This window comes from Otoolea muris, assembly GCF_943193115.1.
Lineage (GTDB): Bacteria > Bacillota > Clostridia > Lachnospirales > Lachnospiraceae > Otoolea > Otoolea muris.
In genome coordinates, this window is the sequence record NZ_CALPCY010000012.1 from 1 (window position 1) to 55,161 (window position 55,161).

General features: G+C 51.9%; 61 protein-coding genes and 8 pseudogenes. 31 read left to right on the plus strand and 38 right to left on the minus strand.

All coding sequences use genetic code 11. The features are described 5' to 3' along the window. From NFS31_RS09435 to NFS31_RS09565, 27 genes are all read right to left on the minus strand, one after another. The coding region (locus NFS31_RS09435; RefSeq protein WP_251493961.1) for an IS701 family transposase at positions 1–639 on the minus strand (639 nt) is incomplete at its 3' end. 102 nt (positions 640–741) lie between these two features. Then, positions 742–1,644, minus strand: coding sequence for a TPM domain-containing protein (locus NFS31_RS09440; protein WP_251493964.1), 903 nt, complete (start codon positions 1,642–1,644; stop codon positions 742–744). Continuing rightward, positions 1,641–2,705: a TFIIB-type zinc ribbon-containing protein gene (locus NFS31_RS09445; protein WP_251493967.1), complete on the minus strand. Its 1,065-nt coding sequence runs from the start codon at positions 2,703–2,705 to the stop codon at positions 1,641–1,643. The genes NFS31_RS09440 and NFS31_RS09445 overlap by 4 nt, the downstream gene beginning before the upstream one ends. 18 nt (positions 2,706–2,723) lie before the next feature. After that, positions 2,724–2,948: a hypothetical protein gene (locus tag NFS31_RS09450; RefSeq protein ID WP_251493970.1), complete on the minus strand. Its 225-nt coding sequence runs from the start codon at positions 2,946–2,948 to the stop codon at positions 2,724–2,726. After that, the gene (locus tag NFS31_RS09455; RefSeq protein ID WP_251493973.1) at positions 2,945–3,352 is read right to left on the minus strand and encodes a type II toxin-antitoxin system PemK/MazF family toxin; all 408 of its coding nucleotides are present in this window, start codon (positions 3,350–3,352) and stop codon (positions 2,945–2,947) included. The genes NFS31_RS09450 and NFS31_RS09455 overlap by 4 nt, the downstream gene beginning before the upstream one ends. A gap of 81 nt (positions 3,353–3,433) precedes the next feature. Beyond that, positions 3,434–4,735 (minus strand): SPFH domain-containing protein, encoded by a 1,302-nt coding sequence (locus tag NFS31_RS09460; protein WP_251493977.1) that lies wholly within the window; start codon positions 4,733–4,735, stop codon positions 3,434–3,436. Then, complete coding sequence (locus NFS31_RS09465; protein WP_251493980.1) at positions 4,722–5,564, minus strand: deoxyribonuclease IV; 843 nt, start codon at positions 5,562–5,564, stop codon at positions 4,722–4,724. Before NFS31_RS09465 ends, NFS31_RS09460 begins: the two co-directional genes overlap by 14 nt. A gap of 68 nt (positions 5,565–5,632) precedes the next feature. Then, positions 5,633–6,577, minus strand: coding sequence for an ABC transporter permease (locus tag NFS31_RS09470; RefSeq protein WP_251493983.1), 945 nt, complete (start codon positions 6,575–6,577; stop codon positions 5,633–5,635). After that, entirely contained in the window at positions 6,555–7,517 is a 963-nt protein-coding gene (locus tag NFS31_RS09475) for an ABC transporter ATP-binding protein (protein ID WP_251493985.1), read from the minus strand. The genes NFS31_RS09470 and NFS31_RS09475 overlap by 23 nt, the downstream gene beginning before the upstream one ends. Further along, on the minus strand, positions 7,517–9,988 hold the full coding sequence (locus NFS31_RS09480; protein WP_251493988.1) for a hypothetical protein: 2,472 nt from the start codon (positions 9,986–9,988) through the stop codon (positions 7,517–7,519). Before NFS31_RS09480 ends, NFS31_RS09475 begins: the two co-directional genes overlap by 1 nt. Before the next feature lie 211 nt (positions 9,989–10,199). Continuing rightward, complete coding sequence (locus tag NFS31_RS09485; protein WP_251494291.1) at positions 10,200–11,315, minus strand: sensor histidine kinase; 1,116 nt, start codon at positions 11,313–11,315, stop codon at positions 10,200–10,202. A gap of 4 nt (positions 11,316–11,319) precedes the next feature. Then, positions 11,320–12,024 carry a response regulator transcription factor gene (locus tag NFS31_RS09490; protein ID WP_251493991.1) on the minus strand — a complete coding sequence of 235 codons (705 nt, stop codon included), beginning with the start codon at positions 12,022–12,024 and terminating at the stop codon, positions 11,320–11,322. A gap of 395 nt (positions 12,025–12,419) precedes the next feature. Continuing rightward, complete coding sequence (locus NFS31_RS09495; RefSeq protein WP_251493994.1) at positions 12,420–14,441, minus strand: complex I subunit 5 family protein; 2,022 nt, start codon at positions 14,439–14,441, stop codon at positions 12,420–12,422. Next, positions 14,438–15,970, minus strand: coding sequence for a complex I subunit 5 family protein (locus NFS31_RS09500; RefSeq protein ID WP_251493997.1), 1,533 nt, complete (start codon positions 15,968–15,970; stop codon positions 14,438–14,440). The genes NFS31_RS09495 and NFS31_RS09500 overlap by 4 nt, the downstream gene beginning before the upstream one ends. 13 nt (positions 15,971–15,983) lie before the next feature. After that, on the minus strand, positions 15,984–17,465 hold the full coding sequence (locus NFS31_RS09505) for a complex I subunit 5 family protein (RefSeq protein ID WP_251494000.1): 1,482 nt from the start codon (positions 17,463–17,465) through the stop codon (positions 15,984–15,986). Positions 17,466–17,480: 15 nt separating this feature from the next. Beyond that, positions 17,481–19,022, minus strand: coding sequence for a complex I subunit 5 family protein (locus NFS31_RS09510; protein ID WP_251494003.1), 1,542 nt, complete (start codon positions 19,020–19,022; stop codon positions 17,481–17,483). After that, positions 19,019–19,402 (minus strand): sodium:proton antiporter, encoded by a 384-nt coding sequence (locus tag NFS31_RS09515; protein ID WP_251494007.1) that lies wholly within the window; start codon positions 19,400–19,402, stop codon positions 19,019–19,021. The genes NFS31_RS09510 and NFS31_RS09515 overlap by 4 nt, the downstream gene beginning before the upstream one ends. A 1-nt stretch (position 19,403) precedes the next feature. Further along, positions 19,404–20,387, minus strand: coding sequence for a hydrogen gas-evolving membrane-bound hydrogenase subunit E (mbhE, locus tag NFS31_RS09520; protein ID WP_251494010.1), 984 nt, complete (start codon positions 20,385–20,387; stop codon positions 19,404–19,406). After that, on the minus strand, positions 20,362–20,634 hold the full coding sequence (locus NFS31_RS09525) for a hydrogenase subunit MbhD domain-containing protein (protein ID WP_251494014.1): 273 nt from the start codon (positions 20,632–20,634) through the stop codon (positions 20,362–20,364). The genes mbhE and NFS31_RS09525 overlap by 26 nt, the downstream gene beginning before the upstream one ends. Further along, positions 20,631–20,984 carry a cation:proton antiporter gene (locus NFS31_RS09530; RefSeq protein WP_251494018.1) on the minus strand — a complete coding sequence of 118 codons (354 nt, stop codon included), beginning with the start codon at positions 20,982–20,984 and terminating at the stop codon, positions 20,631–20,633. The genes NFS31_RS09525 and NFS31_RS09530 overlap by 4 nt, the downstream gene beginning before the upstream one ends. After that, on the minus strand, positions 20,981–21,340 hold the full coding sequence (locus NFS31_RS09535; RefSeq protein WP_251494021.1) for an MrpF/PhaF family protein: 360 nt from the start codon (positions 21,338–21,340) through the stop codon (positions 20,981–20,983). Before NFS31_RS09535 ends, NFS31_RS09530 begins: the two co-directional genes overlap by 4 nt. Continuing rightward, on the minus strand, positions 21,331–21,807 hold the full coding sequence (locus NFS31_RS09540; RefSeq protein ID WP_251494025.1) for a Na+/H+ antiporter subunit E: 477 nt from the start codon (positions 21,805–21,807) through the stop codon (positions 21,331–21,333). Before NFS31_RS09540 ends, NFS31_RS09535 begins: the two co-directional genes overlap by 10 nt. A 496-nt stretch (positions 21,808–22,303) precedes the next feature. Then, positions 22,304–25,069 (minus strand): translation factor GTPase family protein, encoded by a 2,766-nt coding sequence (locus NFS31_RS09545; RefSeq protein ID WP_251494028.1) that lies wholly within the window; start codon positions 25,067–25,069, stop codon positions 22,304–22,306. A 23-nt stretch (positions 25,070–25,092) separates the two neighbouring features. After that, on the minus strand, positions 25,093–25,758 hold the full coding sequence (locus tag NFS31_RS09550; RefSeq protein WP_251494032.1) for a cytidylate kinase-like family protein: 666 nt from the start codon (positions 25,756–25,758) through the stop codon (positions 25,093–25,095). A 44-nt stretch (positions 25,759–25,802) separates the two neighbouring features. Beyond that, positions 25,803–27,092, minus strand: coding sequence for a galactokinase (locus tag NFS31_RS09555; protein ID WP_251494035.1), 1,290 nt, complete (start codon positions 27,090–27,092; stop codon positions 25,803–25,805). A gap of 361 nt (positions 27,093–27,453) precedes the next feature. Continuing rightward, entirely contained in the window at positions 27,454–27,867 is a 414-nt protein-coding gene (locus tag NFS31_RS09560) for a type II toxin-antitoxin system HicB family antitoxin (protein WP_251494039.1), read from the minus strand. 39 nt (positions 27,868–27,906) lie between these two features. Continuing rightward, entirely contained in the window at positions 27,907–28,089 is a 183-nt protein-coding gene (locus NFS31_RS09565; RefSeq protein ID WP_129177151.1) for a type II toxin-antitoxin system HicA family toxin, read from the minus strand. A gap of 297 nt (positions 28,090–28,386) precedes the next feature. On the opposite strand from NFS31_RS09565, the gene NFS31_RS09570 reads away from it, so the two are divergent. Next, positions 28,387–28,563: a hypothetical protein gene (locus NFS31_RS09570; protein ID WP_251494043.1), complete on the plus strand. Its 177-nt coding sequence runs from the start codon at positions 28,387–28,389 to the stop codon at positions 28,561–28,563. A 125-nt stretch (positions 28,564–28,688) separates the two neighbouring features. Further along, positions 28,689–29,675, plus strand: a complete 987-nt coding sequence (gene mnmL / locus NFS31_RS09575; RefSeq protein ID WP_251494046.1) for a tRNA modification radical SAM protein MnmL/YtqA — start codon at positions 28,689–28,691, stop codon at positions 29,673–29,675. Here mnmL and NFS31_RS09580 read toward each other — a convergent pair. Both NFS31_RS09580 and NFS31_RS09585 read right to left on the minus strand, forming a co-directional pair. Further along, positions 29,630–30,943 (minus strand): CapA family protein, encoded by a 1,314-nt coding sequence (locus NFS31_RS09580; protein ID WP_251494049.1) that lies wholly within the window; start codon positions 30,941–30,943, stop codon positions 29,630–29,632. The genes mnmL and NFS31_RS09580 overlap by 46 nt on opposite strands. Positions 30,944–31,067: 124 nt before the next feature. After that, positions 31,068–31,907: a DegV family protein gene (locus NFS31_RS09585; RefSeq protein WP_251494052.1), complete on the minus strand. Its 840-nt coding sequence runs from the start codon at positions 31,905–31,907 to the stop codon at positions 31,068–31,070. A 207-nt stretch (positions 31,908–32,114) separates the two neighbouring features. On the opposite strand from NFS31_RS09585, the gene NFS31_RS09590 reads away from it, so the two are divergent. Next, positions 32,115–32,315, plus strand: a complete 201-nt coding sequence (locus NFS31_RS09590) for a hypothetical protein (RefSeq protein WP_251494055.1) — start codon at positions 32,115–32,117, stop codon at positions 32,313–32,315. A 73-nt stretch (positions 32,316–32,388) separates the two neighbouring features. Here the strand turns inward: NFS31_RS09590 and NFS31_RS09595 are convergent, their stop codons facing one another. Continuing rightward, positions 32,389–33,342, minus strand: coding sequence for a CPBP family intramembrane glutamic endopeptidase (locus NFS31_RS09595; RefSeq protein ID WP_251494058.1), 954 nt, complete (start codon positions 33,340–33,342; stop codon positions 32,389–32,391). A gap of 140 nt (positions 33,343–33,482) precedes the next feature. Further along, positions 33,483–35,486 carry a molecular chaperone HtpG gene (gene htpG / locus NFS31_RS09600; protein ID WP_251494061.1) on the minus strand — a complete coding sequence of 668 codons (2,004 nt, stop codon included), beginning with the start codon at positions 35,484–35,486 and terminating at the stop codon, positions 33,483–33,485. Positions 35,487–35,882: 396 nt separating this feature from the next. Here htpG and NFS31_RS09605 point away from each other — a divergent pair, with 396 nt between their 5' ends. Beyond that, positions 35,883–36,494: a DUF1836 domain-containing protein gene (locus NFS31_RS09605; protein WP_251494065.1), complete on the plus strand. Its 612-nt coding sequence runs from the start codon at positions 35,883–35,885 to the stop codon at positions 36,492–36,494. Positions 36,495–36,514: 20 nt separating this feature from the next. On the opposite strand, the gene NFS31_RS09610 is transcribed toward NFS31_RS09605, so the two are convergent. Both NFS31_RS09610 and NFS31_RS09615 read right to left on the minus strand, forming a co-directional pair. Next, positions 36,515–37,399, minus strand: coding sequence for a YitT family protein (locus NFS31_RS09610; RefSeq protein WP_251494068.1), 885 nt, complete (start codon positions 37,397–37,399; stop codon positions 36,515–36,517). Between the two features lie 324 nt (positions 37,400–37,723). Then, positions 37,724–38,035, minus strand: coding sequence for a YerC/YecD family TrpR-related protein (locus NFS31_RS09615; protein ID WP_251494072.1), 312 nt, complete (start codon positions 38,033–38,035; stop codon positions 37,724–37,726). Positions 38,036–38,199: 164 nt separating this feature from the next. Here NFS31_RS09615 and NFS31_RS09620 point away from each other — a divergent pair. The 3 genes and pseudogenes from NFS31_RS09620 to NFS31_RS09630 form a co-directional block, all read left to right on the plus strand. Beyond that, positions 38,200–38,637, plus strand: a pseudogene (locus tag NFS31_RS09620) (ABC transporter substrate-binding protein); the annotation flags it as partial. A 278-nt stretch (positions 38,638–38,915) separates the two neighbouring features. After that, positions 38,916–39,464, plus strand: coding sequence for a hypothetical protein (locus NFS31_RS09625; RefSeq protein ID WP_251494078.1), 549 nt, complete (start codon positions 38,916–38,918; stop codon positions 39,462–39,464). Between the two features lie 22 nt (positions 39,465–39,486). Then, positions 39,487–39,864: a hypothetical protein gene (locus NFS31_RS09630; protein WP_251494081.1), complete on the plus strand. Its 378-nt coding sequence runs from the start codon at positions 39,487–39,489 to the stop codon at positions 39,862–39,864. A 155-nt stretch (positions 39,865–40,019) separates the two neighbouring features. Here NFS31_RS09630 and NFS31_RS09635 read toward each other — a convergent pair whose 3' ends face one another. Beyond that, positions 40,020–40,550 carry an MATE family efflux transporter gene (locus tag NFS31_RS09635; protein ID WP_251494085.1) on the minus strand — a complete coding sequence of 177 codons (531 nt, stop codon included), beginning with the start codon at positions 40,548–40,550 and terminating at the stop codon, positions 40,020–40,022. Between the two features lie 31 nt (positions 40,551–40,581). On the opposite strand from NFS31_RS09635, the gene NFS31_RS09640 reads away from it, so the two are divergent. From NFS31_RS09640 to NFS31_RS09665, 6 genes are all read left to right on the plus strand, one after another. After that, entirely contained in the window at positions 40,582–40,896 is a 315-nt protein-coding gene (locus NFS31_RS09640) for a hypothetical protein (RefSeq protein ID WP_416389447.1), read from the plus strand. After that, entirely contained in the window at positions 40,893–41,750 is an 858-nt protein-coding gene (locus NFS31_RS09645) for an ATP-binding protein (protein WP_251494088.1), read from the plus strand. Before NFS31_RS09640 ends, NFS31_RS09645 begins: the two co-directional genes overlap by 4 nt. 30 nt (positions 41,751–41,780) lie before the next feature. Beyond that, complete coding sequence (locus NFS31_RS09650) at positions 41,781–41,963, plus strand: transposon-encoded TnpW family protein (protein WP_251494090.1); 183 nt, start codon at positions 41,781–41,783, stop codon at positions 41,961–41,963. 78 nt (positions 41,964–42,041) lie between these two features. After that, positions 42,042–42,884, plus strand: a complete 843-nt coding sequence (locus NFS31_RS09655) for a PD-(D/E)XK nuclease family transposase (RefSeq protein WP_251494096.1) — start codon at positions 42,042–42,044, stop codon at positions 42,882–42,884. A 134-nt stretch (positions 42,885–43,018) separates the two neighbouring features. Then, positions 43,019–43,525 carry a hypothetical protein gene (locus NFS31_RS09660; protein ID WP_251494099.1) on the plus strand — a complete coding sequence of 169 codons (507 nt, stop codon included), beginning with the start codon at positions 43,019–43,021 and terminating at the stop codon, positions 43,523–43,525. Continuing rightward, the gene (locus tag NFS31_RS09665) at positions 43,480–43,992 is read left to right on the plus strand and encodes an SIR2 family protein (protein WP_251494294.1); all 513 of its coding nucleotides are present in this window, start codon (positions 43,480–43,482) and stop codon (positions 43,990–43,992) included. Before NFS31_RS09660 ends, NFS31_RS09665 begins: the two co-directional genes overlap by 46 nt. Before the next feature lie 686 nt (positions 43,993–44,678). Here NFS31_RS09665 and NFS31_RS27560 read toward each other — a convergent pair. Beyond that, a pseudogene (locus NFS31_RS27560) lies at positions 44,679–44,750 on the minus strand (DUF6783 domain-containing protein); the annotation flags it as partial. On the opposite strand from NFS31_RS27560, the gene NFS31_RS27565 reads away from it, so the two are divergent. From NFS31_RS27565 to NFS31_RS09680, 3 genes are all read left to right on the plus strand, one after another. Next, positions 44,727–44,792: a DUF6783 domain-containing protein gene (locus tag NFS31_RS27565; protein ID WP_334303070.1), complete on the plus strand. Its 66-nt coding sequence runs from the start codon at positions 44,727–44,729 to the stop codon at positions 44,790–44,792. The pseudogene NFS31_RS27560 and the gene NFS31_RS27565 sit on opposite strands and share 24 nt — an antisense overlap. Positions 44,793–45,276: 484 nt before the next feature. Next, on the plus strand, positions 45,277–45,411 hold the full coding sequence (locus tag NFS31_RS09675) for a Maff2 family mobile element protein (protein ID WP_334303071.1): 135 nt from the start codon (positions 45,277–45,279) through the stop codon (positions 45,409–45,411). A gap of 157 nt (positions 45,412–45,568) precedes the next feature. Further along, positions 45,569–45,787, plus strand: a complete 219-nt coding sequence (locus NFS31_RS09680; RefSeq protein WP_251494115.1) for a helix-turn-helix domain-containing protein — start codon at positions 45,569–45,571, stop codon at positions 45,785–45,787. A gap of 31 nt (positions 45,788–45,818) precedes the next feature. Here NFS31_RS09680 and NFS31_RS09685 read toward each other — a convergent pair whose 3' ends face one another. Then, positions 45,819–46,715, minus strand: coding sequence for a LysR family transcriptional regulator (locus NFS31_RS09685; RefSeq protein WP_251494118.1), 897 nt, complete (start codon positions 46,713–46,715; stop codon positions 45,819–45,821). A gap of 108 nt (positions 46,716–46,823) precedes the next feature. Here NFS31_RS09685 and NFS31_RS09690 point away from each other — a divergent pair, with 108 nt between their 5' ends. From NFS31_RS09690 to NFS31_RS27045, 3 genes are all read left to right on the plus strand, one after another. Continuing rightward, positions 46,824–47,750, plus strand: coding sequence for a carbon-nitrogen hydrolase family protein (locus NFS31_RS09690; protein WP_251494121.1), 927 nt, complete (start codon positions 46,824–46,826; stop codon positions 47,748–47,750). Between the two features lie 98 nt (positions 47,751–47,848). Further along, complete coding sequence (locus NFS31_RS27040) at positions 47,849–48,037, plus strand: hypothetical protein (RefSeq protein WP_331482577.1); 189 nt, start codon at positions 47,849–47,851, stop codon at positions 48,035–48,037. Next, entirely contained in the window at positions 48,037–48,363 is a 327-nt protein-coding gene (locus tag NFS31_RS27045) for an alanine:cation symporter family protein (RefSeq protein ID WP_331482578.1), read from the plus strand. Before NFS31_RS27040 ends, NFS31_RS27045 begins: the two co-directional genes overlap by 1 nt. Here the strand turns inward: NFS31_RS27045 and NFS31_RS27570 are convergent. Next, on the minus strand, positions 48,330–48,416 hold the full coding sequence (locus tag NFS31_RS27570; protein ID WP_334303072.1) for a DUF6783 domain-containing protein: 87 nt from the start codon (positions 48,414–48,416) through the stop codon (positions 48,330–48,332). The two genes, NFS31_RS27045 and NFS31_RS27570, sit on opposite strands and share 34 nt — an antisense overlap. Between NFS31_RS27570 and NFS31_RS27575 the strand changes: the two genes are divergently transcribed. From NFS31_RS27575 to NFS31_RS28275, 9 genes and pseudogenes are all read left to right on the plus strand, one after another. Beyond that, the gene (locus tag NFS31_RS27575) at positions 48,408–48,527 is read left to right on the plus strand and encodes a DUF6783 domain-containing protein (protein WP_334303073.1); all 120 of its coding nucleotides are present in this window, start codon (positions 48,408–48,410) and stop codon (positions 48,525–48,527) included. The genes NFS31_RS27570 and NFS31_RS27575 overlap by 9 nt on opposite strands. 55 nt (positions 48,528–48,582) lie before the next feature. After that, positions 48,583–48,974: pseudogene (locus NFS31_RS09700) on the plus strand (alanine:cation symporter family protein). Positions 48,975–48,994: 20 nt separating this feature from the next. Continuing rightward, positions 48,995–49,860, plus strand: a pseudogene (locus NFS31_RS09705) (VirB6/TrbL-like conjugal transfer protein, CD1112 family). A gap of 76 nt (positions 49,861–49,936) precedes the next feature. Next, complete coding sequence (locus NFS31_RS09710) at positions 49,937–50,197, plus strand: type II toxin-antitoxin system prevent-host-death family antitoxin (protein ID WP_251494129.1); 261 nt, start codon at positions 49,937–49,939, stop codon at positions 50,195–50,197. After that, positions 50,187–50,525 (plus strand): type II toxin-antitoxin system RelE/ParE family toxin, encoded by a 339-nt coding sequence (locus NFS31_RS09715; RefSeq protein ID WP_251494132.1) that lies wholly within the window; start codon positions 50,187–50,189, stop codon positions 50,523–50,525. Before NFS31_RS09710 ends, NFS31_RS09715 begins: the two co-directional genes overlap by 11 nt. 94 nt (positions 50,526–50,619) lie before the next feature. Further along, on the plus strand, positions 50,620–50,793 hold the full coding sequence (locus tag NFS31_RS09720; RefSeq protein WP_251494134.1) for a hypothetical protein: 174 nt from the start codon (positions 50,620–50,622) through the stop codon (positions 50,791–50,793). A gap of 17 nt (positions 50,794–50,810) precedes the next feature. Continuing rightward, positions 50,811–50,876: a DUF6783 domain-containing protein gene (locus tag NFS31_RS28270; protein WP_334303070.1), complete on the plus strand. Its 66-nt coding sequence runs from the start codon at positions 50,811–50,813 to the stop codon at positions 50,874–50,876. 36 nt (positions 50,877–50,912) lie between these two features. Next, positions 50,913–50,969, plus strand: a complete 57-nt coding sequence (locus NFS31_RS27585; RefSeq protein WP_465223431.1) for a hypothetical protein — start codon at positions 50,913–50,915, stop codon at positions 50,967–50,969. Positions 50,970–51,085: 116 nt separating this feature from the next. Beyond that, positions 51,086–51,870, plus strand: a pseudogene (locus tag NFS31_RS28275) (VirB4-like conjugal transfer ATPase, CD1110 family); the annotation flags it as partial. On the opposite strand, the pseudogene NFS31_RS28280 reads toward NFS31_RS28275, so the two are convergent. Further along, positions 51,835–52,119, minus strand: a pseudogene (locus NFS31_RS28280) (helix-turn-helix domain-containing protein); the annotation flags it as partial. The pseudogenes NFS31_RS28275 and NFS31_RS28280 overlap by 36 nt on opposite strands. Positions 52,120–52,418: 299 nt before the next feature. On the opposite strand from NFS31_RS28280, the pseudogene NFS31_RS28285 reads away from it, so the two are divergent. The 3 genes and pseudogenes from NFS31_RS28285 to NFS31_RS27600 form a co-directional block, all read left to right on the plus strand. Then, positions 52,419–52,499, plus strand: a pseudogene (locus tag NFS31_RS28285) (MerR family transcriptional regulator); the annotation flags it as partial. A gap of 33 nt (positions 52,500–52,532) precedes the next feature. Next, a complete protein-coding gene (locus NFS31_RS09735; RefSeq protein ID WP_251494141.1) occupies positions 52,533–53,240 on the plus strand; it encodes a GyrI-like domain-containing protein in 708 nt (235 codons plus the stop codon). Positions 53,241–53,908: 668 nt separating this feature from the next. After that, positions 53,909–55,012: pseudogene (locus NFS31_RS27600) on the plus strand (recombinase family protein); the annotation flags it as partial. Positions 55,013–55,161: the final 149 nt, after the last annotated feature.

Here is a 55,161-nt window from a genome sequence, read left to right on the forward strand (position 1 = left end):
CTGGAACAGACCGCTGTGTACTGCCTGGTTAAGCAGCCTTACAGCAATCTCATTTTTTGTGGAAAATGTTTTTTCTTCCGGAATATGGCATTCTTTGTACAGCTGTGCAAAATCTTCCCCGAACCATTCCTGCGGAAGGTAAAGTTCATAGTCCACAAGGCCGTACCCGTTGTCCCCCGCAAAAGCAAGGAATACGCCGGACTGGCAGTTTTCCGTTTTGCCCAGGCGGCCGCAGTACTGGCGCTTCACCCCGGCGGAATGTTTCCCTTTTTTCACAAAACACGTATCATCTACGGACAGCATACCAGGGGCCTGCCCAACCTGTTTGGAAAGCAGTTCCTGGTAAATATCCAGGAGAGGCTGTTCCTCAAAAGGGGAGCGTGAAAAAAACTGCTGCATGGGGCGGACATACTTCTCCCCGGAAAAATGGAGTGCAACCGGTTCGATGGATTTACGTTCCAACGGGCTTAACAGACCCGTTATAAATGTTTGGAACAGTTTTCTTTGTGGCTCTGACCGGAAGCAGGGAAGATAATTCTGAAAATATTTTTCCAGTTCTGTTTGAAGCAAAAGACTGTTTTCATCATCGGAATACCAGTTTTCTAAAGCAATCGGATCAAACATGGTTGGATTCATCATAATACCACCCCTTTTCTTTCATTATATCAGAAAAAGAGGGCGCAGGCCATCAAAAGTTCGCTGTAGTACTAAAGCGTGTTTGAAAAATGCTCTGAACCACGCCTAAAATTTCCTTCCCCCTCCGCCATGCATCCTCCCGCTGCTGCTCCGGTGGACGGTTGTGCGGTTCCCCGGGCCTCTGTGGGAGCCGCCCGGGCCTGCCATTCCTGAGCCCGCGATCACATGCCTCGCCACCGTCCTTCCTATCAGGTTCGCCTTATTTTTAGAGAAATGGAATTCGCTGCTTCCGCGGTATGCCATGCGGTAATTTAAGGATTGACGGCTTTCCTCTTTCATTTTATAGCGGTTTGCAGTCGTAAGACAGACAGCACCCGCTGCAGCCGAGGAAACTGCCAGAGCAAAGGCTATTTCATACCACTCCAGAGAACGTTTTCTGGCCTGATACGTTTTAGCTTCCCCCTCTGAGCTGTACTGTCCTGCCGGGACGCCGGCCTTCATGTATGCCTCTATCCTGCTGATCGCCGCCAACGCGCCCTTTGCGTAGTTTCCCTCTGAAACAGGGCCGTAGGCGTCGTCCAGTACCTGTTCCACCCGGCTGTCGGTAAGGACTCCCGCAGTTTCCCCCAAGGTAGAGAGCCAGATTTCACGGTTATCCATGTCAATGGACAGGAGAGCGCCGCTTGACTGGCTCCCGCTCCCTATTTCGCGGCTGTCATAGAAATCATCCGCGTATTCTGCCGCCGTCTTCCCTTCTGCATCGTCCACAGTCAGGATCGCCAGATCGGACGACGGCCAGTTTTCCCTGAATTCAGCAATGGCTGATTCCAGCTCTCCCGTCTCGCCTTCGTCAAACAGGCCGGCCTCATCAAAAACGCGGCGGGGCGCTTCTGACGCCAGCGCTGTCCCTCCCGGAAAAAAAGCCGGCAGAAACAGGACGGAAAGAGCAATGAAAAGCGAAAACAGGAAGCGCGCCGCCGCGCCAGGTGGAAGCTGTCTTTTACTCATATCAGATATCCTCCTATTAAAAGCAGTAAAAAGACCGGCAGAAAAACACTCATAAACAAGACTGCCAGTTTCTTTCCGTCTACAGGAAGCATGCCGCATATTTTTCCGGTCTGGCCGTTCATGGCAAAATAGTACATCTTCCCGTCCTTTTTTCTCTGATAAGTCATGATCCAGACCGGAAACAGACAGTAACTCCATGACTTGTCTTTTATATTCTCTGTCTGCTGCTGCACCCTGACCTGATCATAGCCGGACACATTCCCTAAAAGCGCTTCCCTGGCAAAGCTCCTGACCTCTGACTCAACCTCCTCCGAAAATTCCTCCTGTCCCCGATCCCGGCGTTCCGCCCGGAAACCGGACAGGTAACCTGCTTTAAACGGACGTGTTTTTTCCATGTCAAATGGAAGCACCCGTTCTGACAACTGGCGGTCCGCTTTTTTAAGCGCCGCCCGGGCTACATGCCCTATCTGCATCTCGCCCTCAAGCTCCACCGCAAACCGGCTCGTCTCCACATCCACATAGCCGCTTACGGCAGCCAAATCTTTATTGCGGATTCCTTCGGCCTTCAAGCTCCCCTCAACCGTACAGCCAAACGTCCAGTACGGATAATAGATTCCCTCCAGCCTTTTCATCTGTTCCGGGGAATAGAAATCGCCCGGCACATACCGCTTTTTTCCAATCCACTCCTTAAACCGCTCCCTGGCGGTCTTCTGATCCACCTCAAACGGAATCACGCTGTCCGGCTCATAGGCCCCGTCCAGCTTCCCCGATAAAACCACCGGATTGTGGCAGTAATAGCAGGACGTAGCCGCCGTTGTCTCCTCCGCCACAATCTCCGCCCCGCAGCTCGGGCAGCTATAGACCATCATAGCCGCTTCAGCGCGCGCGCTGTCAGTCCCGGACGGCGCTGCTTTGTCTTCTTCCTCTGCGGCCCCTGTACGCGCTTTCAGCTCCTCCTCCGAAAAACCGGAGAGACAATATTCACACTTAAACTGCTGGGATTTGGGGTCAAAAACAAGACCGCCGCCGCAGTTGGGGCATTTATACGTAATTACTGCCATGTCTGTTCACCGCCATTATCAATCCTCCGGATGCTTTTCCCCGATCACGTTTCCGTTTGCATCATAAATCCCATCATCTAAAAACGGATGTGCCTCTAAATAATTTTCCCGCGTAGGCGTTGGTAAAAATCCAATTACCTGATCAATAATCGCATTCGACGCATTTTCAAGTATTTCCCGTACATCTGTTGGGGTTAAACTTCTGACAAATTCCATAGATATCGTTTTCGGAATCGCTATCATATTATTCCTCCTTCATAATTCAGTGTCGTCTGGGTATTTGCCAGGACTGCCAGATTATGCAATGCATTGACTGCTTTTAAATCGTTAAGAGATAATCTCCCTGTTCCCTCACACTGTGTATTATCCGGCAGTAATAATTCTTTGTCCGCTAATACATAAGATGTTTTTGGCAATCCGCTCTGCTGTAAATCTTTAATTTTATATGCATACGGATACTTTTTAGTGTCCTTATACTTTTCCACGCTGCTTATTTTTAACAAAACCACTTTCGTTTTTCTGTTCTCATATGATATAACGACTGCTGGTCTTCTCTTATATTCTTTTTTATCCTCAAAGGGATAATCAATATATATCACCGACCCTGCTCCTAAAATACCAACAGGAATTTTAATTTTTTGATCCATTTCCTCCAATTATCTCACTTTATACATTATGTCTCTCACAAACGCAAAACCATTCACACAGGCCGGAATGTCTATGCAATCTCACCCTCTGGGCCTCCCGCACTCCGAACAGAACTTCCCGCTGTTCACCGTCCCGCAGCTACACGTCCACGGCCCCGCCGGCTTAGGCGACCCGCACTCGGAACAGAATTTCCCTGTATTCACATGGCCGCACCCGCACGTCCACGCCCCGCCGGCTGCATTCGCCCCCATCGCCGCGCTCGCTCCCATCCCTGCATTACCCGGCGCGGCATTCATCCCGGCCGGCGCATTCATCCCCATCGCCGCATTCGGACCCGCTCCCGCGGCGCCCATTGCATATCCGCCCTGGCCGCGGCCGCCCTGCGCCTGCCCCATCTGCATCTGCTGCAGGTTCGACGCCGACGCCGCGCCCATAAAGCCGCCGCCCATATTCATCCCGGCTCCCATGCCCATAAATCCGGCCATCGCGCCTCCAGAGTTGGAGCCGGCCGCTTCCAGTCCCCTTGCAATCGCGCCCTGCACGTATCCCTCGCGCACGGTCGGGTCGCCGAGCATCGCGCCCTGGTTGCGCATGTTGATCAGCTTCTGGGATTCCTCGTCATAGGAAATGCTGGCGATGCCCACGGACTGGATCTCCATGCCGCGCATCTTCTTCCAGTCCTCGTCCAGCGTATCCGACATATATTTCCCCAGCTCGCGCCCCTTGGAGGCCACAAAGGAAATCCGCACGCCGTCCGCGGACATCTGGTTGATTGAGGTCTGCAGCGCTTCCAAAAACTCCGCCAGATACTGCTCATTGACCGAATTAATCTCTACCGTATCCGCATTCTTGGGGATCACCTCCGCATAAAACCGGAGCGGGTCCGTGATCTTGATCGAATACGTCCCATGGGCCCGCAAAAAAAGCTCCGCGTTGTAAAAATTGTCAAAATAGTTGATCGGCGTGCGGGTTCCGAATTTAATCCCCTTGATCTCCTGAAGGTTGATATAAAAAACTTTCTGCGCCTTCGGAGTCTGGCCGCCATAGCGGATCCGGTCAAACGATTCCTTCAGCGCGTCTCCGAACTGGCCGTTAAACAGGGAGGGCATGGACGACTGATCCACCTTATAATAGCCCTCCTCCGCCGTGTAATCCACGACCTTGCCCCCATCCACCAGCATCATAAACTGATTCGGGTATACATGGATCACAGAGCCGTTGGAAACCGTTCCGTCCGTTCCCTTAACATTTTCGCCTCTGCGGATCCTTCTGCCCGCTGCAAAGACCGTCTGATCCCCCATATCGCCCGGCTCTATAACCTCCAGCCACTGATCAGCCAGCCCGCCGCCGATTGCCTTTCCTGCTGCTCTAATAATTCCCATTCTTCCATTCCTCCTTCATAAGCGCAATTTCGCGCGCATATCCGTCCAGATCATTCGGCGTCTCCAGATAAAACGGCAGTTCCCGCAATGCCGGGTGGCATACCACCCCGGAAAGCGCCCGCAAACCGATACGCCCCTCCCCGATCTTCGCGTGCCGATCCTTTGCCGCTCCGAGCGGATTCATGCTGTCATTTAAATGAATCGCCTTTAAACGCCCCAAACCAATAATCCGGTCAAATTCCTCCAGTACGCCGTCCAAATTTCCCGCAATATCATATCCTGCGTCCCACACATGGCACGTATCCAGGCAGACGCCCATCTGATCCGAAAGCTCCACCCGGTCAAGAATGGCCCGAAGCTCCTCAAAACTGCGCCCGACCTCGCTGCCCTTTCCGGACATTGTCTCCAGAAGCACAGTCGTATGCTGTCCCGGCTTTAATACCGTATTAAGCATCCCTGAAATATATTCAATGCCCTTTTCCGCCCCCTGCTTTACATGGCTGCCGGGATGGAAATTATAATAATTCCCCGGCGTATATTCCAGCCTCTCCAAATCATCCGCCATCGTATTCCGCGCAAACTCCCGGACATGCGGATCCGCCGAGCAGGCATTTAACGTATAAGGCGCATGCGCCAAAATCTTCTCAATCCCCTGCTCCCGTGCAAACGCCAGAAACTCCGCCACATCCTCCGGATCGAGCTGCTTTGCGCTCCCGCCTCTGGGATTGCGCGTAAAAAACTGAAACGTATCAGCCCCGATCCGCCGCGCCTCCCTTCCCATAGCCGCATACCCCTTTGATGATGATAAATGACAGCCAATTTTCAGCATACCAGTCTCCTTTCATCCCCATGTTCTCAATCTGTCATTTCCGGCTTCCTTCGCAATGCCCCCTTAATTCAAACCCTCAGCGCCGCTTTCCCGCGCACAACCGCCTTCCCGCTCCCTTTCCGTCCCTTATGGACAGGCGTAATCGTGTGCACCGCCGCCGCAATCAGGACAACCGCCGCCAAAAGCTGCAGACACAGGCTGACAGGAATCCAGTGCGCCGTCACCGCATTGTCCGGCTGCGCCCCGAACCACTGTTCAAACGCCAGCCGTACATTCCCACTGCCCGCCTGCCTGGTAATCACCGCAAAAAACGTAACCGCCGGATTCAGCAGAAGAAGATAGATAAAACCGCCGGAGCTCGCCTGCCTCGCCGAGGCGTTCAGCGCATTCAGATAGGTGTTTATTTCATTCATATCCATGCGGTAGGCAAACACATTGAGCGCATACGTTCCCGCCGCCAGAATCACGATCGTCGCATAGGCGCACACCGTCGCGATCGTGGATCGCTTGAACAGGGAGGAGTAAAACATGCCGATCCCGCCCGTAAATGCCGCCACAATGCCGTGACAGACGAACAGCATCGCCATATCGGTTATGGTAATGCCGCCGTAGACGAATACAAGGGACTGGATCGGAAGCGCGGATACCGCCAGAAGGAGCATCATTGTCAGGGCGGAAAAGAGCTTTCCCAGAATAATCTCCCGCGGTTTCATGGTTGTGGTCAGCATCAGCTCCAGCGTCTGCTTTTCACGCTCGCCGCTGACGCTGCTGGCCGTCAGGGCCGGCATAATAAACATCAGCATAATAAATTCGATGGAGGACACAAAAGTATAAAGCTCCAGAAAACGCGAATACTGGATCTCTGCCGTAACCTTCACCTGGCCAACCACAGAATACATATTAAGCAGCGCCGCCACAGCCAGGATGCTGTCGAAAATCAGGAGAATCGCCGCCAGCCTGACGCTGCGGCTGTTAATTGTCAGCTCCCGCCTATAAACCGGATTCCATTTCATGTCGTATCACCGCCTTTTCGTCCTCGCGGGCAGTCACCTGCATAAAAAGCGATTCCAGGCTGCCCTTTTCCCTCATAAAACCGCTGACCATTACATCCGCGTCAATCAACTGCTGCAGCAGGGCGGCTTCATCCTGTCGGTCTCCCAGAAAGCCCACCTTGATCTCATCCCGCTTAACGGCGATCGTCTGCACGCAGGGATGGCTCTTTAAGATGGCCAGCGCCTTTTCCATGTTGCTGAACACCTGGATCAGAAGAGGCTTTGAAGAATTGACCTGCTCGGTAATATGCTCCATGCTGCCCTCAAGCACCATATGCCCCTGCTCGATAATACCGATGCTGGTACAAAGCCCGGAAAGCTCGGAGAGGACATGGGAACTGACAAGCAAAGTTTTTCCCTGTTCCCGCAGCTCTTTCAGCATGGCCGAAAATTCCATCCTCGTCCTGGGATCCATGCCCGAGGCCGGCTCGTCGAGAATCAAAAGCTTCGGATCATGCAGCAGAGCCCTCGCCAGGCAGAGCCGCTGCTTCATCCCCCTGGAGAGGCCGTCCACAAAAAAATCCGCCCGGTCCTCCAGCTTGACCTGCTCTAAAAGCGCACAGCAGCGCATTCTGGCCTCCCGCCCCTCAAGCCCGTAGCAGGAAGCGAAAAATTCCATGTACTCCGATACCTTCAGATTATCATAAACGCCGAAGAAATCCGGAACATAGCCGATCTTCTCCTTAAGGCCGCGGTTGTCCGCCAGCGCGTCCACCCCGTCAATCATGACCGAACCGCTGTCCGGAGAGAGGAGTCCTGCCGTTATCTTTAAGGTCGTCGTCTTTCCGGCCCCGTTCGGGCCTACAAAGCCAAAGATTTCCCCCTCCGGGATCGTGAGGTCAAGGCCGTCCAGCGCCTGGAAATTTCCGTACCGCTTCTGTAATTTCCTGATTTCCAGCATCACTTCTCCTTTCCCGTCACGTACATCATCGGCAGATGGCGCTCCCACCCGTATTCGTTTTGGTTCTCATCCACATATTTGACAGTCAGCGTATTCGTGGGGGACAGGTACGGCTTGAGCTCTTCGGCCGTGAAGCTCTCCCTGTTCTCCATCAAATCATTGTGCCCTGTATCGTGGTTATAGAAATACATCTTCCCCTCAAAAGCCGACAGATACGGATACCTGGGATTATTCACAAAGCAGGGAGAGACCGTTTCAAAACTGAGCCTCTGGATCTCCAAATCATTTCCAAGGGAATATTCCACAACCGCCGGTTCCTTTGCCTCCCCCACATACATGCTGTTATAGGAAGCCTCATAATTTCCGGAAATGACCGTGGGCCTCTGCTGCAGCGCAGGACGGTATACGAGCCCGCCCTCCCCGCGGTTCAGCTCTATGGTGGATGTCACCATAGAAAGGCCCTCTGTCGTAAAATCGCCGCCGGTCAAAAAGCCGTCCCCGCTGATATCCGGGCAGAAAGCGATGAGCCTGGCCTCCGAGACGCCCAGATCCATCCGTGAATCCAGATAAAAGCTGAGAAGCCGGCTGCGCTCCTGATAGCGCATATAGCCCTCGTCATAAATATCCGCTTTCTCATACGCATCTCCCCCGGCCAGCTTCTGCGCGAGCGCATTCGTATAGCTGAGCGGGTAGTTCAGGACCTCGCAGTCCTCCAGGCTGCGCTCCTCCCCCGGCTCCAGGTCGCCTAAAAGGATCGCCTTGCCAAACAGCAGCAAAGCCGCATCCTCCAGGCGGCAGTCAAACCGGTTGACGATCCGGCCGCCTGTTTTTCCCTCAAAATAGGAGACCATGCCTCCGATCTCCATGGCCTTAGCGCCCGGAAGCTCCTGTGTGAGCATAAAAAGCCGCGGCGTAAAGGCAACCGTATCCCGGATCCGTATGTCTGTCCGGTCCTTCAGGAACCTGATGTTCGTCTTATACGTCTCCTCGCCCGTAAAGCTGACGGCAGAAGCCGCGTCATAGTAATAGCTTTTCGTCACCGGACGTATCGTATATTCCGGCCGGATGCTCACCGTGAATGGTTTATTATAGGGGCTGCGTATATTGACATACGTCTCCTCCTGCGCCTGTCCCCCGGACGCGTCCAGTATGGTCGCATACGTAAAAAACGGGCCCCTGTAACGTGTTTTGACGCCCATTATATAGATAATGCCTGTAAATACAAGGGCGCAGCCGGCGGCCCCGGCCAGATAGTAGCGGTGGCTCCCGCGCTTCTTCAAAAACAGGTAAAGCGCCGGCCCGATAAACGCCAGATAAACAATGATCACCAGCGTATAGGCAGCCACGCCGGGCAGCCGCCCCGTGTCCCCTGTGTTGATTAAGCCCTGCACGGAGAAGTAGAGCTGGGAAAATCCGGAATAATCCTGCATGGACATTTGCTCCACCCGGTCCTCCCCGAAAATCATCGTATAGAAATGCTCCAGGAAGGCCGGATGATCCCCGCAGAAGAGGCCGATGTCCTCAAGCGCAAAGGCAGCCGCCGCGACGCGCCCTTTACGCCTCTGCACATAGGACAGAAGAGGGAAATTCCCCTGCATCAGAACATTGCCGTTTTTCAGCTCTGCATTCACACACAGAAGCCTCATCACAGCCTCCTGCGGAGCGCTTTTGGAATACTCTGCGCCCAGGTTCACCTCTGCGTAGGACGGCTCCCCGTACACCTTTTCCAAAATCTCTCCCGCAAACCGCCCCATGGACTCCCGGTAGCGCTCCCCGCCGCCGATAAGCACGTTTCCGCCCTTCTCCACCCAGCGAAGGATGGCGTTGTGCTGCGCCTCCGAGAGCTGATTTAAGTCATAGTCTGACACCACAATCAGATCAAGCTGATCATAGCCCAGAGGATCCTCCGGCGCAAGGCCGGCGTTTAAGTTCAAAAGCCTGGTCTTAATAGAGCCGTAATAGATCCCCACCCCGTCTAAGTATTCCAGCTTCTCCGGGCTGTCGCTGAACACCCCGATAAAGCATTCGCTGACATTGCGGCTGATGCCGAGCTTGACACGCTTTTGCAGTATCCGCGCGCCTTCCTGATCCGTGACGCGCACGTAAATCTGATCCGCCCTTATGCCCAGAGGGATATCGCACACCGTCTCCAGACGCTCTCCGGCCGCCACGGCAACCGGATAATCATAGCGGTATGCCTCCAGGCTTGACTCTGTGGTCAAAAGCTCTAAGTTCCCTGAAAAATCCTCCCCGCCGTCATTTTTCAGAAAGACGCGCAGCCGCACATAGCGCTCTGCCTTTGCCGTATCGCCGTAACCAAAGGAGACTTCCATGGACAGAGCCCCCTCCTTATCCGTCAAAGCTGCGGCAAACGCCCGTCCGGGCCGCATAAAAAACGCAGAGAGCAAAAGAGCCGCAGCGGCGGCTGACAGAAGGGCTCTCAGCCTTCCTGACCTCATATATTCCTTCATCCTGCTATCCTCCCGGGCTGCAGTGTGGAGCGCTGCCGTAACTGTCCAGAGCCGTCCGGACGGTTACGCGTCACCCAAAATTGTAACAGTTCAGACAACCTGAACCGTTACGGCATCTGCCCATGAAAATCGCTTCGCGATGGGGCGGATGCCTGCTGCCGCCACGTTTTCGTACGGTCAGCGCAAGCATTGCGCAGACCTGCCTGAACTGTCACCCAAAATTTTCTTTGTTAATATCAAAATTTGTCTTGAGCTTTACAACGAACACCGTCCCGTTCAGATCGCTTGAAACCTGAATCGCGCCTCCGTGCATGTCCACAATATTCTTGACAATCGCCAGCCCCAGCCCCGTCCCCCCGGTGTCTGTGGAGCGCGACTGCTCAACCCTGTAAAATTTGTTGAAAATAAACGGAAGCTCTTCCTTTGGGATCACATAGCCGTAATTTGTCACAGAAACCGCGACCGTCGTCTCCACGGCCTGAATATTGACCAGAACCCGTTTTCCGTCGGCCCCGTATTTGATCGCGTTGTTGATCAGATTGTCAAACAGGCGCGCCAGAAGGTTTGCGTCGGCTGAGATCGTCTTGGCCGGAACATTGCTCTGCAGCTCATAGGATAAATTTTTATCTTTAAAACTGGGGTAAAACTCCTCCAGAAGCTGGCTTAAGAGCTTTACAATATCCACCTTTGTCACGTGCATGGATACTTTTCCGTAATTCATCTTGGTCAGGCCGAACAGATCCTCTATAAGCTTCTCAAGGCGCTTTGATTTGGCGCAGGCAATGGCAATATACTTGGCCTGCATCTCGGGCGGGATCTCCACCTGGCCGGACAGAAGCTCCAGGTAGCCGATGATAGAGGTCAGGGGCGTGCGCAGATCGTGCGCCACATTCGTGATCAGCTCATGCTTAGTCCGCTCCGCCTCGCGCTCCCTGTCAATGAGGCGCCGGATGTCCTCCACCATCTTATTCAGGTTCACGGCCATCGCCGTAAATTCATCGTCCCCTGCCACTTCGATGGTGGTATTTAAATCTCCCTCGGAAATATTCTGAATCGCAGCCGAGATGCGGCTGATATAGCGCAGCGACTTCTCCTGCAGGGCGAGAAAGGTCAGGGTAAAAAGACCGATCCCGAACAGCACATAAAAAAGCGTCATCAGCGTATCCATCTCCGTCAACTGGAGAAAAAAGGACTCCGCATACCTTGTCTCCTTCAGATACCCTGTAATCATGGAGACATTGGCAATCAAAAATACCTCGACCAGGCAGGCGATGAGGGCGCTGTAGAAAATATTGGTCACGATCCTCGTGCGGAACCGCGTACTCATATCCCTATTTTTCAATTTTATATCCTACCCCCCAGACCGTTGTGATGATCTTGGTCTGTCTGGTATCCTCTTTCATCTTCCCCCGCAGCCTTCTGATATGTACCATCACCGTGTTATTCGCCTCATACACCTTTTCATTCCACACCTTCTCAAAAATCTCGTCCGTGCTGAACACACGGCCGGGATTCGAGGCCAGAAGGTACAGAATATCAAATTCAATGGGCGTTAATTTGATCTCCTCATCGCCAACCATGACCTTGTGATTGTCCTTGTTGATCGTCAGATCACGGATGGTAATCTCATTCTTTTGCGATTCCTGGGCATTGCTCTGCGGGTTTAGCTGCGTATAGCGCCGAAGCTGCGACTTCACCCGGGCCGTCAGCTCCAGCGGATTAAACGGCTTTACCACATAGTCGTCGGCCCCGGTCCCCAGTCCCAGAATCTTGTCTAAGTCTGTGGAACGGGCGCTGAGCATAATGATCGGGATATTGTTTGTCTCCCGGATCCGCTTGCACATCTCCAGCCCGTCCATGCCCGGCATCATGATATCTAAGAGCACGAGCTGGACGCTCTCCTTCTCCAGAAGCTCCAGCCCCTTCTGGGCGTTATCCGCCTTAAATACTTTATATCCATCGCTGACCAGGTAAATCTCGACCAGATCCGCGATCTCCTTCTCATCATCCACTACCAGAATGCTGATTTCTGACATAAAAAGCCCTCCCTCATTCGTAAAGCATATGCACGCAGAAGCTGTATGTTGATTTGGTTGCTTTGCAATGATATTAGTTTACCATATGGGGAGGGATTTTGCTTTAAATTTCTCTTACATTTTTGGAGGAATGTGGAAATGAGGGGGATTAGCTGAAAGGGGGGCCGCCAGCGCCAGCTCCTGTATCCAACGGAACCCCGCTTCCGCTCGGAGAAAAGCGCAGCGGACGCTTAGCGAGGTCTTTTCGAGCTTAGCGTCCGCTGCGCTTTTCTCCGAGCGGGAGCGGGGTTCCGTTGGATTTATAATCGGACTCTGGCGGCCCTCTCACGACACCCCCTCCCCGGCAATAGTTCACTTCGCGTAACCAGACATTATCTTGCGTATTACTCCACTGATTATGCCAGAAGCACCCACAGCAGATACCCCAGCGTCGCGCAAAGTCCGATGCAGAACAGCATCAGCCCAAAGGAAAAGCTCTCTTCCACCAGACTTCCGATATACTTGATTCGTATCTCTTTATTTGACAGCCGGCTTACAGCGCTTCTCCGTTTGCCATAGAGCTCCATGCGCCCGGTCAGTTTATCCCACAGGAATACAGTCCCGTCCGCGAGGCTTCCGAAGAAGCGGGCCAGCCAGTTCCCCTCTCTGTGCGTATCGGGCTCCGGGAGCTGGCTGTGGGTTGTCCGTCTGGCGAGGACAATGACGCCGTCCGCCAGATGATCCATGGCGCGGCAGGCTACGGAGGATACGGACAAAAAAATTGTAACCGACACGGATACGATATATTTGTCGAGCACGCCGGATACCGCGCCGAATATGGCCGGGAAGGCAATCTCCAAGACCGGGCGGTACAGGAGCTGTTCCAGATCCAGCCAGGACGGCCAGAGGTTTACGTAGGAGGTTCCAGTCTCTTCCTGTTTTGTCATAAAGACCCTTACAATTCCAAAATAAAGGAGCAGGCCGATACTGATGGAAATAAAGCCCCCCTTCAGGTTTTCAAAGGAGAGGTAGGACACGGCGCGGCCATACTCCTTTAAGCCGAAAAAGCCTGACCCAAGGGCGGCCAGCCGATCCATGGCCTGATGGGGCAGCATGCCGAGTATGGGGAGGGGCAGCGCGGCCAGGATCAGAACGAAGCGCGTGGCCGGCCTCATGTACGAGGCGGACATGGAATCAAATTCCGGTTGCCGCGCGGGGTGGCGGTCTATGAACAGGAGCACAAAGAGCTTGAGCATATATGCCACGGTCATCCCGCCGCTTAGGAGAAAGAGCCATTCGCCGCAGCGCCAGAGAAAGCTCCCGCCGATGGCGGCGATATATTCCACGATCCCCTCATGAATCAGCGTTTTGCTGATGTAACCGTTCCAGAAGGGGACGCCGCCGATGCCGAGCGCGCCCATCAAAAAGCAGAACAGGAGCGCAGGCTTTTTCCGGCCAAAGCCGCGGATCTCGTTAAATTCCAGCTCGTGCAGGTTCATATAGACCACCCCGGCGCAGAGGAAGAGAACCAGCTTGATCAGAGAATGGCTGAGCATATGCAGGAACGCTCCGCGCACGGCCAGGCTGTTATGTTCCCCCGTCTGCGGGAGCAGAACCGCCATGCTGATCCCTGTCAGGATAAAACCAATCTGGGAAACGGAGGAGCAGGCCAGCGTCCTCTTTAAATTGGTCGAAAACAGCGCCAGCAGCGCGCCGATGAACATGGTGGCAAATCCCAGCCCTGCAATCAGCAGCCCCCACGTCCTGTCCCCTGTAAAGAGGATGCAGGAGACAAAGATAATTCCGAACACGCCCGCCTTTGTGAGAATGCCGGACAAAAGCGCGCTGGCCGGGGCCGGGGCCGCCGGGTGGGCCTTCGGAAGCCATATATGCAGCGGGAAGCAGCCCGCCTTGGCCCCGAATCCGAAGAGGAGAAGGCCCCCGGCCGCGTAGAGCCGCGCCCGCTGCGCCTGAGCGCCCCGCGACAGCACATCCCCGGCCATGGGGCCGAGCGCATCCATCTCAAGCGTCCCGAACTGATCATACAGCAGGAACAGGCCCATCAGCATCACCAGCCCCCCGATCACCGCAACCGCCAGATACGTTTCCGCCGCCTTAAGGCTCTCCCGTTTCTCATCAAAGGCCACCCACACATAGGAGGTAAAGGACATGATTTCAAAGAAGATAAAGGTCGTATATAAATCCGCGGATAAAAAGACCCCGGCCGTAGCGGCAAAAGTGGCCCAGAAAAAGCGGTAGTACCGCCCTCTTTTCTGGTAATGGGCCATATACTCCCGTGAAAATATGCCGCTGATCACCCACATAAATACTGCGATGCCTGCATAAATCAGGCGGAAGCCGTCCAGACGGAAGTGCAGCCCCAGGCCGCAGACGCCCGGAAGGATCCAGTCATACCCTGTCCTGGTCAAAAGCATCATCCAGCCTCCCCTCCTATCGCTGTCAAAAACTCCATGAGCGGCCCGGAATGCAGGCCGATTAAAAGGATCACTGCCGCAAAGATGACGAGCGGAACCAGCATCATCCATCCGGGATCCGACGCAGCCTCCGCGGAAGGCTCTGATGTCTCCTCCCCGCGGACAGGGGCCCAGGCGCGGATCAGGACGGAGAGCATATAAATTCCCGTCATCAGCGCAGAATACAGGATCACCGCCACACCTGTATAGGGAAGCCAGCTTCCCGGCCCGTCTGTACAGAGATCCGCGTATAGAAATGCGGCGCGGCAGATATTCCATTTACTGATAAAGCCTGCAAAAAGCGGAATCCCCATCAGGGAAAGGCTGGCTGTCAGAAGGCAGGCAAATGTGACCGGCATGCGCCTTCCCAGCCCGTCCAGCTCATAAATATACGTTTTCCCGGTCTGACGCATCACCGCCCCGGCGCAGAAAAAGGAGCAGATCTTCATAAAGGCATGGGCTGTCAGGTGGCACAGCGCAGCCGCCAGCCCAAAGGGCGTCATCAGGGCCGCGCCAAACAGGATATACGACAGATTGCTGATCGTGGAGTAAGCGAGCCTCCGTTTCCAGTGAACCTCCCGCACAGCCATCGTAGAGCCGAACAGAATCGTAGCCAGCGCCGCGGCCATAACCGTGTACTGGGCCCACGTCCCGCGCACAAACTCCGCGCCGTAACTAAAATACGTAAAGCGCAGGATGGCGAACGCCCCGGATTTCACGACCGCCACGGCATGGAGAAGCGCCGTCACCGGAGTCGGGGCTACCGTGGCCTTCGGAAGCCATACATGGCAGGGAAATACCGCGGCCTTCACGCCAAAGCCGAAAAAGGCCAGCACATACACAAACAGCAGCACATCCCGGCTGCGAAGCGCCTGTTCCATATCAAGCGCGCCCCCGGGCTGGAACGCCGTGGTCCCCGTGGCGGAAAAGCCCATCACAAATACCAGGCCGATGAAGGCAAAGGCCGCCCCGCCGATCGAGAAATACAGGTATGTCCGGCTGGCGCGGACAGCCTCTTTGCTTAACGGAAAAAGAACCAGCGGAAACGTGACCAGCGTCAGCATTTCATAAAACAGGTACAGCGTTGTCAGATTTCCCGCAAACGCAATGCCCATTGTTATGCCATACGTCATAACATAAAAGGCAAAAAACGTGTCTTTGCGCTCCTCATGCTTCATATATTCAAAAGAATACAGGGTCGCCAGCGGCCACAGGAAGGCCACCAGGCCGGAAAAAACGCTTCCCATGCCGTCGATCCGGAACATGACGGTCAGATCCGCAAAAAGGCGGAACAGGACAAGCCCCTCGCCCCTGGCTCCCGGTATCAGGAGGATACAGGCAACGATCAGGCTGTTTAACAAAACCATCCCGCCCACCAGGCACTCCAGGCTGATGTCCTTCAGCCTTCCTCTGAGGCTGCGCTCCGAAAACAGGATACTCCCGCCCCCGACAACAGGAAGAAGCACCGGAACAGCCAGCAACATGTTATTCATAATCACCCCTCCGTCAAAGCACAGAAGCCGCTATGGACGCAAGCGCTGTAAGAAGCGGCCCGGGAAAGCAGCCAAACACCAGGGATCCGGCTGTCAGAAGCGCGATCGGGCCGAGCATCCACATGGAGGGCTCGCACCCCGTTATCTCTTCCTCCGCCGCGCTGTCTGCTCCCGGGAAAAATCCGGAAACTGTAAGCGGCAGAAGGTATCCGGCTGTCAGAAGCGCGCTCAAAAGGAGCGTCACTGGCCCGATCACACGGAACGCCCCTGTGTCCGATGCCAGAGCGCCGGCGGCCAGATACCATTTACTGATAAACCCGCTGGCCGGCGGAATTCCCACCAGCGCCAGGGACACGATCGTATAGCACCCCAGCGTCAGGGGCATGAAGCGCCCGAGCCGTCTCATATCCGACACCCTTGTCTTCCCGGTGATCACAATGATCGCGCCCGCGATAAAGAACAGCGCGTTCTTAATCAGGGAGTGGAATACAATATGGGACAGGGCCCCCACAAAGGCCGCGGGCTGCAAAAGGCTTAAGCCAAACAAAATATACGATACCTGGCTCACCGTGGAATACGCCAGCCGCTTCTTCATCACCGGCTCCTTATAAGCCAGCATGGATCCCATGAACACGGTCAGCAGCGATAAAAGAATCCATACATACTGAACCCAGCTCCCCCGGATGCGGTCCGCTCCGATTACATAATAAACCGTGCGGATGATCGCCAGCACTCCTGACTTCGTAATCAGGCCGGACAGGACCGCGCTGGCAGGGGCAGGCGCAACCGGATGGGCGGTCGGCAGCCACCCGTGCAGGGGAAACATGCCCGCTTTCACGCCAAAGCCAAGGATCATGCAGAAAGAGGCGGCCAGAAGAAGTCCCTCCCGGCCGGAAAGCGCCGCGTCCGTCAGGATACCGCCCGGCGCAAAGGTGGTTCCGCCTGAAACCCCGGCCAGGAAAAAGATGCCGAACAGCGCCAGAAATGCGCCCGCGACCGAATAAAACAGGTATTTCATGCCTGCCCGCACCGCCTCCCTTGTCTGCTCATGCAGCACCAGCGGCAGCGAGGTCAGTGTCATCATTTCAAAAAAGACATACATGGTTATTAGGTCAGCCGCAAAATCAAGCCCCGTCAGCACTCCTTCCACGATCAGATAAAAACCGCAGAACCTGGAAACCCTCTCCTCGTGGGAGAGATAGGAAACCGAATAAACCGCCGCCAGAAGCCATACGCCGGAGGTCAGAACCGCGAAAAGGCGGCTTATCCCATCCACGCGCAGAGTAAGCGATATCGTATCCGTAAGCTTCCAGAGCGTAAGGCTTCCTCCCTTTACCACCGCCGCGAATACCAGGCCAAGCTGGAGCAGAAGCACGGCCGCCGTCGTGAGAGAAGCCAGCCTTTTGTCGGTACAAAGCCTCCGGCCGGCCAGAACAAGGATCCCGGCCAGAATCGGAAATACGACCGGAAACAGTAATAAGATTTGTCCTTCCATTTCCATTCTCCTCTATTAATCAAACATCGCCAGCCCGTCTGCTATAGCCTGGACAATGGGCTGGGACAGAGTTCCCAGAAACAGGTTTAAGCCAATCAGGCAGAGGATCGACAGTCCCAGCATCCAGGATCCCCTCACAGGGGAAGGGCCTTTTTTTTCCGGTACGGGAAACGCCTCCCGCCCGCCTGCGCCCGCTTCCCCCGCCGGGCTTTGCCGCCTTGAGTACAGTGTAATCACCAGCCGCAGGAAATACACGGCGTTGAGCGTCGTGCTGACCGCCAGGACGATTATGGTAGGCAGCATCTTACCCGCGCAGTGAAGCGCTGACGTGGCAAATAGAAGCTTTGAGATAAAGCCGGAAAGCATGGGAAAGCCCACCATGGAGAGGGAGCCCACGGCAAAGCCGATCCCCGCCAGGGGATTCCGGTAGGCGGCCCCGCGCAGGCTGTGGTAATCCGTCCTGTTCCCCGACACCTCATAAAGCCCCACGGCGCTGATAAACAGGAGCGCTTTCGTAATGGAGTGCGTAAAAATATGGAACACTGCGGCCACCATGCCCATCCCGGTTCCCATGCCGATCCCCATGTAAATATAGCCAATCTGTGCCACAGAGGAATAGGCAATCATCCGGCGCGTATCCTTTTCTGCAATCGCATGCACAGAGCCCATCACCATTCCGGCCACGCCAAAGCAGTAGAGCACATTGATCAGATGGCTTCCGATCACGAAGTTCTCCCCCAGCACCCGGTAGAAAATCTTGATCAGAAGGAAAATATATCCCTTGGAAACGAGGCCCGACAGCACGGCGCTCGCCGTCGGCGTCGCGTAGCCATACGTATCCGGTATCCAGTAGTGGAACGGGTACAGGCCGCTCTTAATGGCCAGGCCCACGCTGATAACGGCCAGAATTACCAGCATGGGGATCGTATAGCTCCCGCTGTCTAAGATAAGCGCCGCGGATTCTCTGGCCGGGCTCATCAGAAGATGGCCTGTCACGTCATAAAGCATGCTCAGCCCAATCAGGAACAGGCCGGAACCAAGCTGGCTCATGATCATATAGCGGATAGCGGCCGACATGCTCTTGCGTTTCTGGCGGATCATGATCAGCCCGCAGCCGGCGATCGTGTTGATCTCGACAAATACATACGCTGTAAACAGATCGTTCGTGTAAACCAGGGCCAGAAGGGAGCTGAGCATCAGATCAATCATGATATAAAACAGATTCAGCTTTGACCCCTCGACATCCGACGCCGTATGGTTCACGCCGCCTAGCACAGACAAAAACATGACGATCCCAAACATGGACGCCGTCAGGCCCTCCAGGACGCCCGCCCGGATCTCATTTCCCCACGGGGCCGGAAAATGGCCCATCATATACGTATAGCTCTCCCCGGTCCGCATACAGAAGCAGAGCACGGCAAATGACAGCGCTGTCGTCGCCGCAATCATCAAAAGGCTTATATTTCTGGCGCGCTTACCGGGAAGAACCGAGGAAATGATCCCGGAAAACATGGCGAGGATGATCGAGAAAAACGGAAAATTCTGCACAATGCTCATGTCCTTTTTTCCTCCTCCTCCTTTGCCAGAATCAGGATTTCATCCAGATCCAGAGAGCCGTACTGCTCATAAAGCCGCTTTGTGAGAGCCAGCATCAGCGCCGTGGTGCTCACGCTTACCACGATCCCCGTCAGAACCAGCCCGCTCGGGACAGGGTTGATATAACCCGTTGTTTCCTGGATCCCGTCCACAACGATAGGCGCCGTGCGTCCTTCGATATAGCCCTTGGCCGCCAGAAACAGGTACACCGCGGTATCCATGATATTCATGCCCATGATCTTTTTAATCAGGTTGCGGTGGAGCAAAAGCATGGTAAAGCCTACGCCGAACAGGATCACAGCCGCCGTCGCCTCCATATTCACAGACAAAAGCCGCCCCATCCTACATGCCCCCCTTTCGGAACAGCGTATAAAAGGCATACATGGTGCAGGCCACCACCAGCCCCACGCAGATATTTAAAGGCAGGATCAGCCCGCTGCTGATAATTGCCCCCGGCGTCCCCAGAGGAATACCGCTCTTAAGATGGTTCGCCCCGGTGAAAAAAGAATAGCTCTTGGCCAGGCAGTAAAAGGTCAGCGCGCCCAGCGTCACCCGGCGGTATACCTTTTCCGTAAAAAAGCGCTCTGTCCGTTTGAATCCAAATGCGTTTAAGTACAAAATCAGCCCGGATCCGAGCACGGCCCCGCCGGAAAACCCGCCGCCCGGCGACAGATGGCCGTTTAAAATAATATAGATGCCGAATATAAAGATCAGGGGAACCAGCACACAGGCGCATTTCTGCAGAATCACGTCGTTTTTGGGCTCAAAAACACGGTCATTCTCCTCCAGCCCCTTCCGTCTGCGATCTCCCCCGTTCTCCGAATCCAGCCTCAGAAGCACCAGCACGCAGCACGAGGCGATAAACAGCACGCACGACTCCCCGAACGTGTCAAACGCCCGGTAATCAAGGATCATGCCTGTCACAATGTTGACCGCCCCGGTTTCCTGGAGTCCGCGTTCAATATAACGGGCCGCCACCTCATTATTCGCCGGATTCTCCGCATGTCCGAACGGCGGAAGGCAGGCGACGGTCCACAAAAGGATCAGGATAATACTCAGGCACAAAACGACGGACATAATCCGGTACACGCGCTGAAACCAGCGTATCCCGCGCGTTTTAAGAATCTGGCTCCCGCCCTCCTGCGCCCTGGCAACCGGCTCCTGAGAGCTCTTTTCCTCCTTTTTCGCCGCCCCTTCGTCCCGTTCCGGCTTATGCCACGCAGGGCGCGCCTCCATCCCCCGGCTTAAAGGATCTGTCTCGCCATCCACCCATTGTATAAATTTATACCATCGGCTGCTCTTATAATGATCCCTTTGTCTGCTCATCCTGATCCTCCTTCCGGATTGCCCTGATTTTCTTAAGCGTAACAAAGAACAGAATACTGGTAACTCCTGCGCCGACCGCCGCCTCTGTCACCGCCAGATCCGGTGATTCAAGCAGAATCCAAATCACACACATGATCAGGCTGTAGGACATGAAAATAATGATCGAGGTTAAGAGATCCTTCGTAAAAGCCACGGACACCGCGCACCCAATCAGGCTCAGCAGGAGGATGGCCTCAAATACCTTCATCCGCGCTCCCCCTCCTTTTGCTTCGTCTCCCGGTGAATCATGATAATCTCGCCCAGATCCCGGTTTGTCATCGCCTCGAGACGGCTGATCATATGCCCGGATACAGGGGATGCGGTCCAGAAAAACAGAATCACCAGAAACAGCTTTAAAGAATCCATGGAAAAGCCCCGCATTGTAATAAGCCCCATAATGACAAACAGGATCCCCAGCGTATCCCCCATGGCCGCCGCATGCATCCGGTTTAAGGCGCGGTTAAAACGGTTGACCCCAAACACGGCCAGAATCATAAATACCAGCCCTGTCAAAAGAAGCGCGGCAGAAACCGCAAAACGAATCCATTCCAGTATCATTTTTTCTCCTCCTCTGCACCCTGTCCTGTCAGGTTGTCCTCAATCGCGTTCAGATCCGCCTTCATGTGCTTTTTCTGCAGATACACGCCCGTATAAACCTTACAGAGCACCACCACGCCTAAAAAGCTGATCAGCGCATAGATCAGGCAGATATCCGTCAGATAATTTTCCCCGAGGTACACGGACAGGACCGCGATGATCATGATAATCATGGTCCCAATCATATTGACCGCAATGATCCGATCCGCAATTCCCGGACCGCGCACGGACCGCAGCATGCTGAAAATAATGAGGACCGCCAAAACCAGCATACTCCCAATCAGAAGCGCGTCATACGCTTTTTGTATCAGCTCCATCTCTCTCCCACCGCCTCCATCTGCTTAAGCAGTTCCACAAACACGGATTCCTCCATCCCCTCAGCCAGCTCCCGGTCCAGGCAGTGGACAAAGAAGTGATCCCCCTCTACGGAAACCGTGATCGTTCCCGGCGTAAGGGTGATTGAATTAGCCAGAAGCATCCTGGCCGCGCCTGTCTTAAAATCCGTGTCAAAATACAGGAACGCGGGCTCCGGCTGCAGCCTGGGAGACAGGATGAGCCTCAGCACACACACATTCGCCTTCACAATCTCCTGCACCAGAACCCAAAGATAGCGTATAAACAGGGGAAATAAGCGGAACAAAAGCAGCTCCTTCCTGCTGTTATACCCCATATATCTGCACATAAAATAAAACAGCGCGGCTGATATCACAAGGCCGAAGAGTATGATTTCCACGGTTGCCCTGCCATTTAGGATCAGCCACACTGCCATGAATAGTAAAAACATAAGGACGCCTCCTGATTCCAATTAGCGGCTGCGGTTCACGGGGCAGTGGTGTGAGGCGCAGCGCTGTGATTTCATCAAGTGTTCACATTATAACTCGGTTGGGAGATAATTACAAGGAGATGGGAGGGGGATATGGGGTTAAAATTTTGTTTGAATTGAAGTAGCCTGATAAAAGTTAATGACCGGGGGGGAGCGTGAAGGGGACGCCGGAAGCAGGCCGTATATCCGACGAAACCGCGCTCCCGCTCAGAGAAAAGCGCAGCGGACGCTAAGCTCGAAAAGACCTCGCTAAGCGCCGGCGGTTTTCTATGGGTTTCTTACGGATATACCGCCTGCTTCCGGCTACGTGGCTGTCCGGCCGAAGATAATATAATTATCATGTACAGCGAATAATTAATATATATTCTGTCATATTGTGGTAAACGTGTGGATTTTACAATATTATCAGCCAAATATCAGACTAAATATTGAATTAATGCCGCACTATTTTATCATTTTATCCCTTAGGCAGCCCGTCTATCTGCCGTTTTACATCCTCCGGAACGGAATCGAACAGGTAGCGTTTTGAGCCGGATTCCGGGCGGCTGCATTCCTCGCGGATCTGGATGCTCATTTTTTCGATCTCTTCTTCCAGCTCGCGCGCGGAGAGGAGGCCGCAGCCCTGGCCGCGGATGATGATCTGTTCCAGGTAGTCGGAGGTGGTTACAGTGACGCGGTATTTTCTGCCGTTCTGATGGGCGAATTTTTCGATGTACTGGTCGGCTGTCTCGGCTTCTTTGGTGTAGACTACGTGGATGTTATGGTAGTCCAGGATTTCGGTGGCGTGGCCCTGGACGCGGTAGGCGTCGAAGACGGCGATGACGCTGCATTTTTTCATGCCCTGATAGTTGCAGAGGATGTCGAGGAGACGGCCTCTGGCACTGTCGATGTTGATGTCCGCCAGCTCTTTGAGTCCTTTCCAGGCAAAGATGATGTTGTAGCCGTCTACCAGGAGGTAGTCTTTTTGGAGGGACGTGTTTTTTCCGGAGGGTTTTTCGGTTTTGCCTTTATCGGATCCCGGGGCGTCGGCATGGGAGGATGAGCCCCGCCAGTAGCTTTCTGCGTAGGAGCCTGCGGGGTGCGGGCCGGGGGCAGAGGCGGAGGTTGAGGCTTTGCTTCGGCTTCCCCAGCGTTTTTTTGATGCGTAGGTATCGCTTTTTTTGTTTGCGTGGAAGGTCCTTGCAAGGATCGCGTCTACCTCGTCCGTGCCGATGAAACGCTCTTCCGGGGAGCGGCGGGCGGCTCCGGGGAGTCCGCTGGCGGCGTCCTGCCTGGCGTCTGTGCGGAGCTTTGGCGTTTGTCCGTCCGCGGCGGACATGGCTTCTATGTGCATGTATTCTTTTACCTTATCCCACTCCACCATAAAGCCCGCTCCGTGGATGCAGAAGACGGAACCGCAGGGATTTTCGAGATCCGCGTCCGGGTCATAGCCGGCGGCGGCGATGACCTCCTCCGGGTTGTGGCAGGGGCCGTAGCCCCTGAATGCGCACTCAAGGCGGCCCTGGCCGCCTGTATAGGCCGTAACAGCCGCCTGATAGCCGTCCATGCAGGCCGCCGGGGCGCTTCCCCGGAGGATCGCCCGGCCGTCTTCTATCATCGGCGCTTCAAAGCGCGCCTTAAGGCGTTCGAGATCTGTCATGGCCTTTCCGGTGAAGCGCTCCGGTATTTCGAGCGAGAAGTCGTAAAAGGGTTCCAGAAGCACGGACTCTGCCTCTCTGAGGCCCTGGCGCACGGCCCGGTACACGGCCTGGCGGAAATCGCCGCCCTCTGTGTGCTTGATATGCGCCCGCCCGGATACCAGCGTGATCTTCATATCCGTGATCGGCGCTCCGGTCAGGACGCCCCTGTGCTCTTTTTCCTCCAAATGGGTCAGGATCAGCCGCTGCCAGTTGCGGCTTAAGAGATCCTCGCTGCAGGCCGTGGCAAAGGACAGGCCGCTTCCCTCCTCGCCCGGCTCTAAAAGCAGGTGAACCTCCGCATAGTGGCGCAACGGCTCGAAATGGCCCACGCCTTCCACTGTGCCGGCAATCGTCTCCTTGTAGACAATGCTTTGCTCCCCGAATGTCACATCCACGCCGAAGCGCCGGGCGATGAGGCTCTTTAGGATCTCCATCTGGATCTCTCCCATGATCTGGGCGTGAATCTCCTGTTTCGTCTCCTCCCAGACAAGGCGCAGCTCCGGCTCCTCCTCTTCGAGCTGCTTAAGCTTTGGCAGCATGGAGGCCGCGTCGATCCCCTCCGGAAGCTCCACGCGGCACGTAAGGACCGGCTCCAGCACCGGGAAGGACTGGAACTGTTCGGCTCCGAGCCCTTTTCCCGGCGCGGTCCGCGAAAGGCCCGTCACGGCGCAGACCGCGCCCGGCCCCGCCTCCTTCACGGCCTCAAATTTATCGCCGGAATAGATCCGGATCTGGTTCACCTTTTCCCCGTCAAAGACATCCTTCACGCTCAGGCGGCCGCCCGTGATCTTTAAATAGGTCAGGCGGTTTCCCTGCGGATCTCTTCCGATCTTAAAGATCCTGGCCCCGAACTGCGCCGGGTAATCCGGCATCCGGGTATATTCTCCCAGGCCCTCCATAAATTCCTTCACGCCGTCCACGCGCAGCGCCGAGCCAAAATAGCAGGGGAATATCTGCCTGCCGCTGATCATCTGCCGTAGCAGGCCGTCCGTCACCTCCCCTGTCTCAAGGAACTGCTCCAGGGCCTCTTCTGAACCGACCGCCGCATTTTCATAGAACTCCTCCGTGCGCGGCGCCCCGAAATCCATGCAGTTTTCGTCCAGCTCCTCCTTAAGCTCCTTTAAAAGAGCCTCGCGCCGGCCAACGGCCAGATCCATTTTATTGACAAACAAAAAAACAGGTATCTGGTATCTTGCAAGAAGCCGCCACAGCGTCCGGGTATGCCCCTGCACGCCGTCAGAGCCGCTGATCACAAGAATCGCGTAATCCAGCACCTGCAGCGTCCGCTCCATCTCCGCCGAAAAATCCACATGGCCCGGCGTATCGAGAAGCGTTACATCCATCCCGTCCCATTTCAGCGCCGCCTGCTTTGAAAATATTGTAATCCCCCGCTGCTTTTCCAGCTCATATGTGTCCAGAAACGTGTCGCCGTGATCCACTCTCCCGGCCTGCCGGATCATTCCCCCGGTCAGAAGCATGGCCTCTGAGAGCGTCGTCTTTCCTGCGTCCACATGGGCCAGGATTCCCACCGCCAGTTTTTTCATCTGCCTTTTTGCACCTCTCTCATCTACGGCTGCCCGGAAGCGTCTGCCGGCCAGGTAAATCCTTTGATCCGGATATAGCTCTTTATCAGCTCCGCTGTCTCCTCCAGCGTCAGCCGCGTCGTATTGATCGGCAAATCGTAATTCTTGATGTTATGCCATTCGCTTCCTGTGTAATACTTAAAATACTCTCTGCGCTCCCGGTCGATCTTTTTCACCCGGCGCTTCGCCCTCTCCTCGTCGATGCAGTCCACCTCCATGGTCCGCTGCACCTTTTTCACCTTATCCGCATACACAAAGATCCGCACCAGGCGCTCGATCTCCTCGTCCTGATCCAGCACAAAGCCCGCGGCCCGGCCCACAAACACGCAGGACTCCTTCTCCGCCAGCTCCCGTATCACCTCGGACTGAAATTTGAACAGGTTTTCCGGAGAAGTCAGCTTGCCGTCCACGGAGGGCTTGGAAAACACATCCACCCTCCCGCCGCTCAGGCGGTGCAGCAGGTTATTTCCCGCCTTCTCATCCGCCAGGCGGAAAAACTGCTCCCCCACCGCGCTTTTTTCAGAGGCCAGCTTGATAATATCATCATCGTAGAAATGAAGCCCCATCTCCTCCGCCAGCCGCCGCCCTACAATGCGGCCGCCGCTTCCGTATTCTCTTTCAATGGTAATAATAAGATTCTGATTCCCCATCGCGTTCCCTTTCCCCGGATCACCGGCTCTTTTTTATATCGCGTTTACAGTCTGTCGCTGACACAGATCGCGCCGTACGGGCGTATGTTCATCCTGTACGCGTTCCCTGCGCCGATTGCTTTCTCAATGTATTCCACATATTCATCCACCAGCCCGTTCGGAAGCATGGCCATGATCACGCCCGCAAAGCCGCCGCCGTGCACGCGGCACGCGCCGCATTTCTTCTCGGCCAGGAAAAGTTCCGTAAGCGCCAGGGCGATGCTGATCCCCTGCTCCTGCACGTCGGCCGTGGTGTACACATTCTGCAGCCATTTCCACGACGAATTCCCGGATTCGGTGATCTCCTTTAAAAACGCGGCAAAATCATTCTCCTTCAGCGCCTTTACCTGCTTTTCCACGCGCCTGTTCTCCTCAAAGAAATGGAGAGCCCGCATCACAGAGCGATCGCCGGCAAACGCGCGCACCTGCGCCATCTCGGCAATCACCGCCGCCTCGTCGATCTCTGCGCATACTTCCTTGTGGAAATACTCCGCCACCTTCTTCATCTCATTGGGAATAGATGAATAATCCGCGCTCAGATCCGCATGGCCTTTTCCTGTATTCACAATCACCAGGCTGTGATCCTGCGCCCCGAAATCAAAATCCAGCTTCTCAACCTGCGGCTTCTCCGGATCCTTAAAATCAATGGTGACAAGGCCGCCGACCGCGCAGGCCATCTGATCCAGAAGCCCTGACGCCTTGTTCCAGTAATGGTTCTCCGCATATTTCCCGATATGGGAATACGCCACCACATCCATGGCCCCGTCATTAAACAGCGTATTCACCATGGAGCAGATCAGCATCTCATAAGACGCCGAGGAGCTGACGCCCGCCGCGCTGATCACATTGCTCGTGATAAACGCGTCAAAGCCGCCCACCTGATAGCCCTTTTCCTGAAAGCCCTTCAAAATGCCCTTCGTCAGGTCAATGGTTCCCGACATTCCGGGGCTGGGCTTTAAATCCTTTAAGCTGATGATAAATTTCTGGTTAAAGGTTTCGCTTAAAATCCGTATGGTATCTGTCCCGTTCTTCGCCGCAGCGCCCACGCAGTCTAAGTTAATGCTGCCGGCCAGGACCTTCCCGTGGTTGTGATCCGTGTGGTTCCCGCTGATCTCCGTGCGCCCCGGAGAGCTGAATAAAAGGATATCCTGATCCCCGTACGCCTCCTTAAAGCCGTTCGCCACATGGCGGTAGCGATCCGTATTTTCATCGGCGCCTGCCTGCGTGTAGAGCTCTGCCATGAGCTTTTTCGCGTTTTCCGTATCAAGCGCCTTAAGCGTTTCACTTATTTTCATTGCTGTCTTCTCCTTTTTCCATCTCGTCCGCCGCCGGGGTAAGCTTTAAGACTGGCTCAGGCTGGTTGGGACTGTTTCTTCTTTCCTTTACAGTATATCATTCCGGTTCGGAAGGCTCAATATGATATTTGGGAATTTGTATAGAATTTGTTTTCCAGGGTCGTTTGCCAGGCCTACACCTAATATACGATGGGGATTTTTATTTTGGTACTCTGTTTATCGCCACTTGCGTACACGATTCTCCCCAGCTCTGCTGGGGGATTGAGAATGTTTCATTCAGCAGAACCATACAAACAAATACAGATTGAAAAGCCCTGCTGCCTGGTATCTGATATATAGCGTGGGACAGCAGGGCAAAGGCTTATTGTCTGCCGGACATGGGTATTTGCAGATAATCAATCAGGGCAGTTTCCAAAAGCCGGGAATAGTTTACCTTTTGTTCTTCTGCAATCCTTTTCAGCCATGCAGGGAGAGTGATGTTTGTCTTGATGCGCTCATTATCCTTTTTCATGCGGAATAAATCAGGGTGGATTGTAACAGGCATTACAACATTTCCCTCTGTATCTTCTTTGGAGAGGTTCACGGATGGAGTGGGAATTTCCTCATTGTCACATTCCATACTGTAAACATGGAGGCTTGCGGCCTCTGCTGCCATGCGTGCAGCTTCTTCCAGATTATCCCCAACACTGATACATCCGGGTAAATCAGGGAAGTAGATACTATATGATCCGTCTGTTGATGGTTCAAAAACTGCAAAATAAGTTAAATTCTGCATAAATTACGCTCCTTTCTATGATAATCGCAGGCAGTAGGGCTATTTAAGCCCCGCCTGCTTGTAAATGCTGTTTAGTGTTCCCGGTTTCAAGTCCCCGTTGTGATTTGGTACTGTGACTTTTCCGGGCTTTGTTGGGTGCTTTAGGCTTATGTGGGATCCTTCCTGATTGGTGGTGTACCATCCATCTTTACGAAGCACCTTTAGTATTTCCCGAACTGTCATATTGTGCCCTCCTCGTATATTATGTATTATACGCCTTTTTTATGCGTATTTCAATAATTTTTGCGTATAAATTATACGTATTTTACAGAAGATAGGATAGAAAACAGGCTGGCAGGGGTGTGTAAACAGTAGCAAGGGCTGTCACGAAGGGGATTTTTAAATGATGCAGACCTTGTAAATTTTCTTGTGGAAGTATATAATGAACGAAAAAGAGGTGAACATGAAAATATATTTAGATAATTGCTGTTTCAACCGTCCATATGATGACCAAACGCAAATTATGAACAGAGGGATTCATTGTCTGTCAGAGAACTTGGAGTAGTGGAGACAGAGAGGTTTATTGCTGTGATTAACAGGGAACGGTTCGATTATACGAAATGGCAGCGGGAACGGTTTGACAATATGAGTTCTGATGAATTTAACAATGCGGCGGTTGCATACTCCAAAGAAAATCCGCTTTGTAAAAAAGAGTAAGGCAGAGAAAAGTTCCGGCAATATAATCACACTTAGCAATATTCCATACGGCCTTCCGGCAAGGCAGTCTGTCCCAGGCGGCCCCTTCAAGATCCCTCCCTATATGAAAGGAGGCGCATTCCCAAATGTATAAATTCCTCCCAAATACGCCCTCCAGCGCCGCCCCTGAAACATTCTCCCCCTACCGGTCCCTGAATGATTATCTGAGGGAAACATTCGGTGAAAAGATCTATAAACTGGCTCTCGACGGCGGCATGTCCTGCCCCAACCGGGACGGGACAGCCAGGACAGGGGGATGCAGCTTCTGCAGCCTTGGGGGATCCGGGGATTTCGCCGAGCCGCTGCACGCGTCTGTCACGGAGCAGATCGAGGCCGCCAAACAGAGAGTGAAGGGCAAGATGAAGGGCGGGCGCTATATCGCGTATTTCCAGTCTTACACCAATACCTATGCGCCTGTGGATTACCTGGAGGCGCTTTTTACAGAGGCTGTCTCCCATCCGGATATCGCCGCGCTCTCTGTAGCCACACGGCCGGACTGCCTGCCGGATGAGACGGTGGCGCTGCTTGGGCGGCTGAATACAGTGAAGCCTGTCTGGGTAGAACTGGGGCTGCAGACCATCCATGAGGATACGGCGGCCGCGGTTGGGCGGGGGTATCCGCTTTCTTGCTTTACGGACGCGGCCAGGCGCTTAAAGGCTGCCGGCCTTGCGGTGGTTGTGCATGTGATCCTGGGCCTCCCGGGCGAGGATCGGGGGCGGATGCTTGAAACCGTTAAGTTCTTAGCCGGATTTATGCCGCGGATCGACGGGATCAAGCTGCAGCTTCTCCATGTGCTTAAGGGGACGCGGCTGGCCGGGCTTTATGAGGAAAAGCCGTTTCCCGTCATGTCCCGCGGGGAGTATATCGAACTCCTCATCTGCTGTATCCGCCTGCTGCCGCCGGACATTGTGATCCACCGCCTGAGCGGGGACGGCCCGAAGCATCTCCTGATCGCGCCGCTTTGGACGCGCGATAAAAAAGCGTTTCTGGGCGCCTTCCAGAAGATGCTTCGAGAGAGCGGCGCATTTCAGGGGGAATGGTTTGACGGCAGCACCGCGCCGCCCTCTATCTGAACACCTGTGGACAGCCCCTCCATGCGCCGGAAAAAATCTTCCTGCTTTGCGGCGTCCATCTGCCGTGTAAAGCCCGCGGATGAGACGGCGGGAACCAGAGAAAGCGCGCCTGTCCCTTCGCCCAGCTCAACCCTTACCAGCATCGTCTCCGGTATGGAGCTGCCGAATACAAAGTTTCCCAGGCTGTAGAGGATCGGCTTTCCTTTATAATACTCGATCCCCTGCAGCACATGCGGATGGCTGCCCACCACCAGATCCGCCCCGGCGTCGATGTACTGGCGGCCCATCGTGACCTGGTACGCCTCCGGCGACGTATTGCGCTCGATCCCCCAGTGTACATAGACCACCAGATAATCACAGTCCGGGCGCAGCCTGCGGATCGCTTCCAGCAGCATCGCCGGGTCATAGGTGGACATCACCCCCGGCCGCGCGCCGGACGCTGCCCAGCTTCCGTCCGGGTACACCCTTGAGGCGGCCAGAAAACCGATCCGTTTTCCTTTTATCTCCAGAATTTCCGCTTTCGCGGCCTCGTCTATATCCGCTCCGGCGCCGATCCGCACAATCCCCGCCCCGTCCAGCAGGGCGCATGTGTCTAACAGCGCGTCCTGCCCATAATCCAGCGTGTGGTTATTAGCCAGCGTCACGACATCCACTCCCATCTGCTCCAGCACCGTAAGGCGCGCGGGCGGAAGCCGGAACGTAAACTGTTTATCCGCCGCCGGCGCGCCGCGGTCGCTGAACGGAAATTCCTGATTCGCGATAAACAGATCCGCGGCGGCTATCTCATCCCTGAGCCCTTCGTCCAGAACGCCCGCAATGCCGCCCGCCTGATCATAGGCGTTCAGCACATGATCCGACAGATAGATATCGCCTGCAAATAAAAGGCTGATTTCATCCGCGCCGGGAGCGTCCCCGGCGGCTCCCGGCGCGTCATGGCTCTCTCCGTCCATCTCCCCGTTCCCGGCAACGGATGCCTCTCCAGCGCCGGAAACACCCGCGCCCGCATGCCCTGCAAAAACGTCTCCCGACAGCAGGAGCGCGGCCTGTGAATCAGCCTCCCCTTCCGGCGTCCCGTATCCGCCCGGGCGGTTTCCGCTGCCCTGTCCGCGGCTTTCTCCCGGTTCCGGCCCCTGCCCGGAACCGTATATCCGCGTCACTGAAGTTTTCACCGGCCTGTATTTGAGCTGCCCGGCAACGGCCCATATAAAGAGCGCCGCCAGGATCACTGGCGGCAGCAGCCATAACGTGTTAAATCTTCTTCGTCTCATCCATTCTCCATTGTAGCATGTAAAAAGTAACCGTTCAGACAACCGGAACTGTTACAGTAAAAAGGCAGATTCCACGTTGATTCCCAGGCGTATTGCCTTCATTCCTGAACAATGCGATACTGTCTTACAGCGTCACAATGATCCCGCCGTCCCCGGCGTATACCGTGGCCACGCCGGCTGTGTCCGTAATCACCACATCCCGGAAGGAGGCGTTGGCGAGCAGCTCGTCGCGCACCCGCTCGGCCCGCGCCCTGTTATTACAGTGCGCGATCACCAGACGCTTTGCCGATGTATCTCCGCCGCGCTCCAGCGCAATCTTCGCCATGCGGCTGAGGGCTTTATTCAGTCCCCTCTCCTGGTCGAGTTTTACGATCACGCCGTGATCGCTGGCCATCACAGGCTTAATATTCAGCGTTGTCGCAATAAAAGCTTTCAGCCCTGTCAGCCTGCCGTTTTTGCGCAGATAATCAAGCGATTCCAGCACAAAGTATGTGCCCAGATGATCGCGGTATTCCTCCGCCTGCTTCACAACCTCGTCAAAGGAAAGCCCCTGGCCGCACAGATCCTGGATCCGCAGCGCGATGTTCAGCTCCCCGGCGGAGGCCGACTCGGAATCAATCACCGCAATCCGCTTCTCCTGCCCGCGCTCCTCCTCAAAAATCCGTTTTCCCAGAACCGCGGAATTATAAGAGCCGCTTAAATGGCTGGATAAGGTGATCACAAAAATCCAGTCCGCGTCGCAGTCAAACGCCTCCTTAAAGCTCTCCGGCGACGGGCAGGCCGTCTTGGGGCATGCGTCCGTCTCCTTCACCAGCCTAAGGAACGATGCCTGGTCAAAGGCCGCATCATCTATTACCTCAGTCTCTCCCACCTGCAGCGTAAGGGGGATTGTCCGGAAATGCGGATCCCCTTTCAGCTCCGCCGGCAAATCCAGACAACTGTCTCCAATAATCCTGTACTCCATAAGACTCCTCCTGATATGCGATACATATCACATAGTTTTGATTACTATTTATTATAGTAACGGTTCAGAATAAAGTCAAGCGGTCTTGTATTTCATACTTTTTCTGGTATAATAACAATAACCGCAGAGATATTGAATCAATTCTCAGCCGGCGCCGGCAAGCTTTTTAATGTATCCGAAAAAGAGTGTTTTTATTGAAAGTATATTATGATGACACAGACCATGAACCTGACAAAACCAAGTGAAATCAGAAGGGCGGGAACCGAGGCATTAACCAGGGCTCTCGGACCGATTGGCATGGCCAGATATCTGGAAGAATTTGATCATGGCGGAACCGGCGATTACACGAAAGAAAAATATGAACAGCCTGACTATACCATTGAAGAAATTATATCCATGGCGCGATAATGTATGAAGCCGGAAAAAAGAGCCCTCCTTTTCCGGCTTCTTTGATTACACATCCGGGCCTTTCCATGCCGCCTTACAGGAATAAATAAAGCCCAATCAGAATCACATTCAGAATCATAAAGCACATCATCCCCGGATTTACATACATAGCGGATGCAAAGTCCCGGTATGCGACGCCGGCCGGCCATTCTCCCGGCGCCAGCTTAACGCGCCGCGCGTTGACGCACAGAATCACGATCGAGGCGATAATAAAGGCCCCCATGGCAAACAGTGTCGCAACGCTGATAATAAGCTGCCGTATCAGGCTGCCGTTTAAATTCAGCGCCAGAAGCGTGGAGCCGCTGTTGATTAAGATATGCAGAAGGCAGTTATAGCGCATACGCGCCGTTTTTACGGCGGCATATCCCAGAACCAGACCGATAGCCGCGGCATAAAGCGCCTGCGTCAGGTTTCCGTGAAACAGCCCGAACGCCAGGGCTGAAAAGAGGATCGCCGCTTTTTCCCCGAACGGACGCAGCCGGTTTAAGAGAAATCCCCGGAAAATATATTCCTCAATGACAGGGCCCAGGACCGTTATATAGAGAATCATGATCCAGTCCAGATCCATGAGCATGCTGTTGACCGGGTTCATCTGAAACATATCATGCCCCGTCGCCGCGGCGACCGCCGCATTGATGAGATTGCCCAGAATACTGCATACATACCCCGATCCCTGCGCCAGCACGTAAAACATGATAAATTTACGAAGGCGCATCTTTTTCTTTTCAGGAACCGATGCCGGAACCCTGGACAGGAGCATGAAATACGCAGGGGCCGCCGCGCCGTAGCCGATCAGCGTCACCACAGGGGCCGGCACATAATCCAGTCCAAAGTACGAAAAGATCAGTCCGATTCCCGTAGAAATTACCAAACCGGCTGTCAGCGCCCACCCGAGGCACGAACACATCCTGCGGACATATCTCCTGTACCGCCCTGCCATATCTTCATTTCCGTTATAACCGCTTTCCTCCGCGCGGATTTCCTCCATCTTTTACCCCCATCCGGATTTCTGCAGCCGTAACCGTTCAGACGGCCTGAACGGTTACCTGCGTCCTCTCTGCGCCCGCAGCATGACAGTATCAAACCTATTGTGAACGGCCAATGATTTTCTCGTTCACGATAGCTGCATCAAAGCATCAGGCCCATCATCTCATTCGTCCGCGCAATGAAACCGCTCATCCTCTCCGGCGTCAGGGAGCCGTGGCTTAACAGAGCCAGGTCGTAGAGCTGTTCGCAGATCTTTGGCGTATTCTCCCCGTCCTCGTGCTCCAGGATATACTGAACCAGATGGTTGTTGGCATTTAATACAAGCGCCTGCCCGCTACCGCCAAACACAGACGGATCCATCCCGTACATATTGTACATCTTCATCATATCCTGCATGCGCCGCGTCTCCTCGGACACCGTGATTATGGAAGAAAGGGACTCATTTTTTAGCTTCTCCACCTTAACCTCAAGCTTGTCATTGCCCAGAGCCTTTTTAAAGATGCCGGACAGGGTTTCCTCTTTCTTCTTTAAGTCCTCCTGCTCGTCCTCCTTTACCTCCTCCTTCATGGTGTCATTCACATCCGCGTCAATGCGCAGGAATTTCGTATTTTCATGCTTCTGCTCCAGATGGCCGATAAAGGGGCTGTCAATGCTGTGGGGAAGGATCACCGCATCCTGGCCGGATTCCTTAAAGAGGTTAATGTACTGGCTCTGCTCCTTTTCATCCGTCACATAGAAAATCTTATTCTCATGGTTCTCCTCCTTCGCCCGCTCCCCGCAGTCCTTTAAGGTCAGATACTTGCCATCCAGATTCTTGAAGATAATATACTCGTCCATCTTCTCAGCGAACTTCTCATCCTTTAAGCAGCCGAATTTGATAAACGGAGCAATGTCATCCCAGTATTTCTCATAGTTTTCGCGATCCGTCTTGCACAGGCCGGACAGCTTATCCGCCACCTTTTTCGTGATATAATCCGATATTTTCTTAACAAACCCGTCGTTCTGCAGCGCGCTCCTGGATACGTTCAGCGGCAGATCCGGACAGTCGATCACACCCTTTAAGAGCATCAGGAACTCCGGAATCACTTCCTTAATGTTATCCGCAATAAACACCTGGTTGTTGTACAGCTTGATCGTTCCCTCAATGCTCTCATACTCCATGTTGATCTTCGGGAAATACAGGATGCCCTTTAAATTAAACGGATAATCCATATTCAGATGAATCCAGAAAAGCGGCTCCTTGTAATCCATGAATACCTTGCGGTAAAACTCGCGGTACTCCTCCTCGCTGCACTCATTCGGGTGCTTGTTCCACAGCGGATGGATGTCGTTTAATGCAACCGGGCGCTTGGCGATCTTATATTTCTCCTTTCTCGGGGAAACTTCAACCGTCTCCTTCGTCCCGTCCTCGTTCTCCTTCTCCTCGGTCTTCGCCTCCTCAATAATGGTCTCAATCACCTTATCCTTGTCTGTCAGCTCGTCCTTCTCAATTGTCTCATACTCCGGCTCTCCGGAAGCGTTGGCCAAAAAGATCTCCACCGGCATGAAAGCGCAGTATTTCTGGATCACCTCGCGGGCGCGGTACTCATTACAGAATTCATGGCTGTCCTCGTTCAGATACAGGGTAATCCGCGTGCCGTTCTGCTCTTTATCGCCCGTATCCATGGAAAACTCCGTGCCGCCCTCAGACTCCCAGTGTACCGGCTCTGCATCTTCCTTATAAGACAGCGTATCAATCGTCACCCGGTCCGCCACCATAAACGCTGAATAAAAGCCCAGCCCGAAATGGCCGATGATCTGATCCTCATTCGCCTTGTCCTTATACTTCTCTAAGAAATCCTGCGCGCCGGAAAAGGCAATCTGATTGATGTACTCTTCCACTTCTTCCGCCGTCATGCCGATACCGTTATCCTCTACCATAATCGTCTTGGCATTCTGATCCACGGTCACCTGAATCTTGTACTCCAGATCCTCCGGCTTCGTATATTCGCCCATCAGCTCCAGCTTTTTCAGCTTCGTAATCGCGTCGCAGCCATTGGAAATCAGCTCCCTGTAAAAAATATCGTGATCCGAATAAAGCCATTTTTTGATGATTGGGAAAATATTTTCGCTGTTAATTGATAAACTTCCTGATTTTGCAGCCATGTTGCACACTCCTTTTTCTATTTAGAATCATAATCGCTTTGGTTCGTATGTCGTATTACATATTCTAATACGCATTATGGAAGATGTCAATAGAAAATCAGCACTCATATGTATTGAGTGCTGATAATTTTGCTGTTTACAGATAGAGCGGCGGATGTTTCTATAAATACGCCGGCTGTGGTTGAGCGTGAAAGGGCCGCCAGGGGAAGGTCTTATATCCAACGGAACCCCGCTTTTCTCCGGGCAGAAGCGGGGGTTCTTTTGGATATAGAAGCCGGCTCTGGCGTCCTCTTTCCGACTCACTACGTGGCCCGCAACATTTTCACAAATTCCCCTCATAAATCCGCTTGCCATCCCGTTTCCAAAACTATATAATAAAGTATGAGGTGAACAACGATGAAAACGAATGAAGAACGCCTGCAGGAGCTGATGGATTTCCTGGACAGCCTGACCCGGATCCACGCCTCTGATATCCCTGGCATTGACTTATACATGGATCAGGTAACCACATTTATGGATTCCCACTTATCCGCCTCCGGGCGCGCGGACGGGGAGACGGTTCTGACCAAAACCATGATCAACAACTACGCCAAAAACCGCCTTTTCCCACCGCCTGTGAAGAAGAAATACTCAGAAAACCACATTATCATGCTGATCCTGATCTACTATTTTAAAAATGTCATCTCCTTCCATGACATTGAGCAGCTCCTCTCCCCCATCAGCGAACGCCATTTTGACAAGGGCTCTGTCCCGGAGCTGTCCGCTCTGTATGAGGAGATTTTTTCTCTCGAAGAGGAGCAGCGCAGGCGTTTAAAAGAGGATGTCAGGGCCAAATTCCACGCCGCCTCCGAAACCTTTGCGGACGCCGGATACGAGGATCGGGAATACCTGCGGCTCTTTGCCTTTATCTGCGAGCTGGCGTTCGACGTCTATCTGAAAAAGCAGATGATTGAGCTTTTGGCCGAACAGCTGCGCGAGGAAAATCCTCCTAAAAAGAAAAAAACATGACAGCATCGGGGCGCACGCGTCTATATTTCCTGCGCCTCTTCCCTCGGATCATTTAAAAATCCCTCCCCGTATACCTCCTTTGTCTCAGACACGATCACAAATGCTTTCGGATCGCAGCGGTCGATGATCTCCTTTACCATATGGAACTGTTTGCGATCCACCACGCACATCAGCGTCCGGGAATCCTCGCCGCTAAATCCCCCGATGGTTTTGAAAAACGTCGTGCCCCTGTCGATCCCCCGCATGATCTCCCTGGATATTTCATGGTTCTGCGGGGAAATGATCGTGACCATGGTTCCCTTATTCATGCCATAGAGAATGGCGTCAATCGTCTGTGTCATGCAGACCATGGATATAATCCCGTACAGGGCGGATTCCAGATTGCCGAATATGGCAACCGAAGAGCCGATAATGATCATATCGATGATCATAATTGCATACCCGGTATGCATGTACGGGTAGCGCCTCTGAAGGAGCTTTGCAAGGATATCCCCGCCGCCTGTGGTCGAATCCCTCATAAAGATCAGGGCCATCCCCGCGCCCACTAAGATTCCTCCGAAAGCGGAACAGATCAGGCGATCCCCTTCATACTGCGGAACAATCGGAGCGACGCACATGTCAAGCAGGACTGTCATAATGATCACCGTGCGTATCGTCTTTTTCGCCATCCTCCGATCAAGCAGATAATAAGCGCCTGCAAGCAGCGGCACATTGATCAAAAGCGACAGGGTTCCCACCGGCCACCCGCTTAAGTGGTTGATTAAAAGCGCGATCCCCGACGCGCCGCCCGGCGCGATTTTACACGGCTCTACAAAGCACCACACGCCCAAAGCCTGAAGAAGCGCCCCCAGAATATCGCAGATCCAATCCTTTGCCGTCCCCTGTTTTTTTGATAACCATTTCATAATCTGATGATTCTCCTTTCTGTCATAATGTACTCTCGGAATCTTGCTGTGCCTGATTTTGTGAGATGATTTTTTGTCAGATGTGCACAAATTTATGAGGCGTACGTGGAGCGTACGTTGATTAAATTTGGGTGCATCTGGCGGAAAATCAGCCGCAAAAGCAGGCGCAGAGAGATTCCGAGAGTACATCATAATGTACTCTCAAAATCCCGCCGCAGACAGGCGCTTTCGTCCGCTAATGCAAAAAAATCCCCTTAAAACTCAAAATCCGAGGACCTCCTGGTCCCCGGTTTTTATCTTTATTATATCCAGGCCGAACAGCCCTCAGTCATCCTCCGCCGCCTCCTCTGATTCTGTAATGCGCTTAAATACCATATCGTATCCATCGTTCCCATAGTTCAGGGAACGGTTTACGCGGCTGATCGTCGCTGTGGAAGCCCCTGTCTTCTCTGCAATCTCCAGGTAGGTTTTCTTCTCCCGCAGCATCTTTGCCACCTCATAGCGCTGGGAGAAGGACAACAGCTCATTCACTGTGCAGACATCTTCAAAAAAGCTGTAGCATTCCTCCGTACTTTCCAAAGTCAGGATCGCCTGAAACAGGTGATCCACCGCCTCTGTCTTGAGTTTCTTGTTCATGTAACGCACCTCTTTAATCCAACCATAATTACCCAAAAAACAACCGTATGTTATATTTTAACATACTAAAGTTTTGAAGTCCATAGATTTCCCCACTTTTAAACAGGCACCTTCTGTTTTTTTCCTTAATATCTTAATACATAACGAAATAATGGGAGAGTATCATGAAAAAATGGATTTCTGTGCTGGTGGCGGCCGGCGTTCTGGCCGCCTCTCTGTCCGGCTGCCAGAGCAGTGGCAGCGCCGGGACGGCTTCGGTTACCTTAAATGAGGTGGCCCACTCGATCTTCTACGCCCCGCAGTACGCGGCGATTGAGCTCGGATATTTTAAAGAGGAGGGCATCGATTTGACCCTCGTCAACGGGGCCGGCGCGGATAAGGTCATGACAGCCCTCATCTCCGGCGATGCGGACATCGGCTTTATGGGCTCAGAGGCCAGCATTTACGTCTATCAGCAGGGCTCGGACGACTATGCCGTCAATTTCGCCCAGCTCACCCAGCGGGCCGGAAATTTTCTGGTGGGGCGGACGCCGCAGGAGGACTTTTCCTGGCAGGATTTAAAGGGAAAAAAGGTGCTGGGAGGCCGTGCGGGCGGTATGCCTAGCCACGATGTAACATGGGAACACATCAGAGGGATTTACGAGTGGACAAGCCGGAAAGCCCCGGATTTAAAGGGTTTTAAATATAAGGAAAAGGTTGTTTCCGTCTCATAGCACAACTACATTTGCTTACTTTGCCAGAAGAAGGACAGGCCAGACCTGTCCTTTTTCCTATTATATAGACCGGAAGGAGGCGAAAAATATTATATCAGTTCCCATTGACCGGGCCTGACCGTAAAGGTTGGGCCCTTTTTCATGCCACGAAAAGGAGGCAATCTGTATTGGCTGATGAAAAAGCAAAAGTACCGCCCTCACCGGAGAGCTATACCGCAAAAGAATCCGGAAAACAAAGTCTGGCGGATATGGTGAAAGCGGTAAAGGCTGCGCAGGAAAAGCAGACGGATTTTCCTGTGCAGGAATCACCGACACCGGCTAAGGCGGAGGAAATTCAGAAACAACCGGAAAAATCTGCTCCTTCTGATTCTCCCGTAAAGGAAACGGAGAAACAGAAAACGGAAAAGGACAAAGAGACGGCAGGTGGACGGGACATTGATTTAAACGGCATAGGCGGATTCGTGCCGGGCGGCTATTTATGCGAGAGCGGCGAGCCGTTTATCGAGTATTACACCGGACGGGAGGACATCCCCACGGAATACCGCATTGCCGGGCCGTCTGCCCGGAATGAGAAGGAAGAGACCCGCTCTATCTTAGAAACCATAAAACAGTTTAGGGAGGCCCCGCCGGTTCCGCACAAGGATAAGGCGGGCTTTCTCATGAGGAACGGTAGGCTTCGGGTCAACGTGGCCCGAGGCTCTGCTGACCGAAAATAAACAATGGGAAGGAGGGTTTGCAATGCCCGGAGTGACAAAAGGGCAGGTGGCCGAGGCCAAACAGTGGGATTTGCTTTCCTATCTCCAAACCTACGAGCCGGGCGAGTTAAAGAAGTCCAGGCCAAGGGAATATCGCACTGTGAGCCATGACAGCCTTGTGATTTCCAACGGCAAATGGCACTGGTGCAGCCAGAACATTGGCGGAAAAACTGCCCTTGACTATCTCATAAAGGTGCGGGGACAGGATTTTTTCTCTGCTGTGGAGACTCTCTGTGGCGGGTGTCCATCCCGTTTTCTTTCCCAGCCGGCAGATGTTCTTTCTCCAAAGCCTTTTGAGCTGCCGGAGACGAACCGCTACGCTACAAATGTCCATGGGCTATCTGCAAGGAAGGGGGATTGACGGCGACATCATAAGCCGGTGTCTCTGGGACGGCTCCCTCTATGAAAGTTTCCGCTACCACAACTGCGTATTCGTAGGGCGGGGCCTACCCGTCGTCCATCCCATTCAGGCAAGGCGGATGCGCGGAGCCGCAAGGCACAAGGACCGGGCGGACTTCATCGGGAGCTTTGGACCGCCCCATTATAATTACGGATCAACGGGACAATACCCGTAGAAAAAATTTGAAATACGGCTCCTAAAACGATAATGCGGAGATATTCCCTGCTGAACACAAAAATATCACCTTCCGCTCCCAACAGCCTGATGACCAGTTCCAGGCCAAGATACAATAGTATCGTTAAAACGGCGCTGGCAATGAGCAGGAAAGTTCCTGTACCCCCTGCATAAGAATGTGCTTTCTTCCTGTCTCCTGCCGCACTTGAAATAGAGTAGTTCACCGCGCCTCCCATACCGATCCCTGTGCCGACTGCCTGCATGAACGCTCCGACAGGGTAAGCGATATTAATGGCAGAAAGACCGATATCCCCTAAACTGTTTCCAATGAAGAAACCATCCACAATCGCGTAAACCCCGGATAACGCAAAAGCCAGCACAGAAGGAATTACATAAGAAAAAAATATCTTATTTCTATTCCTTTTCTCTTTATTTTCTGTTTTTATTATTTCCTTTTTATATATTTCACACATATTCTCCTGATGCAACAGAAACAATTTTGTTTTGCCATCCTTAGAGTATAGAGATAAAGAGATTAGAGATAAGAATATAGAAAATAGAGAGGGGGATAGGACACACGCTTATGGGAGATACCGGAATGTATTTCTATCTTCTGCAGAACTGGCAGAACTCCAGACGGAACTCCCCTCTCTCTGGGAACAGTACATTGAGCGGCTGTCCGAGTACATGGAATCCAGCGGAAAAGGATATAAAAACTATGCCGCCACAATCCGGCGCTGGGTGAACGCCGACAAAAAGAAAGAGGAACCGCCTGCCCGGAACCGGGATTACAGCGTGGAGGAAGGAGAAACCATATGATAGAGATTACCGCAGAAATCCGGGCCGCCATTGACCGGGCCGCCGGGGATATGGAACTTGCCGGGGACGAATACATAGAACCGGCTGACGGGCTTATCCACTGTAAGAAATGCCGTGACAGCCGCCAGACTGTCGTGCCGAGGTTCGGCTGCTCCGGCTATTTCATGCCCCGCTGCCTATGCCCCCGCCAGCAGAAGGCGCAGGAGGAACGGAAAGCCATGGAGGAACAGAGGGAACGCATGGAGCGTATCAAACGCCGGAAGGCGCAGGGGCTTCAGGACAGATACCTTTATGATTACACTTTCGCCAATGATAACGGCCAGAATCCCGTCATGGAGAAGGCCCACGCCTATGTGGAGCATTGGAAGGAGGCATACCGGGACAATACCGGCCTTCTGCTCTTTGGTGACGTGGGAACCGGGAAATCCTTTTTTGCCGGCTGTATCGCTAATGCCCTGCTTGACCGTGACGTGCCGGTACTGATGACAAATTTCCCGTCTATCCTGAACCGGCTGACCGGCGTGTTTGCCGAGGACAGGGCGGCCTTTATCGCCAGCCTGGACGATTACAGCCTGCTTGTCATTGACGATTTAGGCGTGGAAAGGAATAGCGAGTATGCCATGGAGCAGATGTTTACCGTCATTGACAGCCGGTACAAGAGCAAGAAGCCGCTGATTGTCACGACAAACCTGAAACTGGAAGAAATCAAGAACCCGCCAGACCTTGCCCACGCAAGGATTTATGACCGCATACTGGAACGGTGTGCGCCGGTTCTCTTTTCCGGTAAGAACTTCCGGGAGGAAGGAGCCAGGGCGACCAAAGCGGCGGCGAAGGAGATTGTGAGTAAAGGATAGCATAAACTGATTGCATGAAAAGGAGGATTTATGGGCAGCGAGAAAATCACAGAGGACACTACCACCACAGCACCGGCTAAGGACGCTCCCGCACTGGTGAAGAAGATTGGACAGACTACCTACATTGTGCGGGTTCATTTCAGCAAGACGAGCAAGGAAACCATGAGCGACAAAATCAAGCGTATGCTGAAAAATGAGATACGGCAGATGTAAAAAAACGATAATGGAAACAGGCCGGGAATCAGACTTGCTCTGGCTCCCGGCTTGTAAAATCAGGAGGTTTATGGTAGTATGGAGATACGAAAACAGAAGGGAAAGCAGGTGGGAAGATTGACAGTGACGGAACAGATAGGCCAGAAACATCAGGAAGATTTACAGAGGCTAAGAGGCTTTCGCCTGCTTGATGATGATTTCCTCACAAAGTGTTTTGAGGGAGATACGGCAAGCATAGAACTGGTATTGCAGATTGTTCTGGAAAAGCCGGATTTAAAGGTGCTGGACGTTCGTACACAGGTATTTGTGGAGAACCTGCTGAACCGTTCAGTGAGGTTGGATATTCTGGCTACAGACAGCACAGGGGCAAAACTGAACGTGGAGGTACAGCGCTCCGACAAAGGAGCCGGGAGAAAAAGAGCCAGGTACAACAGCAGCATGATGGACGCAAACCTTTTGAAGAAAGGCGAGGACTTCGACAAGCTGCCGGAAACGTGGGTAATCTTTATCACAGAGAATGACGTAATGGGAAAAGGGCTACCGCTCTATCCGGTTGAACGGTGCTTTTTAGGAACCGGGGAAAGATTTGAGGACGGTTCGCACATACTGTATGTAAATGGCGCTTACCGTAGCGATACGCCAATCGGGAAGTTAATGCACGACTTCTCCTGTACGGATGCAGCGGATATGTACTATGGGACACTGGCAGACAGGGTGAGATTTTTCAAGGAGAGTAAGGAGGGAATCGAGATTATGTGCCGGGCTATGGAAGATATGAGGAATCAGACATTGAAAGAAGGAATGAAAGAGGTTGCGCTTCGTATGCTGGCAGCTGGCAAATATGCTTTAGAGGAAATCGTTAATATTTCAGGACTTTCTCTTGAAGAAGTAAAGCAACTTAAAGCTGATAGAAGTGCATAAGCAGAGTTATAGAACCGGGAAACTAAAAATGGTTTTCCGGTTCTATTTGAAAGAATCAACTTTTTTTAGATTATTATAAAAAGGGATACTAATATACTACAACTGTTTTTTTGTAAAATAGAATAGAGTACAAGATGAATCCAATTGATATTATAGAATATGAAGAAGGTATTAAGCAATTAGTAAAATATGCAATAAGAAAAGAACTCATTCCTGTATTTGGTGCAGGATTCACCGCTGGATGTCAATCTATAAATGGGATTGTTCCTAATGGGAAAAGGGCTACAGAAAGTATGTGTGACATGATATTAAATTCTGGCTCATGTCCATTACAGAAATGTGATATTACAGAAATGGATTTTTCTGAAATTTCAGATTTGTTTTTTGAATATGTATCTCGCGATGAACGTGCAACATATTTTGAGGATTTTTATACGGGTGTTGTTTTGTTTCAACACCAAATAGATTTTTTGACAAAGATAAATTGGCCGTATGCATATACTCTTAATATAGATGATGGAATAGAAAAAACTCGGATTTTAATCCTATATTACCTTATCATAAATTTCGGCGTCCAAAGACATCTAAAAGAATACTGTATAAATTACATGGTGATGCAGAATATGAAAGCAAATATATAGACAAAATACAAGATAATATAGTTTTTAGTCAAAGCCAGTATCTACAAGCCATAACAAGTGAAGATAATACAGATATTTACAAAGCATTGCTTGCTGGTTATGCACAAAAGCATTTACTATTTCTTGGCTGTAGCTTGCAGGAAGAAAGAGATTTACAATTTGTTTATGATAAGAGTAAAAGCAGCCAAAAAGATGCATACAGAATTGTATTGCGAAATAAAATTCCCCCTTCACAAGAACAACGCAATTTAAAAAAGCATGATGTAAATGAAATAATACTTGTTGAAAACTATGAGAACTTTTATACAGATTTTTTATTGGCATATCAAGAATATCAAACAGAAAATAAAGAAAAAATATATAAACATATTAATCCGGAAATCATCATTAAAACCGAAAAAAAAGAATCTTTAGAGTTGGTTTCAAATGCAAATATATTTAACTCAGAAGCCAATGTTTTTTTTTAGGAGCATTGCATATTTTTCGGAATGCATTGCGTGACATACAACGTGAATTAAATGCATCTTCGTTTGTGCTGTTAAAAGGTCGTCGCTTTAGTGGCAAAACTTATATAATGTGTAGTTTGGCAGAATATTATAAGAAAAGAGATGTTTTCTATTTTCCTTCCGAATCATTTGCCGATGAAGAAGTGGTTGAATTAGTATTATCATCCCAAAAGAATAGCCTATTTCTGTTTTATAGTAATTCCATCTCACCTGATGTGTACGCATTGATAATAAAATTAAGCATTGCGTTAAAGGAAAACAATAATTATTTAGTTATTGCTATAAATTCAAATGATAATTACCTTCTAACAAAGTTAAATTGTAATGTTGTGGAATTAAAGAATCAATTCTATGGTGATGAACTTTCTATGAGCGAAAAAGCACAAGATTCATTTGGGCTTGCCAGAAGAAAGTATGGCCAAACTAATATCGATTATTTATATGTATTAAGAAAAGACCAAAATCTCAGTATACCATTTGCACCTGCTAAAATGTTAAAATTATTGTCAAAGGAACGAAGTGTACTTATAGCATTATGTGCATTGGATAAATTATACTATTCGGATTTGTTAGCACTTGATTTGAACCGCCAAGAAATAGAAAATATGTGTAAAAAGCTTTCACCTTTTGTTGAAATGATTCCTACTTCAGAAGATGAAGTTACTAGAGCGTGTTTGAAAAATGCTTTCTGCCAGATGTGCGTTCCGCTTTGTGGGAGATTTGGGCCAAATGAACGCGGCGCAGTGGGCTGCGTTAAGTGAATTTGGCACAAATATTCTTCATACCCCAATTCCTCCGGGTTGCGGCAGGCAGTTTCAAGGATCTTGATGATCTGCTCATCCGTGTAATGCATGGGCTGTCCGGGGCGCGGGCTGTCATTCAGGAAGGCGGACACGGCTTTTTCCAGACTGGAAGGGTCTTTTTCGGCAACCTCCTGCAAAAGAGGGAGCTTCTTGATAAAGCGGCTCCGCCATTTGCTCACAGAATCCTGTCCAAGGCTTACCTGGTTCGATATCTGCATGTTGTCAAGACCGTCTGCGGCCAAAAGGATTATCTTCGCACGCTGTACCTGACGGGCTGGAAAGGTCCTGCTTTTGGCAAATTTAGAGAAGATGGGGCGAATGGCATCCGGTATCATAACAGGGGCGGCAACAAATGGTATATGAATAATCTCCTTGTGTTTTCTTTTCATTATGCCATATATTGAGATTTTTTTCTACAACCATATTGCTTAAAAATTAATGCATTGATGTACTAGTTATGGCTATCGGCTGCGGCCTAGGCGCGTGGGGTATCGTGAACCTGCTGGAAGGCTACGGGGCGGACAACCCGGCCAGCAAAAGCCAAAGCATGAAGCACTTGATACCCAAATTGATGTAGGCTTAAAAGAGAAAAAATGCGTTGTGTATGCCGTAGTTTTTGGAGTCGAATTGCAACAGTGCATTGTGTCTTCTCAATAAGGGCGATATAATGGTTAATAGACCATAGCGCCAGGGCCGTTACTGCTGGCTCTGGCCTGGAAAGGTGAGAAATGGCCATGAAAATCAGCTACAAGCCGCTGTGGAAAACACTGATTGACAAGAACATGAGCAAGAAGGATTTGCGGCTCCAGGCACATTTGACAACGAACCATATTGCCAACATGGGCAAGGGGGAGCATATCTCCATGCAGACACTTATCAAGATTTGTGAAACGCTGAACTGCGATGTTGCTGATGTGATCGCACTGGCGCCGGACAATTGGCAGAGGGAATGAGTAATATCTCACTGGAAGTATGATTATTCAATCATACTTCCATATTTTTATGAGCATTTTCTATTTTCTCAATAAAGGCGGTCATTGCTGGGGTACACCACATACTTTTCCGATAGACCAATTGAATCAACATTCGTATCGAAACGCCTCTCACTGCAAACCTGGATAGTCGTCCTGCTGCCAGACTCTCCCGGGCTGTAAGCTCCGGAAGAAAGGTGACACCCAGATTGTGTTCTGTAAAACGCAAGATTGTATTGGTACACCCTATCTCTAAAGAGGAACAGGGGCGTATTTGATTTTTCTCACAAATATGTTCAAAAGTATATCGATAGTTGCACTGTCGCTCTGTCAAAAGCAGGTTTTCCAGCACAAGTTCCTCCAGTAGAATGTCCGTCCTCCCGGAAAAAGGATGGTTCGGTGCGCAGAGAAAGACAATATCTTCCTCCCGAACCCAAGTGCAGATCCAATCTGGATCATAAACCCGGTCGTCCAGGGTCAACATGAGATCAATTTTATTCTGCCGAAGCATTTCCATGATTTCCCGCGTGGTTGCGGTCAGAACCTGCACATGAACCTCTGGAAAGGTCATTAAATAGTTTTCCAGAATGTCAGAAAGAAAAAAAGCGCCAACCGACTCAATCACTCCGATCCGCAGAGAGCCCCGAGGTGTTTTTGCGTCAGACACATTGGCCTTTGCCTCGCTGGCCAAAGCAATCAACCGGTTGGCGTAGAGCAGGAGTTCTTGGCCCTTTGCGTTCAGCCGAATACGCTTCCCACTGCGGTCGAACAGCTTGACGCCCAGCTCATCCTCTAGCTGTGCGATCTGTGTGGTTACGGTGGATTGCGCGTAGCCTAGCTGATCGGCCGCCTTTGAAAAGCTCATGGCTTCGCACACCTTGCTGTAGGTCAGAAGATTTCGCAATTCCATAGCATCCTCCTTATCAAAAATATTGATAAAGCAAATCAAATCTTTCAATTTTTCTTTTATTATACTTTGTGCTATGCTTTTTGTAAACTAAAAATAGGAGGATTTCCCATGAAAGACATCGAAAAAAATATCTGCCGCATTGCCTTGGTCCAGGCCAGCCCCATCATGTTCGACAAGGCGGCCACTACGGACGCCGCCGTCTGTGCCATTGAGGAGGCCGCGAACAATGGCGCAGAGCTGATCGTATTTCCAGAATCCTACATTCCTTGCTACCCCTATGGCATGACTTTTGGCTTCACTGTCGGCGCCCGCACTCAAGCCGGGCGGGAGGACTGGAAGCGGTACTACGATGCTTCCGTGGTTGTCCCTGGACCGGAGACAAAGCGGCTGGGTGAAGCCGCGAAAAAGGCTAGAGCATACGTCAGTATTGGCATCACGGAGCGGGACGCGGTCAATGCCACTCTCTACTGCACAAACTTGATCTTTGCCCCAGATGGAAGCCTTGCGGCCAAGCACCGGAAACTGAAACCCACTGGTGCGGAGCGCGTGATTTGGGGCGATGGTTATGAGGGCGCCTTCCCGGTAGTAGAGACGCCCTGGGGCGTGATGGGGAGCTTGATTTGCTGGGAGAACTATATGCCCCTTGCCCGCACAGCGCTTTATGCGAAAGGTACTGCTATCTACTTAGCCCCCAACACGAACGACAATCCGGAATGGCAGGATACAATCAAGCACATCGCTATTGAGGGGCACTGCTATGTAGTTAATGTAGACCAGTACATCACGAAGAGTATGTACCCCAGCGACCTTCACTGCCCCCAGGAAATCGCCGCACTGAAGGACGAGGTGTGCATCGGCGGCAGTTGTGTTATAGACCCTTACGGGCACTATGTCAATGAGCCTGTCTGGAACAAGGAGGCTATTATCTATGCGGACTTGGATATGAACGCAGTACCCATGAGCCGAATGGAGTTTGATGGTGTGGGGCACTACTCCCGGCCCGACGTGCTAAAGCTGACCGTTCAGGATAACTGAACCAGACGGGGATAGCAGCAGGGGTGGCTCTGCTGTACGCGAAGGTTTTCTTACGCAGGACCAAATCTATCAAAAGAACACGAAGGGAGAAACACTTTATGAACGCAGTCTTGACATGGTTGAATGATTTCCTCTACATTTACATCCTTGTCGCACTTCTGGCCGTTGCCGGCATCTACTCCAGCATTGTCACAAAGGGCGTCCAATTCCGCCTGCTGAAGAAGGGACTGCAAACCCTGACTGAAAAAAAGCCTCCGCCAGTGGAATCAGCTCCTTCCAGGCGCTGATGATCTCCACCGCCTCCCGCGTCGGTACTGGAAATATTATTGGCGTCGCTACCGCCATTGCCGTGGGCGGTCCTGGCGCTGTATTCTGGATGTGGCTGATGGCCCTGTCGGGAGCTGCCTCCGCCTTCTGCGAAAGTACGCTGGCGCAGATATATAAGGTCAAATCCGGCGATGAATTCCTGGGCGGTCCAGCTTACTATATCCAACAGGGCCTGGGCAAAAAGTGGCTGGGCGTACTATACGCGGTGCTGCTGATTGGTTGTACGGGGTTTGGCTGGAACACCACCACCGCCTACAACATGAGCGCTGCCCTAGAGCGTGTTTGAAAATTCATTCCTGGCATCTGCACGCCCCACTTCGCGGTATATTTGTGCCAAATTCACTTAACGTAGCCCACTACGCCGCGTTCATTTGGCACAAATCTCCCACAAAGTGGCACGCACAGCTACCAGAAAGCAATTTTCAAACACGCTCTAGAATACTATGTTGAGAACTATCGCAGCACCATCGGGCCCGCTGTTCTTGGTATTGTCCTGGTTATTCTGGTGGGGCTTGTTATCTTCGGCGGTGTCAGCCGCATTGGAAGGCAGTCCTCTGTTCTGGTTCCTGTTACGGCCGCCGCATATATCGTTTTTGGCTTGGTCTGCATTGTTATGAACATTGGTCAAATTGGCAGCGTGGTTGCCGCCATTTTCAAGGATCCTTTCAACTTCTCCGCCATGACAGGCGGCTTTGCGGGATCTTGTATCGTTCAAGGCGTGAAACGCGGCCTGTTCTCCAATGAGGCTGGTATGGGTACCGGCCCAACGCCGCTGCCGCTGCCTCCTGTGAACATCCAGCTGTACAGGGTATGGCACAAATGATCTCTGTTTTCCTGGATACTCTGGTTATCTGCTCCGCTACAGCGATGATTCCGCTGCTGGCTAACCTGTTCTGATTTCCCCAAAGGAGTGACCTATGCAAAGTATCTTCGACGCCATTACGGAATGGCTCAAAGCCCTTTTGGTCGAGGGTATCATGGAGAACCTCGGCGGGCTCTTCGCGGGGGTAAACGAACAGGTCGGAGAGATTGCGGCACAGGTAGGGATGACCCCGGCGGCATGGAACGCCGGGGTGTTCTCCATGATACGCCAGCTCTCCGAGACCGTCATCCTCCCCATAGCGGGGCTGGCGCTGACCTTCGTGATGACCTATGAGCTCATCCAGATGCTGGTGGACCACAACAACCTCCACAACTTCGACACCTGGATTTTCTTCAAATGGATTTTCAAGACCTTCGCCGCTGTGCTGGTGCTCTCCACACCTTCAACATCGTCATGGCGGTATTTGACGTGTCCCAGCATGTAGTGCAGCAGTCGGCAGGGCTGATACAGGGCTCCACCGCCGTCACGCCGGAGGCCCTGGACAACATGCAGGCACAGCTTGAGGCAATGGAGCTTGGCCCCCTGCCGGGAATCTTCCTGCAATCCTTTGTCGTGCAGTTCACAATGACGGCCCTGAATATCGTGGTGTTCGTCATTGTCTACGGACGCATGATAGAAATTTACCTGATGACCAGTCTTGCCCCCATCCCCTTCGCCACTATCGTCAACCGGGAGGCCGGGCATATGGGGCACAATTATTTCAAGTCCCTTTTCGCCGTAGGGTTTCAAGGGATGCTTATCATGGTCTGCATGGCGATTTATGCTGTTCTGGTGCAGGGTATCGCGGCGGGCGGCGACATGATGGGGGCCGTCTGGACCTCTGTGGGGTACACGGTGCTGTTGTGTTTCGTTCTCTTCAAGACCGGGAGCCTCTCGAAATCCATATGGGGCGCTCACTAAAATACCGTTGTAAAATATGCTGTTGAATTTTACATCAAATCAGGGTATACTAAGGGCAGGAAAGGAGAATGTGATTATGCCGAATATCAAACCAATCTCTGATTTGAGGAATTACAGTGATGTGCTCCGTGACGTATCTGTGGGCGCACCGGTCTTTCTCACCAAAAACGGACGCGGACGCTATGCAATCATCGACATGCAGGACTATGAAAAAACACGGGCCACCCTGAAGCTTATGGGCGAGCTTGCAAAAGGAAAAAAATCCGGAGAGGAAAAGGGATGGCTTTCGTCCTCGGATGTGAGAGCACATTTCCTGGCAAAGGCAAATGAAGAATAGCATCCACTACTCCCCGGAAGCCCAGAACGACCTGGACGAAATCTGGGAGTATATTACCTTTGAATTATGTAATCCACAAGCCGCTGAAAACACTGTAAACAAAATCATGGACACTGTTGATGAACTGGAAAATTTTTCAGAAATCGGCGCTCCGCTGTCCTCTGTGACAGATATAGACAGTGACTACCGATTTCTCACCAGTGGAAATTACATAGTTTTCTATCGTGTGAATGGGCAGAATGTGTACATTGACCGTGTTCTCTACGGCAGACGGGATTATCTTCGGATTCTGTTTCCTGATCTGCCGCAGAATGACAACGAAGGATAAAACAAAATATAGTAACGATGGAACCGCTGGCTGACGCTGGCGGTTTTTTGTTGCTCCGGGCTAACCTGGCCCGAAGTCTGGAAAGAGGGATACCATGCCGGGACGGGCTCCACGCCGCTACAAGATGGACGAAAACGGAACCGTGCGTTCTGCCTTTCACGGAAAACTCCCGGAGGAATTTACGGAACGGGACATGCTGGCCTTTGCGGCTGACACAGACCTTCTTCTTTTCCAGAAGGTATCAGAAGAAACCCTAGAGCGTGTTTGAAAAATGCTTTCTGCCAGATGTGCGTTCCGCTTTGTGGGAGATTTGGGCCAAATGAACGCGGCGCAGTGGGCTGCGTTAAGTGAATTTGGCACAAATATGCCGCAAAGTGGGGCGTGCAGATGGCGGGAATGATTTTTCAAACACGCTCTAGCCGCCATCCATGCGGCAGGCTATGACTATCAGGGCGAGGCCGTCATTCCCCGGCCCGGAAAGGAGGAAACAGACATGGCAGAACAGGAAACAAAGATTCCGGCGCAGAAACGGCCTTCCATCAGGAGCCAGTTGGAGGCGGGTGCAAAGGAGGCAGAGAAAGAAAACGCCTCCCGCGCCCCAAAGAAGGAGAAAGCCCCGAAAACCCCGGGCGGGGAAAACGTCCGGACCCCAGACCGCCCAGCAGACCCTTCCCTACCGGGAGATGTACAAGGACGGTATCTGCCGTGCGGACGGAAGGCTCTACACAAAGAGCATGGAATACGAGGACATCAACTGCCAACTGGCGCAGGCAGACGACCAGAGCGCCATTTTTGACGGGTACTGCGCTTTCCTCAATTCCTTTGACAGCTCCCTTCCCGTCCAGCTTTCTTTCATCAACCACCGAAGCCGCCCGGGCAGCAAGTACCGGGTGAACATTCCCCGGAAAACGGACAGCTACAGCGGGATGCGTGACGAGTATGTGGAGATGCTGGAAGGCCAGATTGCAAAGAGCAACAACGGTATTGTACGGACAAAACTCATTACCTTTGGCGTCACCGCCGACAGCCCCACGGCGGCAAAGCCCCGGCTGGAACGGGCGGAGGCTGACATTGCCAACAATTTTAAAAAGCTGGGAGTCCAGTCAAGGCCTCTCACCGGTCTGGAACGGCTGGAGATTCTTCACGGCCAGCTCCACCCCGGCGGCACGGAACCCTTTTCCTTCACATGGAGCCAGATTCCGGCCACCGGGCTTTCCACGAAGGATTTTATCGCTCCGTCCAGCTTCGATTTCCGAATGAGCCGCCTTTTCCGTATGGGGCTACATGGGGCGCCGCCTCCTATATGCAGATTATGGCTTCTGAGCTTTCCGACAAGCTCCTTGCGGTAACTGCTCTCTCCCTGACCGCTATCCGCATGAATGAATTGGTCTACCGGAATGTCAAACATGGTAACGAGTTTGACAAAAACTCCAAAACTTGGGTACTGACCCTTGTTCTCGATATTCATAATAGTCCGGGCTCCACGTCCCACAAGCTCCGAAACATATTTCTGCGTCCAGCCCCGTTCTTCTCTGGCCTTCCGGATTGCCTGACCCAGCCCGTGAAAATCAAACCTTCCTTCGTAATCTTCCATATACTATCACCCTATGTCATTTTACATTTCCTGTATCAGTATGTGAATGTAATTGTATTTCATGTATAATTCTATTTCGTTTCACATCATTGAAGCAGGGGAACACATACGGTATAGTATTCAAGAAATCTCTTTACTCTCGTATAATGCAAGGGTTTATAGTATCAGTAGGAGGTAGATGTATGTTGCGAATCGGTGAATTTTCTGTTTTAACACAAATATCCATTTATATGCTGCGACACTATAATGAAATCGGTTTGTTAATGCCGGAATATGTGGACTAATTTACCGGATACCGATATTACAGCGAAGAACAATTACCTGTCGCCAATAAAATAAGGGCGCTTAAAAACACGGGGCTAAGTCTGGCCTTAATCAAAGACATTTTAACAAAATTTACGTCGGAAAATGAATTGAAATCCTATTTGGAAAACCAGGCCATACAGCAGAAGATAAAAATAGAATTACTTCAAAAACAACTGACTTTGATTGAATCGACTATTGAGCACTTGGACTGCCAATCAAGCATTCCTGAATACAGTATTGCGCTAAAGGATTTTCCAAAGCATGATGTGGTTAGCTACCGGCAGACTATCGCCGCCCCCAATCGGGAAAGCGTTTTATGGTGGGGACTGGCAAATGCCGTTCAATCTCTGAATATACAGTATTCTTCTCCCAATTTGAATATTGCGATATTTCATGACGAAGGGTTTGTTGAAGAAAATCTTGATGTCGAAATACAAAAGTCTGTAGCCAGAAAATATCCTGATACCGGGATAGCAAAATTTAAGACCATTGAGCCGTTTACAGCCGCTACGCTCACCTATAAGGGGCATTATGTTAAACTGCCCGAAGTATATGAAGCAATGGCACGCTGGATTGCCGATAACCATTATAAAATAGCAGGCCCCCATTTCAACATCTACCATGTATCGCCGGAGACACAGGAAGCCTTTGAAGATATGATTACGGAAGTTTGTTTTCCCGTGGAACCCGTATTAAATGCTATTGACTCTGGGATTATGCAAGAGCTTATAATCAACTCAAACACACAGGAGGAAACCAACAATGATAAAAATACCACATCAAAGGGGGGATTTACAGAAGGCATGGGCCGCTGATTATATCGGAATCAGCAAGAAAAATGCTTATTTCGGTATTGATATGCAAAATCCGAACAGGGATATATCGTCCATCATACAAGAAGGATTGAAACGCAACGCTGAAATAATTCCGGCAATCAATAAGAAATAATTCAGTCCGAAAACAACAATGCACTTTCATGCGTCCGAATGGCTCCATGCCACCCGGGCGCATTTCTGTTTTCAAGCGCTTTCTTCGGGTCAACCTGGCCCGAAGCGTGGAGAAATACGAAAGGGCGGCACTCTTTACCGGGCGCCGTCTTTTCGCGTTTCCCCACAGGACAAAAGGGAAACGGGCCGCTATGTCATTTTGTATGAAGAAAGCTGTTTTATTGATAGGATAAGCCTGACTTTTCATACAATAGTATGAAGCAAGAATTTGAGGTGATTGTCATAGGAAAGCAAAAGGAGGTTTGCTACTTACTTCAAAAAAAGGATTCTGACAGTTCTGAAATCGCAAGGAAAAAAGAAGCTCTTAGCAGACGGGGGTATCTGGTCGTTACTATCATCGAAGGCAATCAGGCAATGGAAAATGGATTGCGGGATGTGGTTCGCAACCATTTTCACTGACCGGCGACAACATTGTGTTATCCTGCCTATATGGTAAAATATAGGTAGAAAGCAAGATAAGGAGGACGATTTTTATGATGACAGCAATCCATACTCCCACAATAATAGACGGTTATGTCCGCCTCTCCAGAGACGATAACAAGAGAAATTATTCCTCTATCGAAAACCAGAAACTGATTATCCGGAAATACGCAGAAGAAAACAACATGATTGTACGCCACATCTACGAGGACGACGGCATTTCCGGCTATTCCTTCAACCGTCCCCAGTTTCAGAACATGATGGCCAATCTCGGCTCCATAGATGTAATCGTGGCGAAAGACCTTTCACGAATCGGAAGGCACAATGCGAAGGTACTGCTTTTTCTCGAAGAAATGGAAGAACAGGGAAAGCGCGTCATCCTGATTGATGATAATTATGATTCCCTCTACTCTGATGATGATATTATCGGAATCAAGACATGGGATAATGAACGCCATGTGAAGAACACAAGCCGGAAGGTAAAACGAATCAAGAAAATGGAGCAGGAAAACGGCACTTTAAAATGTGCTCCCCCATTCGGTTACACCAGGCACCCTCTGAACAAGCAGATGGTTCTAATTGATGAAGAAGCCGCCGCCATCCTGAACCTTGAAAAAGACCTTTATCTGGAAGGGAACGGCATACGAAAGATTGCGGAAATACTTTCAGACCGGGGCGTCCCCACGCCTACCATGCTGCAAAAGGAACGCTGCGGGGCCCTGGGTCTGCCCTATCGCCGGGAAGTCGCCCACATGTGGAGCTACGGCATGGTGAAAGATACGCTCTTTAACGATTATCATAACGGCGTACTGCGAACCCACAAAAGAGAGAGAATGACCATCAACGGCAAAGACAAAAAGATTTCCAGAGACCAGCAATATGTTTTCCAGAACCACCACCCGAAAATATTTGATGATGATACCATGAAGCTGCTCTTTGAGGTGAAAGACAGCCGCCATCACAGCCAGTACCGGGGCCAGAAGAAACACATCAATCTCTTTTCCGGGTGTCTGTACTGTAAGGACTGCGGCATGAAGCTGACCGCAATCAACCGCCCGAACCGCGGGAAATATTATGTGTGCGGCGCCTACAACAAAAAAGGAAAGCAGTTTTGTGAACATGCCCATCTGGTGACAGAAGAAACCCTGACGGACGCTTTGGTTACATATCTGACCCTTTGCCGTGACTCTCTGGCAGACATCATACAGAATTTCGACCTGTCAAACTTAAAGGCTCCCACTTACTCCGCAGGCGACGGCCAGCAGAGACTGGAAAGCGAGCTGGAAAGAATCAAGAAAGAGCTGAAAAC

What these genes read in the sequence shown, in the direction of transcription:
- NFS31_RS09660 (WP_251494099.1), top strand. Translation starts at nt 43,019, where the DNA reads ATGAATCCAATTGATATTATAGAATATGAAGAAGGTATTAAGCAATTA.
- NFS31_RS09680 (WP_251494115.1), top strand. Translation starts at nt 45,569, where the DNA reads ATGAAAATCAGCTACAAGCCGCTGTGGAAAACACTGATTGACAAGAAC.
- NFS31_RS09615 (WP_251494072.1), bottom strand. Translation starts at nt 38,035, where the DNA reads ATGAACAAGAAACTCAAGACAGAGGCGGTGGATCACCTGTTTCAGGCG.
- NFS31_RS27040 (WP_331482577.1), top strand. Translation starts at nt 47,849, where the DNA reads ATGAACGCAGTCTTGACATGGTTGAATGATTTCCTCTACATTTACATC.
- NFS31_RS09500 (WP_251493997.1), bottom strand. Translation starts at nt 15,970, where the DNA reads ATGAATAACATGTTGCTGGCTGTTCCGGTGCTTCTTCCTGTTGTCGGG.
- NFS31_RS09530 (WP_251494018.1), bottom strand. Translation starts at nt 20,984, where the DNA reads ATGATACTGGAATGGATTCGTTTTGCGGTTTCTGCCGCGCTTCTTTTG.
- mbhE (WP_251494010.1), bottom strand. Translation starts at nt 20,387, where the DNA reads ATGAGCAGACAAAGGGATCATTATAAGAGCAGCCGATGGTATAAATTT.
- NFS31_RS09630 (WP_251494081.1), top strand. Translation starts at nt 39,487, where the DNA reads ATGCCCGGAGTGACAAAAGGGCAGGTGGCCGAGGCCAAACAGTGGGAT.
- NFS31_RS09510 (WP_251494003.1), bottom strand. Translation starts at nt 19,022, where the DNA reads ATGAGCATTGTGCAGAATTTTCCGTTTTTCTCGATCATCCTCGCCATG.
- NFS31_RS09465 (WP_251493980.1), bottom strand. Translation starts at nt 5,564, where the DNA reads ATGCTGAAAATTGGCTGTCATTTATCATCATCAAAGGGGTATGCGGCT.
- NFS31_RS09535 (WP_251494021.1), bottom strand. Translation starts at nt 21,340, where the DNA reads ATGGAGCTGATACAAAAAGCGTATGACGCGCTTCTGATTGGGAGTATG.
- NFS31_RS09450 (WP_251493970.1), bottom strand. Translation starts at nt 2,948, where the DNA reads ATGATAGCGATTCCGAAAACGATATCTATGGAATTTGTCAGAAGTTTA.
- mnmL (WP_251494046.1), top strand. Translation starts at nt 28,689, where the DNA reads ATGTATAAATTCCTCCCAAATACGCCCTCCAGCGCCGCCCCTGAAACA.
- NFS31_RS09645 (WP_251494088.1), top strand. Translation starts at nt 40,893, where the DNA reads ATGATAGAGATTACCGCAGAAATCCGGGCCGCCATTGACCGGGCCGCC.
- NFS31_RS09715 (WP_251494132.1), top strand. Translation starts at nt 50,187, where the DNA reads ATGAAGAATAGCATCCACTACTCCCCGGAAGCCCAGAACGACCTGGAC.
- NFS31_RS09540 (WP_251494025.1), bottom strand. Translation starts at nt 21,807, where the DNA reads ATGTTTTTACTATTCATGGCAGTGTGGCTGATCCTAAATGGCAGGGCA.
- NFS31_RS09605 (WP_251494065.1), top strand. Translation starts at nt 35,883, where the DNA reads ATGAAAACGAATGAAGAACGCCTGCAGGAGCTGATGGATTTCCTGGAC.
- NFS31_RS09455 (WP_251493973.1), bottom strand. Translation starts at nt 3,352, where the DNA reads ATGGATCAAAAAATTAAAATTCCTGTTGGTATTTTAGGAGCAGGGTCG.
- NFS31_RS09655 (WP_251494096.1), top strand. Translation starts at nt 42,042, where the DNA reads ATGGAGATACGAAAACAGAAGGGAAAGCAGGTGGGAAGATTGACAGTG.
- NFS31_RS09580 (WP_251494049.1), bottom strand. Translation starts at nt 30,943, where the DNA reads ATGAGACGAAGAAGATTTAACACGTTATGGCTGCTGCCGCCAGTGATC.
- NFS31_RS27045 (WP_331482578.1), top strand. Translation starts at nt 48,037, where the DNA reads ATGATCTCCACCGCCTCCCGCGTCGGTACTGGAAATATTATTGGCGTC.
- NFS31_RS09545 (WP_251494028.1), bottom strand. Translation starts at nt 25,069, where the DNA reads ATGAAAAAACTGGCGGTGGGAATCCTGGCCCATGTGGACGCAGGAAAG.
- NFS31_RS09445 (WP_251493967.1), bottom strand. Translation starts at nt 2,705, where the DNA reads ATGGCAGTAATTACGTATAAATGCCCCAACTGCGGCGGCGGTCTTGTT.
- NFS31_RS09505 (WP_251494000.1), bottom strand. Translation starts at nt 17,465, where the DNA reads ATGGAAGGACAAATCTTATTACTGTTTCCGGTCGTATTTCCGATTCTG.
- NFS31_RS09495 (WP_251493994.1), bottom strand. Translation starts at nt 14,441, where the DNA reads ATGATGCTTTTGACCAGGACAGGGTATGACTGGATCCTTCCGGGCGTC.
- NFS31_RS09685 (WP_251494118.1), bottom strand. Translation starts at nt 46,715, where the DNA reads ATGGAATTGCGAAATCTTCTGACCTACAGCAAGGTGTGCGAAGCCATG.
- NFS31_RS09440 (WP_251493964.1), bottom strand. Translation starts at nt 1,644, where the DNA reads ATGAGTAAAAGACAGCTTCCACCTGGCGCGGCGGCGCGCTTCCTGTTT.
- NFS31_RS09525 (WP_251494014.1), bottom strand. Translation starts at nt 20,634, where the DNA reads ATGAAGGTATTTGAGGCCATCCTCCTGCTGAGCCTGATTGGGTGCGCG.
- NFS31_RS09635 (WP_251494085.1), bottom strand. Translation starts at nt 40,550, where the DNA reads ATGTGTGAAATATATAAAAAGGAAATAATAAAAACAGAAAATAAAGAG.
- NFS31_RS09690 (WP_251494121.1), top strand. Translation starts at nt 46,824, where the DNA reads ATGAAAGACATCGAAAAAAATATCTGCCGCATTGCCTTGGTCCAGGCC.
- NFS31_RS09475 (WP_251493985.1), bottom strand. Translation starts at nt 7,517, where the DNA reads ATGCTGGAAATCAGGAAATTACAGAAGCGGTACGGAAATTTCCAGGCG.
- htpG (WP_251494061.1), bottom strand. Translation starts at nt 35,486, where the DNA reads ATGGCTGCAAAATCAGGAAGTTTATCAATTAACAGCGAAAATATTTTC.
- NFS31_RS09565 (WP_129177151.1), bottom strand. Translation starts at nt 28,089, where the DNA reads ATGACAGTTCGGGAAATACTAAAGGTGCTTCGTAAAGATGGATGGTAC.
- NFS31_RS09590 (WP_251494055.1), top strand. Translation starts at nt 32,115, where the DNA reads ATGATGACACAGACCATGAACCTGACAAAACCAAGTGAAATCAGAAGG.
- NFS31_RS09470 (WP_251493983.1), bottom strand. Translation starts at nt 6,577, where the DNA reads ATGAAATGGAATCCGGTTTATAGGCGGGAGCTGACAATTAACAGCCGC.
- NFS31_RS09720 (WP_251494134.1), top strand. Translation starts at nt 50,620, where the DNA reads ATGCCGGGACGGGCTCCACGCCGCTACAAGATGGACGAAAACGGAACC.
- NFS31_RS09610 (WP_251494068.1), bottom strand. Translation starts at nt 37,399, where the DNA reads ATGAAATGGTTATCAAAAAAACAGGGGACGGCAAAGGATTGGATCTGC.
- NFS31_RS09515 (WP_251494007.1), bottom strand. Translation starts at nt 19,402, where the DNA reads ATGGGGCGGCTTTTGTCTGTGAATATGGAGGCGACGGCGGCTGTGATC.
- NFS31_RS09595 (WP_251494058.1), bottom strand. Translation starts at nt 33,342, where the DNA reads ATGGAGGAAATCCGCGCGGAGGAAAGCGGTTATAACGGAAATGAAGAT.
- NFS31_RS09460 (WP_251493977.1), bottom strand. Translation starts at nt 4,735, where the DNA reads ATGGGAATTATTAGAGCAGCAGGAAAGGCAATCGGCGGCGGGCTGGCT.
- NFS31_RS09550 (WP_251494032.1), bottom strand. Translation starts at nt 25,758, where the DNA reads ATGGGGAATCAGAATCTTATTATTACCATTGAAAGAGAATACGGAAGC.
- NFS31_RS09490 (WP_251493991.1), bottom strand. Translation starts at nt 12,024, where the DNA reads ATGTCAGAAATCAGCATTCTGGTAGTGGATGATGAGAAGGAGATCGCG.
- NFS31_RS09560 (WP_251494039.1), bottom strand. Translation starts at nt 27,867, where the DNA reads ATGCAGAATTTAACTTATTTTGCAGTTTTTGAACCATCAACAGACGGA.
- NFS31_RS09650 (WP_251494090.1), top strand. Translation starts at nt 41,781, where the DNA reads ATGGGCAGCGAGAAAATCACAGAGGACACTACCACCACAGCACCGGCT.
- NFS31_RS09585 (WP_251494052.1), bottom strand. Translation starts at nt 31,907, where the DNA reads ATGGAGTACAGGATTATTGGAGACAGTTGTCTGGATTTGCCGGCGGAG.
- NFS31_RS09480 (WP_251493988.1), bottom strand. Translation starts at nt 9,988, where the DNA reads ATGAAGGAATATATGAGGTCAGGAAGGCTGAGAGCCCTTCTGTCAGCC.
- NFS31_RS09710 (WP_251494129.1), top strand. Translation starts at nt 49,937, where the DNA reads ATGCCGAATATCAAACCAATCTCTGATTTGAGGAATTACAGTGATGTG.
- NFS31_RS09485 (WP_251494291.1), bottom strand. Translation starts at nt 11,315, where the DNA reads ATGAGTACGCGGTTCCGCACGAGGATCGTGACCAATATTTTCTACAGC.
- NFS31_RS09555 (WP_251494035.1), bottom strand. Translation starts at nt 27,092, where the DNA reads ATGAAAATAAGTGAAACGCTTAAGGCGCTTGATACGGAAAACGCGAAA.